Here is a 45476-nt window from a genome sequence, read left to right as displayed (position 1 = left end):
CTCCATTTCCTTCCCGGATATGGAAATAAAAAGCCCATGGAAACTTCGCTAAAAAAATGAAAAGGTAATGGATAGAGATTACAAAAGTTCTAGTTGAAAACACTTGCCATTGAATTTACACAATAATCAGGACTTGACTGGATTGTATCCGGAGTGATCCCATTAATTTTACACTCAAAGGAAAATCTGCGTTTTTACGAGTTGAAAGGTAGTTTGGGACTCTTTCTTGCAGTGCATTTTTTTAATTTTGGCTAGCGCTAGGAAGTTATGCATCAAAGAAAGAGATTTATCTATCGTTAACGGCGGGTTATGCATCGTTCATCTTGATTTATGCATCAAAAAACGGTTTTATTGCCAAACCTGTGTCCAAGTTGTGAAAACCAAACTACGGGAAGAATCTTGAGCCATATGGAGTTGCTCTAAAGGGCTAAGTGTTTTTATTTGACAGAAAATTATGATAAATTAATAGAGTAGCGATTTTACGAGGAGGAATGTTTATTGGCTAGAATCCCGTATATGGAGTATGAGCAGGCGCCTGAGCAAACGAAAGTGATGTACGACCAGTTGCAAAGCATGAATGGCCTAGTAAATGTGTATAAGATTATTGGTAATCATCCGAAAGCCTTGCAGGGGTTAATGGGAATGAGCATGGCGACATACCGGTCTGGTGACCTTGACCCTCAGCTGGCGGAGCTCGTCTATTTGTATACATCTACTTTGAACCAGTGCCATTACTGAATTCCGACCCATATTATGCTCGGTCGGAGCGTAGGATTAACGAAGGAAAAAGTAGAGCAGCTGCGTAATTGGAAAGACAGTTCTGTTTATAATGATGAGGAGAAGCTTATTCTTGAATACACCGAAGAACTAGTGACAAATGTCAGGATATCTGATGAATTGTACAAGCGGGTAGCCGATCATTTCTCAACTCAACAAATCATCAATATTTGTTTTACGAGCGGCATTTCTGGGATCATCAATCGAATCCATGGAACCTTTCAAACGGACGTAGATGAATCCACGTCATCAAATGAATTTGTAGAAGCTAGCAGGGGAGTGCTAGAAGAAAAATAGATATAAAGGTGACAGGCACCATCCAGAAAATTGGATGGTGCCTGTCACCTTTTTCAGTCCGAAAAGAGATCCATTGTTGTATTGCTTAAAGGGAAATTACACATAATACCGTTAAAAATCGCACATGAGGTGAAGACATGTCTAGCAAATCTATCAATGATAAGTTACTTATAATTATTTGGCTTGGGATCGGGAGTGCTATTTTATCAAGTGTTTTAGTGCGATTCTAATTAGGCTGTCATTAAAAGGAATAAGACAGGCTTCCAAGATTGTGGGTTAAGGAGGGCGGTAAAACCAAATAAAAAACATAAACGGAGGGGCTTACATGAAGACTTTTGAAAAAATAGAGATGCATTACACAGCTTTGCGTGATTTATGGCTTGAGCACTGGCTTAATAATGTTATTTTCACTCCTCAATGGTGGATTCTAGTTTTAACCTTTGTGATTCCTTACATCATATGGTGGAAGCTTGTGGATAAGAGCCGTCTTCGAGATATTGTTCTGATAGGATTGCAGGCAGCTTTGATCAGTTACCTGTTAGATCAAATTGGTACGGCTCTGGCTTTATGGATTTATCCATACTCGTTAACCCCGTTAGAAAGGGAAGTGTTTGATCCGGCCGACTTCTCTGCAATTCCAGTTTCATATATGCTGATTTTCCAATACTTTTCGAAATGGAAAAAGTATTTTTTAGCTCTAGTTGTATTTGCGCTGATTGCATCTTATGGGGCTGGCAGTTTTTATCAGTGGCTGGGAATTTATAAGCTAGAAAATTGGAAACATATTTATTCTGCCATCCTTTACATAATGCTAGGTTTATTCATGAAATGGCTCTTAAGTAAAATAAAATCTCGTGAAGCTGCGGAATAGCGATTAAAAAAATGCCCACTTAGTTAGAGTTCCATTCAGGGCAGGTGTATTGTAAGTAGGCTTTAAGGTTACAATAGTCTTATCTGTCGATTAGTGAGGTGACAAGCCATGCATGAAAAACAAAAAGAAATGTTAAGTCAAATTAGATCGCTGCTTGAGGAAACCAGCCAGCTGCAGCTAGAATACTGGAAGAACTTTTCTACTATGGGTGACTGGCAGTTTTGGGCGATCATTCTAATGTTAATTGTTCCGCTCACTTTATTACTTATCTTCATTGATAAAAGAAAAATCTTGCTGCTTGGCTTTTTTGGACTTAATTATCATATCTGGTTTCAGTATGCTAATGCTACAGGGATAAGCTTTGGCTTGTGGGAATATCCATATCAATTTGTTCCGTTTCTGCCTAGCTTTGCCCTTGATGCCTCATTAGTGCCAATAAGCTATATACTTCTATACCAATGGACGTTAAATAATAAAAAGAATATTTATATTTACGCAGTGTTAATTTCAGCTTTTTTTGCATTTGTATTTAAACCGATTATGGTCAGCTTGCACTTATTTCATATGTTTAAAGGCATAAATTACTTTCATTTATTTTTGTTTTATATCTTGTTTTTCATTGTATCCAAATTAATAACAAGTTTGTTTTTATGGCTGCAGGAAAAGGGCCAGGAGAAATCTCGAGATTAAAAGAACAATCCTATAGTCAAGTTTTAAAAGTATTCTCCCTAAAGCGGTTTTTCATCTTCTTATAAAAGATTTGTCGAACGGTTTTCCTATTTTCAGGTCAACATGTCTTTTATAATGATAGAGTATTCAGAAAATGAATCGAGGGGGAATAAAAATGGCAAAAATGATTGTTATTTACGACCAGCCTAAAAACAAGGAAGGTTTCGATAAGTATTATAACGAGGTTCATATCCCAATGGTGGAAAAGGTTCCTAACGTAAAAGGAGCAAAGGTTCAACACGTCCTGCAGGCGATGAACACAGATGATAAGCTATATTTGATCGCGGAAATTGAGTTTGAAAGTACAGAAATTTTAAATCAATCCTTTGCTACACCTGAATTTCAAGCGGTCCAGGCTGATGTAGTCAATCTTCTTGAATATCTAAATAAGCCACCCGTTGTCGCTATAGTAGAGTAACTCCATGGAAGCCTCATTTGGGGCTTTTTTTTTGTGATTTTTACCAGTAACCTACCAGGTGACAGGCACCATCCAGGTAATTTCCAGTATGGATTGTTCCACCAGATTTCATCTTAAACAAAAACAGCTAGGGGTGCGCCCCAGCTGTTTTTGTAATTTATCGCTTTCGATATATGGCTTTTGAACGTCGTTTGGCCAGAAACTTTCTGGCTATTGGGTAAATGATAGGGGCCCATCTTACAACCATTCTAAATAGTTTTCTCATGAGTGACTCCTCCTGTTTGACTTATCTTATAGTTCCCGAAATTTATTTTCATAAAACATATGAGATTTTGCATATGCAATAGTAGAAAAATAAGTCTCAGGACGTATAGAAAGCGGCAAAATCTCTGTTACAATACGGATAGAAATAGATAGAAGGCACTTATGATAAACGCCTATTAAATAGGGGTTCAGCAGTGAAAACGCTGGAAACTTTTATGGAGGACTTTCGTGCAAACTTGGATTACAGATATTATGGAAAAGTTCGGATATTTAGGCATACTTTTGATGATTGCTTTAGAAAATGTTTTTCCGCCAATCCCTTCCGAAATTGTCCTTACCTTTGGTGGGTTTATGACAACCTACACTGATTTAACGATCATCGGAGTAATCTTTGCTGCTACAATTGGGTCAGTTCTTGGAGCAGTAATCCTGTATGGAGTCGGCCGGCTTCTTGATGTTAAGCGGTTAGAGATAATAGTGGATCGCTGGGGACATATTTTACGTGTGACAAAAGAAGATATATACAAAGCAGATGCTTGGTTCGATAAGTATGGCTACTGGACTGTACTTTTTTGCAGAGTGATTCCGCTGCTGAGAAGTTTAATCTCCATTCCAGCAGGCATGTCCAATATGAACTTTGGGTTGTTTCTCCTGTTTACAACGATAGGAACACTTATCTGGAATATTGTCCTTGTAAATATCGGGGCAGCCGTTGGCGAATCCTGGGAAGAAATCGTAGGCATCATCGATACTTATGCAAACTTCGTCTATGCACTAATTGCTGCAGGGGGATTAGTCTTCATTGTTTGGTTTTTCAGACGAAAGCAAAGGTGACAAGTACAAGTTGCAGGTGCCATTCACTTTTTCTATGCAACTAAATGGAAGTTTTGTTCCAGGTGACAGGCACCATCCAAAATTTGCAAATTAAAAAGAAAAGGTTATCGAGCCTTTTCTTTTTTTGCTTCTATTCGGGGAAATTCGCATCAATTTTTTTAAGGTCTGTGCCATCATCACGATTTTGATTTTGTTCTTTCGATTGTTCTCTGATTCTTTCTGTTTTGGTGCCAAGTGTTTGCTGATAGGATACGGGTCTTTTATCTTCTGGCATCACGTTCACCTCCAAGTTTATCTTCCCCGTTTTTTTACCAAATAGCCGCCGAGTGTCTTTTATTACCGAGATTTACGCTATAAAATAAGCAGCCCCGTCCCTATTGTTATAAGGATTGCGCCTGCGATGGTGTTCTTTGTTGCTTTTTCTTTTAAAATAATAAAACTCAAAATCATTGTGAGAACAACACTGAATTTATCAATGGGGGTCACGATACTTACCTTGCCGATTGCAATGGCTGCAAAATAACAAAGCCAGGAAAACCCTGTTGCAGCACCCGACAGGATCAGAAAAAGATACGATCTTTTGGAGATATGTCTCAGTTCTTTTAAGGTTCCCTGAAAGAAAACAACTCCCCAAGCAAATAGAATGATCACGACAGTCCGTATAAATGTAGCTACATTCGAATCGACATCTTCAATCCCAATTTTAGCGAGAATATTTGTCATTGATGCAAAAAGAGCGGCAAGGATTGCAAGGAAAATGTACGATTGGGCGCCTCGGACCATCTTCTTGTTCGTTTTTCCAATCAGGACAAAGGTGCCAACAGAAATAACTAAACCTCCGGCAACCACTAGTGGAGTGGCTGGCTCCTGAAGAATGATGAAGGACAATAGGATGGTGAGAACAACGCTTGCCTTATCGATCGGGACTACTTTCGAGACGTCGCCTATTTGAATGGCTTTAAAAAAGCAGAGCCAGGATAATCCGGTTGTTAAGCCTGAAAGCACGAGGAAAAGAAGCGAGTACGAGGACACAATAAAAAGCTCGTCTGTTCGGCCAGTAATCACAACCATTAAATAAGCCATCATTAATACGACCACCGTTCGGACGGCAGTTGCTAAATTGGAATTCACATTCTCAATTCCGATTTTGGCGAGAATGGCTGTAAAGGAAGCAAACAATGCCGCCAGTAAAGCTAAAATGATACTCATTTCATCATTCCTTTTTACGTGTTTGTTCCCGTTGGACAAGTCTTGTTGTTCTTTAGATAGTATGAAGTCAAAAGCGGCCCAAGAACTTGCAAAATCGTGTACATTATTGGATTTTACAATAGCTTGCGGATTATCGGTGTGTTTTATTATTTAATGGGTGACAGGCACCATCCAATTTTGTAATTGGGGCATTTTCTATATCTCTTTCCATCACTAAAAACGTTTAAATAATAGATCCTTAATAACTCTTAAGGAATACCATCTTAATAAGGTGGAAGCTCATTAATAAAAAGGAAGTAAACCGCTTTTGTCGAATATTCTTAAGAGGTGACAGGCACCATCCAATTTTCTGGATGGTGCCTGTCACCCAAAAGGGTCACTTAATCGGTATTTTTAAAGGGGTATAGGGATGACTATTTTTCGGAAGGTTGGAAAGGGTATTGGCCAGGCTGCTGGGGGAGTAATTGGAGGGGGCGTCAAGCTTGTCGGTAAAAAAGCAGGATCTCCTTGGGTAGAGGAAGTAGGAGATGGGATTAAAGTGGCTTCAACTGTTGCTTTGGAGAATGCTGGGCAATTTATAGATGGGGCTGTTAAGGGGACATATGGGGCGTTTTCAAAAAATGAACAGATGAAACAGGATGGATTCGGTGATTTAAAGGATTCCACTGGAAGAACAATTAAGGGGATTGGCCAAACGATCACCTACACGGTGGACTCTGGCAGAACAACCTACCAGGGGTTGAAAGAGGGAGATAAAGAAAAGTCAATGCAGGGGGTAAAAAACTTAGGTAAGGTGGCGGCGATATCAACCCTCGCAATCGGGGTCGTCGATTTTATAGATGGGGCTGATTCTGCTGAAGCTAAGGAACTGGATGCACGTAACAGTCATTTGGCGGGTGATATACACCCTGAGACGGGAGTGCCCTTCATGGAAAAATCGGTTGAACTGCCTAGCGGGGAAGTCGTCACCGGGTCCTTTCCTATATTTGATCCTGCCTATCAGGTCCAGCTGCCGGAAGAAATGTACCTGCAAAGTGATCATACGCATTTTTCTTATGCAAATGTTGAGTTATATGAAGCGATTCATAATAATCCGTCTGCAGCAGCTGAGTTAGGATTAACTAACCAGGATGTTCAAGGCTTATCTGAAGGAACAACACCTTCAGGCTATACTTGGCACCACCATGAAGAAGTTGGCGTCCTGCAGCTAGTGGAGCAAGAAACCCACCATAACACAGGCCACACAGGAGGCAGAGAACTGTGGGGCGGAGGAGCAGAATACCGGTAAATCTTTACGATATCAATAGAATATTCTAACCACTAATTAAGGGGACAGGACCTTTCGTCTTTTTAATAAAACATGGTTCTCCAATAAGATTTAAAGGTGCGATTTTTTGGTATATCTTTTATAATGAAAGTAGCGGTAGATAATCACCCAAAACGTTTTATGCAGTTCGGAGGGAATATTAGATGGATGCAAAAGTCCCATTAACAGGAACAGCTTTTTTGTCAAAGCTTATTACCCAGTATGCTTATATTCATCAACGAACAGTAGGCAAGACATCCGAGGAATATATTCGTCAAATCGGTCTTCGGACAGGTGAATGGCTTGAGGATTTTTATGGAGAAAAAGGTAGCGAATGGTCAATTGATCGATATGCTGAAGTAATTATAGATATAAAAAATTCAATTGGCGGGCACTTTTATATAGCGTCTGTGTCGCCTGACCATGTGATTGTGAAAGCAAAAGAATGCCCTTTTGGTGATGCGGTTAAAGATGCACCACATTTATGCCAAATGACCTCGAGTGTCTTCGGCGGTATTGCTTCCCGCAAATTCGGATATGGGAAAGTGGCTCTTAGAAAAAGAATAGCTTTAGGGGATTTAGGCTGTGAGGTGGCAATCTACTTTGGCCCTAATGAAAGCGAAGAAGGGGATGTATTTGAAAATTTACGCCGAACTCCAGATAAAGGGGATCCCTTTAAATGGGAGGAAGATACACTTCTTCTCTTAAATGAGCAGTTAAGGCAAAGCGATGAAATGGTGACAAAGCTTCTAAATGAACTAGAAGAGTTGCGGAGCCAGGTTAAGACAGAAAAGCTCTAAGTTCATCTGACTTCTAATAGGAAAAAAGCTGAAACTCTATGTTAAATAAGCTATTATATATTTAATATTAGCCGTTTTTTCTAGTGGCTTGAGGAGAAGGGGACTTTGGACAAAAAAATACAAGAGTTAATAAACAATTTAAGCAGCTCTTATAGCAGGCATATTTTTTATCATTATGACGTGCAGGAAAGCTACATAAAAAATGCAGTTTCTTACATTCTTTTAGGTATCCGACAAGGAAATCATATTGTACTGGTTGAAAATGAAAGAAACTATCGGATGATAATCAAAGACTTAGAAAACTTGCTAACTAAGGAACAATTGACCCTGTTGCATCATATAAATAATTTCGACTTTTACTATTCAACAAGGAACTTCCATCCTCATGCTGTGATAAACAATATCTCGGAAACAATTGAACCTTATTTCGGGATTAGTGAAAAAGTACGGACGTGGGGGCATATTGAATGGGGAGACTTAGAAGAAGTGTCCTGTTCCATAGAAGAATATGAACAAGAAGCAGATAAAAAGATAACTGAAACAGGCTTAATTTCAGTCTGTGCCTATAATGCTAAAAGAATAACTCCGTTTTTAAAAGGGTTATTAATGAAGTGTCATGGAATCATGATGACAGATGATGAAATCATAGATTTATCTGCAAAATGAGAGCGCTAGATACCTATGAAATTTTTCCTGAAGCGCGCTTGGTCCCAACACTAGGGCCAGGCGCTTTTTCAATCCTAACGGGTGACAGGCACCATCCAGTTATTTGGAAGTCCCGCAACAGCTATCTTCGTACTGCCTTGGATGCTTACGTGATTCTTCACCTTTTTTATTCCGGTTTAGGGCTTATTTATTTTTAACATGGGTACTTTAATAATAATGTAAGAATTGGAAATAGATTGTGGGGTTGAACAGTTTGTCATATGTACTATTACTTGTCGGATTTGCCTTATTGATTTTTGGGGCTAATTATTTTGTGGAAGGTGCTTCGAAAATTGCAGGATACCTAAAGGTTTCTCCGCTGTTAATCGGGTTAACAATCGTCGCATTTGGGACCAGCTCTCCTGAGGCTACAGTCAGTATTTTAGCAGCGTTAAATGGAAATGCGGATGTCGCACTTGGAAATATTGTCGGGAGCAATATTTTTAATATTACCTTTGTGGTCGGGGTGACCGCGATGATTGCCCCGTTGGCAGTCGAAAGCGAAACGATTCGAAAAGAGATTCCATTTACCTTGCTGGCCAGTGCATCGATGTTTATCTTTATTGCAGATGTCATTCTAACTGAAGCAAGTACAAATGTGATGACACGAAGCGAGGGTTTAGTTTTACTGCTGATATTCTCTGTGTTCATGTACTATATATTTGAAATTGCTAGGAAAAACCGCCATGCAGAAAGAGAAGAAGTTGCCCCTGATCCTGCTGAAAAGCCAACATGGGGAAAACAAATCATTCTTACTTTAGTGGGGCTTGCCGCTATCATTTTCGGTGGAGATTTAGTCGTCCGGAATAGTACTGAAATCGCGATGTCTTTAGGAATGAGTGAGACATTAGTTGGATTAACAATTGTTGCCGTCGGAACTTCGTTGCCTGAACTAGTAACTTCTATTATCGCGGCTTTGAAGAAGGAAAGTGATATTGCGATCGGAAATATTGTCGGGAGCAATATTTTTAACATCTTATTTGTTTTAGGGATATCCGCGACCATCATCCCTTTAGAGGTTGATCCGAAAATCTTCCTTGATGTCATCATCATGATTGTGCTGACCCTGATATTGATGGTATTTTCACGGACAAACTATAAAGTCGGTAAAATCGAAGGGGCAATTCTCGCAGCAGCTTATATCATTTACATGATCTATATCATCATTCGAAACTAAAACGGTGACAGGCACCATCCAGTTTACTGGATGGTGCCTGTCACCTGCCAAGAAATGGATGTGCTGTTTTTGTATAGTGTTGAGACGTATATGGATGGGAAGTATAAGATTTATGAATTGTCGGATTGGGAGACGAAGTCGTGGCTAAAAGTGGCGCCGGAACGAGGAGGAATGGTTATTGGTTATGGTTTTGATGGGCAGGAGCTTTTGTTCTTAAACAATGATACTTTCCATGATGAGACAGCTAATGTGAGGGGCGGGATTCCGATTCTTTTCCCAATATCAGGCCAATTAGAAAACGGCGAGTACGATTGGAACAGTAAAACCTATAAAATGAAGAATCATGGTTTTGCCAGAAATCACGCTTGGGAGGTTGTTGGGACAAGTAAGAAAAATGGCGTATCGTTAACCATATGCCTGAAAAGTGACGAAAGCACGAAGAATTCATATCCGTTTGAGTTTGAAGTAGTTTTTACATATACCCTGAAAGACGGCGTAGTGACGATCGACCAAAATTATACTAATAAGTCTGATTCAGAGATGCCGATGTACCCTGGCTTTCATCCGTATTTTAAAACGGCTGAAAAGAATATTTCATACACTACCGATGCGCGGAAGTACTTTGACTACAATGATTTAAAGGAAAAGAATATTCATGAAGGTCTCGATCTCAAGGGCAAGAAGGAAGCTTTAGTTTTACTGGATAGTGTGGAAAAGCAAATCAACTTTGAATTGCCGGAACTCCAAAGCACAGTAAAGTTAAGCTATGGGGAAGAATTTAAATACGTATATCTATGGACTGAGCAAGGTCAGGAATTTATCTGCGTAGAGCCGTGGATGGCGAGAACAAATGAACTAAACAGAAAAGAAGAGCTGTATTACATCAAGCCAGAAGAGTCATTAAGAACCTTTTTAACTATTTCAGTTACTGGGCAACAGGTGTGACTTCTTCAAAAAAGGCAATTTAACTGCTAGAATACAAAAGGCCTTATTCTCAGTTGAGGATAAGGCCTTTTCATTGTCAGGAATCTACAAAAGTAAAATTGTTATGGCCTTTATGGAAAATCCCGAAAAGGATGAAGCAGGCAAACCCCAGCACAATCCCAAAACCAACAGCTAGAACGGCAGTTCACAAAGTTTGAAAATCCGATCTACTAGTGCGGAAAAAGGTGACAGGCACGACACCCATTATCTGGATGGTGCCTGTCACCTTAAATGCATCTTAAATCAGCTAAACGTATAGACGTATGCTGCCGATATATAGTTAAAGAACTTGGAAAGCTATATTTTAATAAGAGGGGTATTGTAAATGAGGAATGCGGGGTTATTCGCTATTGTTTTTATGTTGGTGTTTTTGCCAGTGGGCCAGGGGATAGGTGCTGAAGCTTCAACTGGGAAGGCGAACAGCGCAGTTTCCGTTGCAGAAGAGGAAACTACAGACAGGATCATCGTCAAATTAAAAGCGAGCACCGATAGCCTAAAAGGGGATGCAGTCGGAAGAGCCAAGGATGCTAAAAAATTATTAGCGGTCAAAGTCCCAAAAAATAAAAAAACGAAAGTCTATATTAAGGAGCTCGAGCAAAGAAGTGACATAGAGTATGCGGAGCCCGATTATCTCGTTAAACCCCAATATACTCCCACTGATTTTAGTTTTACTAGGCAATGGCACCATACAGCCATTAAAACAGAACTAGCATGGGATCGGTCGAAGGGATCAAATGAAATCATCGTTGCGGTCATTGATGATGGAATTGATCTGGAACATCCTGATTTAAAAGAAAGAATTATCCAACCATATGATGCCGTCCAGCAAACCTTTGACTCCATAACTGTTGGGGAGCATGGAACCCATGTAGCTGGAATCATAGCTAGTTCTATCGATAATGGTATTGGTGGTGTGGGGGTTGCACCACACGTTAACATCATGCCGATCAATGTTTTTTCAGGGGAGGGTGCTTATACCTCCACAATCATTAACGCAGTCTACCATGCTGTAGATTCAGGAGCCAGAATCATAAACCTGAGTCTAGGAAACTATCACTATTCGCAATTCTTCAATGATGCAATTCAATATGCAGTTAATAATGGAGTCCTGGTCGTTGCTGCTGCAGGGAATCAGGCAACGAGTGCGACACACTACCCATCTTCCTACGCAAACGTGATCTCTGTCAGCTCAACAGATCGATATGATAACCCTTCAACTTTTACGAATTTTGGCAGTGATATTGATGTAGCTGCACCTGGAACATCGATTTATTCAACTTTTCCTCAAAACAGCTATGGGTATATGAGCGGAACCTCCATGGCTGCGCCGGTCGTTGCCGGGATAGCAGCCCTCATTTGGAGTAATGAACCTGGCTTGACGAATAATCAGGTGGCTGATCGCCTGCAGAATACTTCAGACGATTTAGGACCATCGGGAAAAGATGATTTTTATGGGTATGGGCGTGTTAATGCACAGAAGGCTTTAAATATTTTTTCAAAACCAATCGTTAATGAGGTCACTGACCAGACTACCGAACTGACTGGTTCGATTGTCGAAGACATTGGTGAAGGCATCGTGCTAATTAAAAAGCAAGAAGAGACTATTGCCACCGCAAATGTGAGCAGTTATGCAAAATTCTCTGTGACGATTCCGAAGCAGACGGCAGGATCTATTTTAAAAGTGACGGTTTCAGACCTGAACGGACAAGAAAGCGCTCCAGAAGTTATTACTGTTCTTGACCGGACACCACCTGCTCGTCCAACGGTTTATGAGGTATCAGATTTATCAGCCAATGTGGCGGGGAAAGCTGAGCCTAATTCCTCGATCTCTGTAAAAACAGGAACAGGTCAGTATAGCGGGAAAACAGATGCGAATGGATACTTCCAAGTGAAAATTCCATTGCAGCTAGCCAACTCTAAAATAGAGGTGACTGCCCGTGATGCGGCAGGGAATCTCAGTCCTGCTGCCTATACAATTGTCAAAGATAAAACTGCACCCGTTGTAAAGGGAGTTGCAGATAAAGCTTTTTATAAAGGGAAAGTAACAATAGCTTTTAGTGAGGGAACTGCAGCGTTAAATGGTGGTTTTGCTAAGAGTGGAATGGTCATTGAAAAAGAAGGATTCTATAAATTTGCTGTTACAGATTCGGCAGCAAATCAACGGATTTTGCAGTTCACAATTGATAAGACTCCTCCAAAAATTTCGGCAAAAACCACAGTAAAAGCCATTAAATCTGGCACTTTTACGAACCAAAATGTTGTGGTCTCTTTAAAAGAAAGTCATTTACAGCAAAAAACTGTTAGTAAAAATGGAAAAATGGTGGCATGGCCGTCTAAATCCATTTTTTCTGCAGATGGAGTTTACACTGTGGCAGCGAAGGACAAAGCTGGACTGTCTTCCAAGTTCACTTTTACAATTGATAAAACCAAGCCGAATATACCGGTAATTAACACCGTAACAGATGCTTCTTTAAAAATTGCCGGCAAGGCTGAAGCATACAGTACGGTGAAGCTATATATAAACGGCAAGTATCAAAAGAGTGTATCTGCCACTAAGAGCCATACTTATTCATTTGGGATTAAAAGGCAAAAGGCTGGAACAAAGGTTCAGGTGGTTGTGAATGACCGTGCCGGCAATATCAGCAAGTGGAGATCCGTTTACGTCATAGACAAGACACCACCCCAGATTCCATCAGTAAACAAGGTCACAAGCAAGTCCAAGTATGTTAGCGGGAAAGCAGAAAAGGGAGCCACGGTATACCTGTATAATGGCAAAACCTATGTTGGAAAAGCAATAGCCAACAGTAAAGGCCATTATCAAATAAGAAAACCAGTTCTAAAAAAAGGAACAAGCCTAACCCTGTCCGCCAAAGACAAAGCAGGCAACACCAGCAAAAAGAGATTCATAAAGATTCAATAGGAGAAAAGGTGACAGGCACCATCCAGTTTTCTGGATGGTGCCTGTCACCTTTCATATTTTCCCATTCCGAATAACACGGATCATCATGTCGGTGTTGGGATAATTGGTTTCTTGATAGAGTTTTACTACGCTTTCTACATCATAGCTGACGCGCTGGATGCTTGTTTTCAAGTTGCCATCCTCGATTTCAATTAGGCCGTAGGATGCCTTGGCCAATCCATCAAACGGGAGCCCCACGCTTCCAATATTCATAATTACTTTCCCGTTAAGGTATCGAATATAAGGCTTGTGGATATGTGCATAAACATAGACATGAGCATTGGCTGCCTGCATTAGCTTGGTATCTAAGACATCATCGTCTGTGTTTGGTAGAACCACTTCAAATAAACTGTCCGGTGTTGCATGAAATCCATGAATTGTTGTTCCATCTGCTTCTAAATTAATTTGGGTCGGAAGACTGCTCAAATAGTCGATGTCGGATTGTCCCAATTGAGAAACCGTCCAATCGCGTTCCTTATTCATTAGTTCGATTGCTTGCTCAGGTACCTCGCCAGTTTGTACTCCACGCACGACCCATTCGTCTGCATTCCCCTTTATGACCTCGGTGTTCAGAGAGCGAACCAAGTCAAGGGATCGCTTAGGTTCAGGCCCGCGATAACAGATGTCTCCTAGCACTAACGTCTTGTCAATGCCCTTGTTTTTAATATCATCAAGTACAGCATCCAGTGCCTTTGCATTCCCGTGCATATCAGAAATAAAAGCTATTTTCATGACCCAACCTCCTTATGATAGGTAAATTTTATCATTTCTAGTGTGGGAATGTCTAAAAAGGGGTGCATTCAATCTCTATGTTTGTATCTAAAAAACAGGGTGACAGGCACCATCCAATTTTCTGGATGGTGCCTGTCACCCTTTCAATTATTTCTAGTATTAATATACAGTTATTGTTCTAGCTGCGCTTGTTGATCCTTTTGAATCCTTTGCGGTTACGGCTAGTTTGGTACGGGATTTTTGCTTTGGTATCGATATTTTAAAGTTTCCATAGTAGTTTGCTTTTGCAGTATATGCTCTTGTTCCAATTTTAACAGTAACAAGTGCATATCGTTCTGTCTTTCCTGTAACGGCTGTTGAATAATACCTTACAGCATTTACGACGGGCATATTAGGAGCAACCCGTGCTACCGTTATAGACTTCGCCGCACTTACTTTTCCTGCTGAATCCTTTGCAGTTGCGGAGAGCTTTGTCCCACTGTTTTGTATGGGAATGGCTACTTTATAATTCCCGTAAACATCTGCTTTAGCGCTGTATGTTTTCGTACCAATTTTAATAGTCACAAACGCATACTTTTCCGTCTTGCCTGTCACTAGGGAAGCCTTATTATTAACCGTGTTAACAATAGGAACATTAGGTGCGACCCGCGAAACTTTAATGGAATGCAGGGCACTTGTATTTCCGGCGCTATCCCTAGCTGTGATGCTAATAGAGGTTCCGCTGTTTTGAATAGGAATCGATACTTTATAATTCCCATAAGCATCAGCTTTAGCGCTGTATGTTTTTGTAGCAATTTTAACATTCACAATTGCATATTTTTCCGTTTTGCCAGTCGCAACAGCATCCGTGTTGTTGACTGTATTAACGACAGGGATATTTGGAGCAACCCTTGTGACAACTATTTTCTTCTCTGTACTTTGAAGCTGTGCAGCATCCTTGACTGTAATATAAATCGCTGTTCCATGGTTCTGAATGGGAATGGCAATGGAAAAATTACCTGCTGTGTCAGCTTTTCCATTATATGTTTTCGTTGGCAGCCTAATGCTTACAGCTGCCCCTGGCTCAGTTTTGCCAATGATAGCTGAAGCCTTATTGCTGACAGTGTTTACAACTGGCTGGCTCGGAGGTGTCACGTCCTTGACGAGTATGTCTATAGCAGGACTTTCATGATAGCCATCCATTGAAATGATTTTTAAAGCTGTTCCAGCCTGCTGTACCGCGATGGGGATAGAGAACGTTCCATCCTTGTTTACGGATCCGGTTCCTATCGGTGAACCATTTTTAAGAACTAATATACTCGTGCCAGGCTTTGCAGTACCGTTTACAAAGGTTGATTTATCCGTTACAGCATGAACGATTGGTGCCGGCACCTCATTGTTTACATAAACAAGCCGGGTTAGTGTTGTTTTATTTTGAGAACCATCCACAGCTTCAATACGAAGTGTATAGGTTCCGTTTTTAAGATGTGTTGTTTCCCATTCGCCCGCAATTTCGGTCGCTGAAGCCTCATGAATTTGCACCCATTCTATAGGAGAAGAGCCGTAACCGTAAGAGATAGTATAATGGGTTAGCTGGTAATCAGCAATTGAGCCTGTAAGCACGAGATTTCCGCGCACCCATTGATTTTCATAAGGAGAAGTAACTGAGATTTTCGGTTCAGATTGATCCTCAAATAAGAGATTCATGCTTCGGCTTTCACCAAAGTAACCCGTGTTCTCGTTGGACATTTGCCATTTTATTTCAGTATTCCCGAGCGGCATGTCAGCCGGCAGCTGAAAATCAAAGATCTTGGTGTCACCTGTTTTAATTATATCTGTATCAGAAAGTGGGACAGTGATCGCATATCCTTCTGCCTTTAATCGGTAGCCGGCTTCCTTCGTCCAGGGCTTTGCCCCCGTGTTTTTTGCGGTAATTCGAACATTGGGACTGCTTCCAGCCTCTAATGTGTTTGGAAAAAGCGTCATACTGTTCAGGTAGGCATCCTGAGATCTTCTAGCTATAACGATGACAGGATCAAAATAAACTGAGTAATTACTCTGGCTAGTTTGGTCCTTCGCCATAACAGAGGCTTTATAAGATAAAAGTGGAGATAAATAACTTTCTGGAACCGTGATTTGATTGGTATCAGTTGTACCTGTAAAGACTGGATTGCCTGATTCGGTTACTAGTTTAACAGTATAGTCTACTAAAGAGTTATCCACGGAAGGATCCCATGTCAGCGTAAAATTTGACAGCGATTCATCCATTGCTCGCACGCTTGTCGGAACAGAAGGCGCAGTTGCATCCGGCATTTTTACAGCGGTTATTTCGGAAAGCTCTGTTTCACCAAAACTGTTATAAGCGGAAATGGCGAAGTAATAGGAATCTGGAGCTTTCCCAGAATCTCCATGAAACTGGTATACCACTCCTGGCTGATCAGGTAAGTCTGCCCCAGATCCATTCATTTTTAAAGTAGCGTCCCCATTATTGATTTGCTCCTGAGTTGGCCAGATATTCTTGCCAAGAGAGGACCAATTTGTAGCGGGTCCGTCATATATCTGCTCATAAGCTTTTCCGTTATAAAGGTAAACCCTGTATCCTTTTGCTTCTGGGACTGAGTACCATTGAAGGTTAACAGTGCCTTTGCTGGTATTTTGGAAACCATGAGCAATGGCACTTGGTTTTTGGGGTTTTGGCGAATACCGAACCTGTAAAACTGGAACCGTGCTTAGTGTACTGTGTAATGTTGTGAAACTTCGTAGAGTTCCTGTATGGGGAACCGAATTTTTAATAGCTAGACCAAAATCAGTGCCAGGGTTTTGATACCATTCCTGGACAAGGTTTGAGACATCCCAGGTAAAATAAGGTCCCTTAACAGGGATGAAGTCTGTTTTGTTTATAACAGGGCTCTCTGACAGCTGTGGTTTGTTCGTCCACGTTAATTCATTCGCATTCCATGATTGTTGAATTTTATGAATCGAGAACTGTTCATTTATATAATGCTCACAATAGTAGCAGAAATCTCCAGGCTGACCTAACTCATGAAGACGAAGCTTGGCACCTAAAAATAACCCTCCATTTAACGATGGAAGACCCTGGCCGAATTTTATATACGTTTCAAACTGTCCAGATTCATCACTGCCGATTTTAATCTCATTTGCACCTGAATATTGAGTATCCGGATTAGCTTCTGAAACGTAAGAAAGGGAACCGCTTTCAATGGCTGAAGTCTGTTTTTGCGTCCATTGCAGAGTGTCAGGATTTTGGGTGAAGAGTGGATATGGAAATACTTCTGCAGTTTCTGATAAATTAGAATTAACATATGTACGAGTATGCTCATCCCTCGATACTGTTTGTTCGGATGCATGGATATCTATTGGCAGTTGGAATAATACAATTGGAAATATCATAAACAGTGAAACTAGTTTTTTCATTTTCGCCTTCACTTTTGCTGTCCCCTCATCCTTGCTTATTATCAAATTGTGAAACCATATTAAGGAATATTATACGATTAAGGAACATTACTGTCATAAGATTTTTTTATGATAATATAAAAATTATTCTTGATAATGAACAGAACATGTGTCTAAGCTGATTAATCTTTTTCGTTGATATAGATGTAAAAAAGGAAGAACTCGAATAAATATTAAAGCTTGGTGAAAGGATGTAACTGGCAGTAAAACTTTCTAACACCGATCAGGGTTGCAAGAAATAGATGAAACAATTGAGAGAAAAAGTAAACCGAAAAGAGATGATACATATGGAACCGAATGTGAAATTTGATTTTCATACTCATCATGAGCGTTGCGGGCATGCGGAGGGAACAATTCGAGATTATATTGAATCAGCGATTTCAAAGGGATTAGATATGATTGGAATTGCTGACCATTCTCCTTATTTCTCTAGCGAGGAAGATCACCTTCACCCTCGGATTGCGATGGCGAAAAGTGAGTTTCCGAAATACATAGCTGAGGTACAGCAATTAAAGGAAGAATACAAAGGCAAGATTGATGTCCTTCTTGGAGTTGAGTCTGATTTTTTCCCTGAGCATGTGGAAGTGTATCGAAAGTGCTTTGATCCTTACCCTTTCGATTATATTATTGGGTCGGTTCATCATGTTGAAGGGCTTAGTATATTTAAAAAAGACCGTTGGGAAGGCCTGTCTGATGAGACTAAGGTCAAGACCAAGGACAATTATTATGACCTAATTGAGCGGTCCGCTCGAAGCGGCTTGTTTCAAATCTTGGGGCATATTGATGCAATGAAAGGATTTTATCCAGAGTTTTGGGGCATTCAATCGGAAGCAGTGGAAAAGACTTTAAAAATAATTGCTGAACACGATATTGCGATTGAAGTAAACACATCCGGTAAAACAAAATATAGCGGAGGCTGGTATCCGGCTGACGAAATCCTCGAAATGGCAAACCATTACGGAGTGAAAATCACCTTCGGATCCGACGCCCATGACCCAGGGCGCGTAGCAGACGACTTCGACCTAGTAAGAAAAAAGCTAAAAGAAATAGGCTTCACCCAGTGGGCCTACTTTAAACAAAAGGAAAGGTTTCTCACATCTCTATAGGTGACAGGCCCCATCCAATTTTTTGGATGGGGCCTGTCACCTTAAATCGGACCTTAAGGTATACCTTTGTTTTTATTTCTTGATTTATTAATCATTTCAATGATCCGGATGATCTCTAAGGTTTCTTCTGCTGGGACGGGGCTTGTTTTTTCTGTAAAGAAGAAAATAATTTGCTCTAGGAGGCTTGCGTAGAATGGCTTTGTATCTTTTGTGATATCTGCGTTATAGAATCCATGTTTCGTATGAATGGTTGCCCCGAAGCGGGAATGCCATTCGTACTCTCCTCTTAAAACGGCGAGTCTGCCGTCGGTCCATTCAAGGATGAGCGTTTCGTACTCTTCATTAGAACTAACCGTCACACGGTTAACGCCTACTCCCATTGCAGCGATGACCATTTCCAGCATATGAATTCCATACCAGAAGTAGCCGGGCATGAGCTCCTGCATAGGCAGGGGCCCGTGAACGTAAATGCTGTTTATATCTTTATTGATCGTTTCTAGTAGCCTATGAAATGAGTCTGCGTATCGAAGGGAAGAGGAACTCATAATAGGAACATTGTGTTGTTTTGATAAAGAAAAAAGTTCCTGTGCATCTTCCGAAGATAAAGCGAGTGGTTTATCGATGAAAACAGGGAGTTTATAGGGCAACAGCTCCTTAAACAGCTCGAGATGCTTCCTCCCATCTACAGCTGTTAATAGAATAGCCTCACTTGAGGCAGCTGCTCTATGAATCGATTCTACAATGTTAATCTTAAACTCCTGTTCTAAAAACTTTGTATATCCTTGAACACGATCTTTGCTAATCGGCAAGTCTTCAGAATGAAACGGAAAAGCAGAGGAGATTGTTCCTCCTGCTACGTGAAAGGGATGATACGGATCGTTTAACAATCTTGTGAATTCAATGCAATGAGAAGTATCAAGGCCAATCAAGCCAATTTTTAGAGGGTTCACAGTATAGCCTCCTTATGCTTTAAGTGATGTCTTTTCCACCAGTTGGTACACTTGTCGTGGCCGGCCCCTTGTCGACATCTTTTCCATACCTATAATGGTAATAATCTGTGCGTCTAACCATTTAAGTATAATTCGGTGGGCACTTCGGGCTGTAATTCCCAAAGTTGCCGCTAATTCATGGGCCGTAAACTGACTGTCTTGTTTCCTTTTGATCAGTGCAACAAGTTTGTGCTGATAGATAGCCGACATTCCCGCTTCTTCAGCTTTTTTTAGAAGAATATCATCGGTAATGTAAAGTGGATAGGAAAATGGGGCTGCCAATTCAACCGGCCCAAACACACTTCTGTCTTCTTTGACAATAAAACAGCTTTCGCCACCAAAGTCTTTTGCCTGCATTAAGGCAATCCGGGCATGAGTACCAGCTTCATTCGCTGACATTCCAAACCCAACACCCATGGATAACTTCAGCTTTAATTGTTTCTTAGCCTCTTCAATGATGGGTATCCATTTATAGCCTTGTGTAATGCGTTCAAAAGCCCCCCTTGTTGTTATAAACATGTATTCATTCCCGCTTAAGGTTGTTAAATGGCCCTCAAGCTGCTCAATATAATCAAGAATGATACGATTTAAACGCAGATTTTGCCGTTGAATGAGATGTTCAGATGCCATTTGATTGACAAGTTCATGGTAGCCATCAATTTGAATTAGTCCAAAAACAATTTGAGATTCACGATTCCTTCGTTTTTCGGTTGATAGAAGGGCTCGTTCTAGTGTAACTATGATATCTTCCGCTGTCGGCAACGCCCATTGATTAGGTATATTCAATCCAGTAAGCTCATCAGCAACCACTTTTATACCTGTAATTGCACAATTTGCCGCTCCAGAAGCGAAGGCGTCTTTGTGGAAGAGAACAATGTCCTTTATTCGTTCAAGTGAAAAAGTCCCTTCATAGAAAGAAATTTGAAATTCTTCATTCAATTCATTTAACGCACGCCTAACCTCTGCAGCAGGTAAAATATCGATTGATAAGCCACTAATCTTTGGACCAGATTGCTTTAAGGCATACAAGGCCCTATATAGACCTGATCCTTTTAAGGGGATATAGTAAGCCGGTTTATAGGGGAGGATTTCCTTTTTAGACAAATGATATGGGGGCCAGCCCGAATATAAGAGTACATCTACTTGAGGAGCGAGCTCTTTTGTAAATGATGGCGCATCATAAAGGTTGTTTGACAGCCGGAAAATAGGCTGAAAATTAGGGAACATTTTTAAGGATTCATTCATTTTTTCATAAAGCCATTCAGGTCCGATAACCCCAATCTTAATTTGACTGTGCATGGTGGATCCCCCCGGTAAAAAAGTTGAACACTCACCCTAAGGAAAGTGTCCAGCATTTTAGTTCTTTTGATAGTTGGATTATAAATTCTAAACTGGCCTATTTACTTGACTCAAGTAATACTTTCTTTACAAAAGCATCATCATTTAAATGCGGATAATCCCTGTAAACACGATTAATTTCGTCTGCCTGGCCGGAACTTAGCTTTTCTTTTTCAAGAAGACACCAATTGCCTTTTAGCAAGCCTTGCCGGGCTAGTACCTCGTTAATCCCCGCAATGCATCCTTTAAAACCATTGGCTGAATCGAAAAAGGCTCCGTTCGCATCGGTAACTTCTTGGTTTAAGGTTAGGAGGGAAGCTGGGATCTTCCCAAGGTCCCTTGCTATCTTAATTGCATCAAAAAGTTCGACTGCTTTTTTCGTCCAAACAGCCCAATGCCCTAAAAGGCCGCCAATAATTTGCTTATTAAAGGGATGGCCTTCTACATTAAATTGATAGGTGGTTAGTAGATCATTGACGATGTTATCGTCATTACCTGTATACAATGCAATATCATTACGGCGAGATGAATGACAAACGGCTCTCACAACATCTAGAGTTTGATACCGGTTGAAAGGGGCCATTTTAATTGCATAAACGTTGGGGATCTCAGCAAACTCTTTCCAAAAATCATATGAAAATGGGCGCCCTCCTACAGAAGGCTGTAAGTAAAAACCGAATACTGGGATCACTGCGGCTACTTGCCTAGTCCGCTCAAGAAGCTCAGCTTCAGTCAGGGTGGCTAACCCGCCATTGCTCAAAAGTCCTAAGTCATATCCCAAACCTTTGGCTGTTTTTGCTTCTTCTAAAGCTTGGTCTGTTGGACCGCATAATCCAGCGATCTTTATAAAAGGGCGGGTGAGATTCTTCTTAGTTACTTCTTCTACAGCCAGACGCAAAACCCTTTCGTAGAGGTTAAATTCTGGATCGCGGATTTCAAATTGGGTCGTATGGACTCCAACCGCTATTCCTCCAGCACCTGCATCAATATAATAGTTTGTTAATCTTCTTTGACTTTTTTCATCCAAAGTTCGGTCTTCATTAAGGGCCAGCGGATGGGCAGGAATAACAGTTCCGCCAAACAATAGTTTTTTGATTTCTTCTTTTAGCATATTAAAAGGCCCCTTGTCGTTCCTGAAAGTGGGTAGGTTTATTTAAGACAAACCCATCTTCTGCCACCCATTCTGCTGTCCAGGCTATCATTTGATTTAATGATACCTTTGGGTAGCCAAACGCTTGATGGGCCTTTGCGGAATTATTTAGTAAAGCAGTGGGCTGTTCTTCGCTTGTGAAAGAAACTTCTTTTTTAAATGCCTTTCCAAATTGCTCTGCAAGCCATCTGATTGAAACCGTCTCAGGACCAGTAGCGTTCAAAATCGTGGGAGGACTGTCCGCTAGCAACAGTGATCGAAGGGCATATTCATTGGCATCGCCCTGCCAGATAACATTGACATGGCCCATTGTTAAATCGATCGTCTTTTCTGCAAACACTTGTTTTGCGATTTCTAAGAGAACCCCGTAACGCATATCAATAGCATAATTCAAACGAAATATAGTCATTGGGCTATTGTTTTTATAGGAGAAATTCGTAAAAACCCGTTCTCTTCCAAGACAGGATTGGGCATACTCTCCAATAGGATTGACAGGCTGGTCCTCGTCACAGCCTGCCTGTGTGACAGGTACTAGCGGATACACATTGCCAGTTGAGAAAACAACCATTCTGGAGTCTGGGAATTTATCAGCCACACGGCCTGGTAGATAGGCATTCATTGCCCAGGTATAATGTTCATTTCCGTTTGTTCCAAATTTATTCCCAGCCATGTAGATAATGTTTTTAACAGTGGGAAGCTTTTGCAGGTCGCCGTCAGTCAATAAGTCAGCTGCAATTGTTTCGATTCCTTCTTTCTCGAGTTCCTCTTGAAGAGAACCTGATGAAAATCGTGAAACACCGAAAACTTTTTTTTGTAAATTTCCTTCCCGGATAGCACGTACAGCCAGTTTAGCTAGCGTTGGCCCCATTTTGCCGCCTACACCAAGGATCATAATGTCACCATCGAGCTTCCCTAGATCATAGATTAGCTCTTTTGAAGGTATGGTCATTACTTCTTCTACTTCTGCGATAGTTTTCATATTTTTTCACCTCTATGTTTTTATTTAAAGAAGATGTTAATGATGTTATTAACTGCTAGTAAAATAAGGACAATTAATCCAGTTACGCCAATGATATTTTTCCAAAGCGTATTTTTAAGGGAACCCATGATCTTTTCATCATTTGCAACCACAAGGAGGGCGATGGCGATAAAAGGAACAATAACGATGGTAATGGCCTGAGCAAAGATAATCATGTTCACGGGTGCAGAGCCGAAAATGATGCCGATTAGAGATCCGAAGGCCATCACGAGCAAGATAAAGCCCTTTACGGCTTTGGAAGATAGTTTGCTTCCCATTCCAAGACCGTCAGATAGCATGGTACCGCCGATTGTCGCATTTCCCATAAGGGACGAGAAGGATGCTCCGAAAAGTCCAATCATAAATAAAACAGTAGCCCAGTTCCCGTAAAGCGGTTCTAATGCTAAACCCATCTCGGAAACAGAGTTAACAACGACGCCTTGTGGCTTTAAGATTGTAGCTGCACAGAGCATAATCATTAAAGATATAAAGCCGAGAATGAAAATTCCCAGATAGGTTTCTTTCATGCCTGAGTTTTTGTGCTTCAGTGTCCAGCCTTTTTCCTGAACTAAATAAGATTGATAGCATGCTCCAACTATAGAAAAGCTTGTAGCTGTGAGGGCAATGATGAGAGGCAGTGATCCATCCGGTATGATTGGTACAAAACCAGCAAATAAATCGGTAATGGAGGGCTTTGTTAAAATTAGTGTTACGGCAAAGGATACAAGCATGACAAGGACAAGACCGAGCATTAGCCTTTCTAGGATCTTATAAAAGTTTTTTGTGAATAAGAGGGCCATTCCAAGTAAAGTAATTGATGTAATCCAAAAAGTAGATGAGAGTCCTGCAATAGAGGAGACGGCTAACCCAGAACCTAGTGCATTACCTGCCTGGAAAGAGGCTGTAACGAGAAAGGCACCAAATCCAATTAATATAGCCGCCGGCTTTCCCCATTTATTTTTCATTACTTGAATAAAAGATTCATTAGCAGCCAAGCCAATTCTTGTACTCATCTCAGTAAAAATCATCATAAAAATAACAACAACCATAAGAACCCAAATCAATTGCATGCCATAAATGGCACCGATTTTTGAAGACAAGGTCAAACTGCCAGGTCCAAGTACAAGAGCTGACGTGATAAAGGCAGGACCCAAATGACTTAAATAACTCCGTTTAGCTTTTAACTCTTGACCAGGTGCCACCGCATTTTTGTTAATACCAGACTCCATCAATAAATCCCCCTTTGAAAGATGATTTCGAAAACACTCACTAATAGTTTTCTATAAATTCAGAATACTGCTTAACTATATGTTAAAGACTCTATTAAATAAAGCCAATGTCTTTAATATGTCTTTAATTACGTTAAGATCTTACCAGCCGCACAGGTGTCATGCATGCTTATGAATAGCACTAATGTCCGCTTAAAGAAAAGCCTTACCCTCTTTTATAGGTAAGGCTTATTTTTTGAGAACGATCCAACTTTCTGGATCAGGATGCAACGAAGATAAATCGCTGTGGGGCATTCCCGATGTAAGAGAAGGGGTAACATGTTGTAACGGTTAGGATCTCTCTGGGGGAGTGTTTCTGATAACGGTTGTATCATCTGCATCCACAATTTTAATTGATTCAATCAGATAGCGGAATTCATCATAACTCATCTTGATGATAAAACCAGTTTTGAAGTCAAATTTCATTTGGGGAGAACCTGTTTAAATTTTTTCAGCGGCTTTGATCGTTTTTTTCTCTGAGGATTTATCAGCTGTATAGATTTCATTAACCGCAAACGCTATAACTAACAGCCCAGACAACATAAGAACAAGGAAAAAAACCCATATTCCAATCCCCTTAAAATAGCATTTTTGCATTCATAAAAATGGTAATTATAACCGGTAAGGGTGACAGGCACCATCCAATTTTTTGGATGGTGCCTGTCACCCTCAAGTCCCCCCAATTATATTTATGGTAGTATTCTCCTACATGGAGTTTGCCAATATCCAAAATTAACCTGTTATAATAAAATAAACTTGATCTAAGTGGGTGAGGGCAAGGCAATGAGTAACAATATAATGGAACAAGTAAACCAATTGAATCGGCCTTTTGAGAGACATATTTTTTATCATTATGACAACCCGGAATGTTATATTAACAATACTGTTTCTTATATTGCTTCTGGTGTCTGTAAAGGTGAGCATGTTATGCTAGTTGAAAATGAACGGAATTATCGACTAATTCTTGAACAATTAAAAACAAAGGTAGATAAGAATCAATTAGATAAAGTACATTTCATAAATAATTTCGACTTTTATTATGCCCACGGAAACTTTCATCCTGAAACAATCCTGTCCGTTTTCTCCCAAAATATCGAGGCTTATCTTGGGGATAACAAAAAAGTACGAACTTGGGGCCATATTGAATGGAGAGATATCGAGGAGATTTCCGGCTGCATCGAAGAATATGAAAAGGGCGTAGACAAGATGGTTGATGATCATAGCCTCGTTTCAGTATGTGCCTATGATGCCAGCAGGATCACTCCCTCTCTAAAAGCAACATTAATGAGATGCCACAAAGTCATGCTTACAGACGATGAAATCATTTACCTATCTAAAGATGCCGTCTAATAGAGTGACAGGCACCATCCAAATAATTTCTAGGTGACAGGCACCATCCAGTTAACTGGATGGTGCCTGTCACCGATAAAGGGAGGTATTGCCTATGAATACGGAGAAGCAGCTTTTGAGTTTGATTAATGCGACGAAGGCTTTGACGTCTACTCGGAATTTGGATGAGGTGCTGCAGCTTTTGATTAAGGAAGTTTTGAGTGTGTTTGATTGGGCTGATGCCAGTGTTCTCTTTTTGTATGATCCCCATAAGAAACACTTAAGGGCCAAGTCTGCTGTAGGGTTTAATATGGAGTTTTTGAAAGAGGTAGCTTTGCAGCCGAATGAGGGAATGTCTGGTAAGACGTTCCAATTAAAGCAAGCGCAGCTGTTTACTTCTAGGACGGACACTTCCAAAGGTATGTCGGACCTGACAGTTCAGAACATGGAGCTTTACCAAAGTGCACTAGGAGAAAATCATATGGTCCCGACAAGCACGATTTGTGCTCCTTTAATGAACCAGCATGAATGCTTTGGGGTACTGACAATTGACAGTTTCTCAGAAAGTGTTGAATTTACCCATGATAATTTGATGCTATTGCAGACATTCGCTAATCAAGCGATGATTGCGATAGAAAATGCCATGCTAATTTCTCAAAATAACCGCTCCAACCATATTCACAGGGAACTGACAAAGGTATATATGTCCCATCAAGGATTAGCGAAGATAACAAAGACCCTTGCTGATTTGATCCATAAACCAGTCGGCGTAGCGAATGATTTTTTTGATTTATTATCCAGTACCTCTGAGTCTTTAAATGAAATTAGCGAGTTGGTAAGGGATGAAGCTTTATTATGGGACGAGCCGCCTGCACACAAGCAGGTGATGGTGAATAATATTTCCTATGATGTCTACTTTTTCGCGATAAAAATTGAAGCAGAACTAACTGGAATGCTAATCGTGGCAGCCGAAAAAGATGAAGTTCTTGATGGACTTGATCTTTTTGCGATTGAGCAGGCGACCACTGTGTTTGCTCTAGAACTGCAGTCTCATAATCAATACATATCGAGTCAGTTCAGCTATGAAGGATATTTAATGAAAGAAATCTTAAATCAGCCTGAGCAAAGCATGCGATTTTTAAAAAAGAAAGATTTGTACCGGAAAAATAACCGCTACGTTCTGCTGACAATTGAGATTGCCAGTGAGCTATCAGGGATTAAAGAGATACACGGAATAAAACAGAGCTTTTCAAGGCTGCTCTATCGCCATTTAAGCCTGTTTCCATACAAGTCACTTGTCTATGAAAATTCGATGCAGTGTTCGATTCTTCTCATCATAAATGAACGGATGGATGAAAAAGAAATCGACCGTACAGGCCGCGACTTGGTGAATGAGCTAAAAAGCAGAAGCAAACTAACGATTCTAGCTGGGTTGGGAAGAAGTTTTTCAAATATGAAGGAGATTTCCTACTCATTACAAGATTCTATTAAATGTATCGAGTATTTAAAACAGGTGAATTCTCGTGAGAAAGATTTCATTAACTACCTAGAATTGGGAGGTTACAGGCTTTTTCTGAATATCGATCCGCAAGAATTAGAGAGTTTCCTAAAAATGAATCTGGAAAAGCTTCTGGATTATGACAGGGAGCATAATGCAGAGCTCGTGAAAACTCTTGAAATATTTTTGGCGCACAACCAGAGCACCAGAAAAACGTCGGAAAATATGTTTGTGCATGAAAATACGATTAAATATCGCATTAATAATATAAAAAAGATTTTAGGTGTCAGCCAAATTAGCGGAGAGATTGGCTTTGAACTAAATCTAGCCTTAAAAATCAGAAGTTACCTTAATAAGTCGCATTTGTCTAATTAAGACAAATGCGGCTTATTTGATTTGTCTAACACGACATGTAGTTAGTTTTCAGAATAATATATAATAATCAGTAAATATTCAAAGGGGATGTTAATATGGGTTTTTGGATTACGATAAGCATCGTTTTATTTCTCATAGTCGTCATTTCTACGTTTGGTCCAATGTTAGGGCTTTATGGAGAAATGGAATACAAGAGAAAGGAGAAGCGTAAATGAGCATTCCATGGGGCAATATTCTTGTAATTTTAGCACTTGGAGCAGCCTTTATTGCTTCAAGCTGGTATATATCCCGAAAGGTTTCAACAGCTGATGATTATATTTCGGGGAACGGTAAGCTGGGCGTTGCTTTTGGAACTACATCCCTTTTAGCGTTTTGGGTCACAGGCAACACCATTATGGCCGCGCCTGAGGCTGCTTATGGCATGGGTGTGATCGGGGCAATTGCTTATTCCTTCCTAGGAGGAGTAGCGGTTGTCGCATTTTCTCCATTAGGAAAAAGAATTCACGAGGTCATTCCGAATGGAAAAACGGTAGGGGATTTTTACAAAAATCGTTTTGACAGTAAAACCTACTTTTTCTTTTTGATTATGGTATTTATTTATATTTTCGGCTTGCTGATGACTCAAGGGATTGGCGGAGGGCTCTTGTTAGAGCAGATCTTCAATATTCCTTATGAACTGGCAGTAATACTAACATTCCTTATTGTAATTATCTATGCCTCTATGGGCGGGTTTTCATCTGTAACAGGGATTGCCTTCTTCCAGGTTATGCTGATCTTTATTGTTGTCATTGTTGTGCCCCCAATTGTTTATTTTTCAACTGGAGTGGCACCTGTTTATGAAGGGATGCTTGAGTTAGCACCCGAAAAACTGGATTTATTCCTTCCTGCAGGCATTCTGTTTATGTTCGCCGGTGCCATGATGGGTATTGGGGAAGTGTTCATGGATAATACATTCTGGCAGCGTGCTTATGCTGTCCGTAAAGATAAGCTGATGAGCATTTTTGGGCTGGCGGGAATCGGCTGGTTCTTCGTGCCGCTTGCTACAGCAACATTGGCTTTTGTAGCTATTGGTACAGGACAGGCTCCTGATCAAATAAACCAGGTTGCTCCTTATATTGCTGAGATATACGGAGGTAAATTTGTCAGCTGGGTGTTCCTTGTCGGAGTTTGGTCTGCTTTAGCATCGACTATTGCAGCGATCCTTAATTCTCTTGTGTCACTAATTTTAAATGATGTGTATAAAACGATTAATCCAAAGGCTGATGATAAGAAGCTTTTAAAAACAGGAAAATGGTTAACGGTCGTGATTGGAATTCTGGCGCTTCTTATCAGCTTGCCTAAATTCTTAACAATGCTGCAGATGTTGATCTTCCTTGGCGTTATTAATGCCGCCTTTGTATTCCCGATCATTTATGGCTTGTTTTGGAAAAAGCTTAATGCAAATGTAGCATTTGCTGCTGCAGTTCTTGCTGTTATTGGCGGCTATCTTGCTTACTTTACAGTCGGGGATTTACAGGGAGTTGTTACAAGCGGATGGATTTCCTTCCTCGTGTGCTGGATTGGAAGTCTCGTAAAACCTGCCAATTACAATTGGGAGAGGCTTTATCAGGTCGGAAATTCTGCGGAGGTGAAGCGTAAATGATTATTTCACAGGGAGCTTTTACCGTGTTGATTTGGGTTAGCATCATTGGGTCAGGGGCTTTAATGTTCTATATTTTTGGCTATTTCCTGTACGAATTAAAAAAGAAAAAAATCTGGTAGGTAGCGGAGAGGTTGATTGGATGGAAGCTTCAGAGAAAACCTTTTACGATAAATTAATAGAAAACTATCATACAGAACTCAGTCATTCTGGGGTTAGCGGAGAAAGGCTGGCCTCCAGGCTTTATAAGCTGTCGGAAATCGGCTATACCGAAAGTGGCGGAGTGAATCGCCCGGGTTATTCTTTTAAAGAAAAGCAGGCAAAGGAATTAGTGATTGGCTGGATGAAAAATGCCGGTCTAACGATTTCGATCGATGGTGCAGGAAATGTGTTTGGAAAGCTGGAAGGCAAAGGTGAAAAGCCTTCCATCGTTTCCGGCTCTCACGTTGACAGTGTCCCAAATGGCGGGCACTTTGATGGTCCTTTAGGCGTGCTGGCGGCTTTGGAGGTAGTGGAAGCCTGGCGGGAGCAAGGCTATACTCCGGAAAAGCCGTACGAGGTCGTTATTTTTTCTGATGAAGAGGGTTCACGATTCAAAGCTGGCTTAACGGGCAGCCGGGCATATATGGGCAAAATAGATATTGAAGAACTAAAGGGACTTCGGGATGAAAACGGCAAGCCGTTTGAACAGGTTATTACGGAGTACGGAAGCAGTGTTGCGCACTATTTAGATGCCAGAAATAATCCCCGTGAAATTGATACCTTTGTAGAAGTTCATATTGAGCAGGGGAAGGTGCTCGAACGTGAAGACCGTCCTGTTGGAATTGTTAGCGGAATCGCCGGGCCGGCCTGGCTGGAGGTCACCTTTGTTGGTGAAGCGGGACATGCCGGCAATACGCCAATGAAAGGGCGCCGAGATCCACTGGTAGCGTCCGCGTTGTTTATTAAAGCTGTAAAAGAGTTCCCGCAGCAGGTGAGCGACACTGCAGTTGCGACAGTAGGGAAGTTGAACGTTTATCCAAATGGGGTTAACGTTATTGCCCAAGAAGTGCAAATGATTGTTGATATACGTGATATTCATCAAGAAACACGAGATCGGTTAGTCGATTTGATTTTTGCGGAGGCTGAAAAAATTGCTGCAGCAGCAGATATGGAGGTTAAGCTTGTCTGTAACACGAAAATAACCCCGCTGCCTATCCAGCAAAATTTACAGGATAAACTAGCAAAAGCTCTTGCGAAATTTGAGATTGAGCCGACTTATATACCAAGTGGCGCTGGCCATGATGCGATGATTTTGGGCGGCGGCGGAATCTCTGCTGCGATGCTGTTTGTCAGAAGCAAGGACGGCATCAGCCATAACCCAAAGGAATGGACATCTCTCAACGATTGTGTCGCAGTGGTGCATGTTTTAAAAGCGTTTATCGAAGATGTTATGGTAGATTAAATATAGATGGATTAAAGGAGGAGCTATAATGACTTTTTCAATTACGGCTAGATGTGAAAATACAGGACAATTCGGAGTGGCTGTCTCGACAAAGGTTCCTGCAGTGGGCAGCCTTTGCCCATTTGTTGAAGCTGGAGTAGGCGGTATTGCAACCCAGTCGTTTGTTAATCCCTATATCGGAATTAATGGTTTACAGTACCTAAAAGAAGGAGCAACAGCACAAGATGTAATGGATCGGATTTTAAAAGAAGATCCTAACCCTGAGATACGTCAGTTTGTAATCGTTGATAACACGGGAAAGGCAGTAGCCTTTTCAGGTGAAAACTGCGATGGCTGGTATGGTCATACCGTCGGTGAAAACTACGGAGTGGCCGGTAATATGCTTGTTGGAGAAGATACAATACAGGAAGCATCCAAGGCCTTTGCAGAGTCTAAGGGATTGCCTCTTGCAGAACGCTTATTAAAAGCATTGCAAGCTGGTCAAGATGCTGGCGGAGATAAGCGCGGCAGACAATCATCCGCTCTAAAAGTAGTCGACACCGAAGCCTACCCGTTGGTTGACCTCCGCGTCGATGAGCATCCTGACCCTGTAAAAGAATTAGGAAGAGTCTACGAAGTTGCCAAAAAAGAACTCTTCCCATTCGTCAGCATGCTCCCAACCAAAGCCAACCCAGCCGGCACATTCGACTTCGAATCATCCCGTAAAATGGGACTCCTGCAAGACTAAAGGGGTGACTACAGGGTGACAGGCACCATCCAGTTTTCTGGAAGGTGCCTGTCACCCTTTTTTGAGAATATCTAAAGTGAGGAAATTATTTGATGATATAATTAGAAGTGACTAGTATGCGGGTAACCGGAGAAGTTGTGGGTCTTACTGTTTTTCATTAAGTATCTCTAACACATCTTGGTGCTGCTTTTGGACAGCGGACACGTGCTTGATTTCACTGGATAGTTCCACCTTTGTTTCATCCAGTTTCTTCATCATACTTCCATAATAGAACGCCATTTCTTTTCTCATCTCGCTTTGTTCAGTATTAAAAGTTTGTTGGCCTTCTTCAAGACCACCTACACGATTAACCAGCGATTTTAATTGTTTATCGACATCAATAAATTGCTGATTAACAGCAACAAATTGCTGATTAACAGCAACAAATTGCTGATTAACAGCAACAAATTGCTGATTAACAGCATCAAAACGCTGATCGACAGCATCGAAACGTTGATCGACACCATCGAAACGTTGATCGACAGCATCAAAACGTTGATCGACACCATCAAAACGTTGATCGACACCATCAAAACGTTTATCAATACTATCAAAACGCTGGTCCATAGTATCCAGTCGTTGTAAAATAAGTTTTAATATTTCCTCCATCTTTTTCACCTCACTTTCAGTTTATTGATCGAAATCAGTAGTAGTTCCCCACAACTTTTATTATACCCACACGTAGTCTGTTCGTCACTACCCGATAACAGAAGATAAAGGTACTAGAAAAAAATGGATGGTGCCTGTCACCTGGTAATTTCAGGGTTTAGGTTAGGGTATATTATCAAACTTACGGAAAACTGAGAAAAGTTGTATGATGGAAATATAACAAATTGGAGTAGAAATCAATGAATTGTCCGTATATGTTTTAAAATGTGAAGGCTGGAAAATCACTATGGAAGAGTGGTTTTTGGGTGCAACTGGTTTCTAAAGATATAACTCTCTCTTGGGTGAGGGAAAGGTTAAGTTCCAATAGACTAAGAGTAGAGATAAATTCATTAAGGTGGTTAAGAACATGTCATTAAGTGAAGTGCGTTGGGGGATAATTGGCTGCGGGGATGTTACTGAAGTTAAAAGCGGCCCTGCCTTTCAGAAAGTAAACAATTCAAAACTCGTAGCCGTGATGCGAAGAAATGGTGATTTGGCAAAAGATTATGCTGCTAGACATAATGTACCGAAATGGTATGATTCAGCAGATGAATTGATCAATGACCCAGATGTAAATGCGATTTATATCGCTACACCACCAGCCTTTCACAAGGAATATGGTTTAAAAGCAATAGCAGCCGGAAAACCGGTCTATATAGAAAAACCGATGGCGTTAAATTTTTCTGAGTGCAGGGAAATCATTGAAGCTAGCGAGAAAGCGGATGTCCCGCTGTTTGTTGCATATTATCGACGTGCTCTTCCACGGTTTGCTAAAATTAAGGAAATCTTAAGCAGTGGCGTGCTTGGTGAAATCCGCCTTGTGTCTACAAAGCATTTTCGCCCGACAGGATCCGAGGGAGACCAAGTCAATCCTCCATGGAGAATCCAGCCACATCTGTCAGGAGGTGGATTGTTTTTTGACCTTGGCAGCCACACTCTAGATATTCTAGATTTTCTGCTAGGACCTATAAAAGAAGTGAAGGGGTTCGCATCTAATCAAAATGGACTTTATGAAGCAGAAGATATTGTTACAGGTACATACAAGTTTGAGTCAGGGATCCATGGAGTTTGTGCATGGTGTTTTTCCGCTTATGACCACCTTGATAGTAATGAGATTATTGGGAGTAAGGGCAAGCTAGAGTTTTCAACCTTTGGTGATGATCCTATCCGGCTGACCACTGCGAGTTCTGACCAAGAGTGGACTATCGAAAATCCTCTTCACATCCAACAGCCTTTGATCCAAACAATCGTCGAAGAATTGACCGGAAATGGGACTTGCCCAAGTACAGGGACAACAGCAGCTAAAACCAATTGGGTAATGGACGAGCTAGTAAAAGACTATTACGCTAATAAGTAAAATAGATTTCCAGGTGACCATTTCCAGGCGACAGGCACCATCCAAATAATTCCCAGGTTCCTGCTGCCAATGGCAATGGCTAACCAAAAAGGACACCTGCCCAATTTTGGGAAGGTGTCCTTTTCTCATTTCTTATTGCCGGCTATTTCTTTTTACTTCATCTACCATTTCTACGTATTTAAGCAGCAGTATTAATGGCCATAAAATTATAAACGTTATGTCCTTCTTAATCTCCCTAAACGTTCCTGCTTTTTTTATAAATAGGCTTGTATATCCAATAAGGAGATAAAGGGTAAATTCAAGCAGCATCCTTCACCACACCTTTACACCTTTATTACATCCTATACAGAATGCGCAATTTGGTGCATAAAACAGGGACAAGTCCAGTTAGATTTATTGGTGGTAACTGGGTGACTACCAGGATATTTCCAGGTGACAGGCACCATCCAGGTAATTTCCAAAAACCAAACTGTTATACCATGTACAATTCCTGAAGAAGCAGAGGACGCTATAGATATTTTTAATCAAACGGTTGATTGAAGTGGAGGAGGCTGAATTTCGTTGTGGCTTATAGGTTTGGGGGCTCTTCTTATAATAATCAAACGGTTGATTAGTTTTCTCTCCAAAAAAACACTGCCTAGGGCGGCAGTGCTTTCCTTTAATCAATTGTAAATTTATATCTCAATATTGCAGCCAGACCGGCTCCGTGTTTGAATTCTCCACTTTGAACTAAAGATTTTAATTTTATCATGCTAATCTTATGTAATTCAATTTGTTCGCTGCTTTCCAGCTTCTGTTCTGTTTTGGTTAATCCGGCTGCTGCAAACAGGAAGATTTCCTCTGTAGTAGAACCTGGCGATGGATAAAAGCTGCCCAATTCAAGCCACTGTTCTGCTATATACCCCGTTTCCTCTGCTAGTTCCTTTTTAGCGGTGTCGATTGGATCAGATCCTTCTAAATCGATCTTGCCTGCAGGCAATTCCCATTCCCAGCTTTTAAGCGCATGACGATATTGTCTTAAACAAAGAACATGGTTGTCATTTGTTATAGGCAGGACGCAAACACCCTTCGCAAAGTCAATAAACGAAAATGTCTTTTCATCTCCATTTGGAACAACCACTTGATCGATCGTCACGTTAAAACGGTCAACCTGCTTATTTTCACTGCTGTTAATTTTCCAAGTCACTGTTATCACCTCAAGTTTGTTGCTTTCAAATCATCGTTCCTACTAACATAATACCATAAAGGGATTGAATGCTAAGGTTACAGGCACCATCCAGAAAAATGGATGGTGCCTGTAACCTTTTTATTATTTTTCTCTTGACTAATTCATAGTAATTTTATAGGATTAATTTTAGTTACTGACTGACTAATCAATCAAGAGGGGGGATGCTTCTCGATGGATGGAAAAGCTATTGAAAGAAGGGTTCAGATTCTTGAGATTGCGCTGCAGCTATTTGCTGAACAGGGCTATCATCGGACGAAGATCTCGGACATCGTTCGGGAAGCCGGCGTTGCGCAAGGAACCTTTTATTGGTATTTCAAAAGTAAAGAAGCGATTGCTCTAGAAATAATCGAGAGTGGCCAAACGGAACTTTTAAAAGTAGTTTCTCAAGGATATCGGCAATCGGGCGGAACGATTCAGGATGCAGTCAAAGCCTCGGAGAAACTGTTTGGAGATTTGTTTTTATTCTCCGAAAAGAATAAAAGCTTAATAGAGCTGTTGCTTAGAGGAATCGAAACAGAGGATTCTGTTCAGCAAGCCATCATTAAAACCCGCCAGCAGCTTGAAAAGGCATTTCAAAAAAACATTGAAAGAGCGATTGAACTTGGCATCTTACCCGAGAAGGATTCCGCTTTACAATCGGCATTATTGATGAGTCTTGTTGAAGGAATACTTTCCAAATGGTTATTTGATTCAGATTCTGAACACCTTAAGAGCAAAACGGCGGGTGAACTTGCCCGTGAAGTGGTACGCTTTGAATTCTTTGGCCTGCTTGGAATATAAGAAAAAAAGGGAGAGATTAAATTGAAAAGAAAAAATTCGTTCATTACCCTCATTTTATTACTAGTATTTTCGGTTATTCTAACTGCTTGTGGCGGGAATAATGACACTGAGCAGGATTCTGCTGGCAGCGATAATAGCGAAAATAACGAGGAAGCAAGTTTATTACAAGAAATTAAAGATCGCGGCGTTCTGAAAGTTGGATTAATGGGTACGTATCAGCCATATAACTTCTTAAATGAAAACCAGGAAATGGATGGCTTTGATGCTGACATCGCGAAAGAAATTGCAAAAGGCTTAGATGTCGATGTTGAATTTGTAGCACAAGAATTTTCAGGAATGATTGCAGGCCTTCAGGCTGAAAAATTTGATGTTGTAATCAGCCAGATGACGATTACCGACGAGCGCAAAAAGCAGATGGACTTTAGTGATCCCTATATTACTAACAATGTAAAAGTGATTGTTCATGAAGATAACGATACTATTACGGCTGTAGAGGACTTTAAAGGGAAGGATATTGGTGTTGGTTTAGGAACGAATGATGAAACCTATCTTCGCACTGAATTGATGCCTAAGGTTGGCGATTTTAACATCATGACGTACGACGATGTTATTACTTCCTTGAAAGATTTAGATGCTGGGCGTATTGATGCAACCATCAACAATATGTATGCCATCAAGCCAGTAGTCGAGAAAAATGGCTTTAAAATCAAAGCGGTTGGTGAGCCGATCAAGTCAGATCGCGCCGGGATTGCGACACGCCAAGGCAATGACGAACTTATAGAGGAAGTAAACAGTATTTTAGCAGAAATGAAGGAAGACGGAACTTATAAAGAGATTTTTGTAAAATGGTTTGGAGAAGAGCCGCAGGAGTAAACAGGATAAACCGGAAAGGAATTTTTAGATAACATGGATGTTGTTATTGAAAACCTGCCATTTTTATTGAGAGGGGCGTATTATACGCTCCTCATCACTATTGTTTCGATGTTTTTTGGGTCCATTATTGCTGTGTTTGTAGCAGTAGCAAGGCTGAAAGGGAATCGGCCGATTCGCTGGATGGCCAGGGCATATGTCTCGATTATCCGCGGAACCCCGACACTCGTTCAGATTATTATTGTGTATTATGGTCTTGTTGACTATGGAATCAAACTCCAGCCATTGACTGCTGCCTATATTGCTTTAAGCATCAGTATCGGTGCGTATTTATCAGAAACGCTTCGAGGAGCCCTGCAATCGATTCCTAAGGGACAAATGGAAGCTGCGTATGCATCCGGAATGACTCCAGTCCAGACAATGAGGAGAATTATTTTTCCACAGGCAATTCGAGTGGCGATTCCCCCGGCGGGAAATACATTTATCGGCATGCTAAAAGAAACTTCGCTCGTTTCGGTTATTACGGTAACCGAATTATTGCGCTCTTCACAGCTTTTAATTGCCCAATATTATGTGTATATGCCGTTTTATATTTCAATTGCTATAATGTACTGGATTATGAGTACCGGCTTTTCATTTTTACTGGAAAGACTGGAGAAACGGTTATCAATCTATGTATAAGTTGAGGATTGAACATGATTAAAACAACTGCTCTATCAAAAAGCTTTCAGCAGCTGGAAGTTCTAAAGGAAATAGACGTACAAGTAAATAGTGGAGAAGTCGTCGCCATTCTCGGGCCCAGCGGCTCTGGTAAAAGTACTTTACTCCGTTGTTTCAACGGTTTAGAGGAGCTGACTGGCGGAAGCATGCAGGTATGCGGGGTCTTGGTTGATGCAAAGCAAAGCAAAAAAGAGCGTACAAAACGTATAAGGCAAATCCGCTTAAATACAGGCATGGTCTTTCAACAATTCAATTTATACCCTCATAAAACCGTTCTGCAAAATGTGATTGAGGCTTTGCTGATTGTAAAAAAGTGGCCGAAGGAGCGGGCAGTAGAAAAGGGAGAAAGCTTGCTTGCCAGAGTAGGCTTGCTGGAAAAGAAGGATGTCTATCCGTCCCGATTGTCGGGCGGCCAGCAGCAAAGGGTTGCGATTGCACGAGCCTTAGCAATGGAGCCTGATCTCATGCTTTTCGATGAACCAACTTCCTCTCTGGATCCTGAGCTTGTTGATGAGGTGCTTGCGGTCATTAAGGAGCTTGCTAAAGACGGAATGACGATGGCGGTTGTCACACATGAAATGCAATTTGCCCGCGAAGTTGCGGACCGGATTATTTTTATGGCAGATGGAGTCATCGTGGAAGAAGGGAAGCCAGAAGCCTTTTTTACGAACCCAGAAACAGACCGGGCCAAGAAATTTTTAAAAAAGAAATAGCAGGATACCCTGGATAAGGAGGGAAGACAATGATCGTAAACACGAAATGGCATGGACAGCGTGCGTTTACAGCAGTTGGTGCCTCTGGATATGAAATCAACATGGATGCGACAGAAGCTTATGGCGGAGAAAGTAAGGGAGTCACTCCAACAGAAATGCTTCTTGCGTCCGTAGCCGGATGCATTGGGATTGACGTGACCATGATTCTTAGGCCATACCTTTCCGAAGTAGAAAGTCTTGAGATTGAAACGGATGGGACTAGGAAAGAAGAACTTCCGAAAGGCTTCACGTCCATACTTGTCACATTTAAAATTGATGGCACCATCGACAGCAAAAAAATCTGGCGAGCCATCAACCTAGGCAAAGAAAAATACTGCGCCGTCTCCGACTCACTCAAATCCAGCGTAAACTTCCGCCTCATCCTAAACGGCGAAGAGGCTGTGGAATAAATTAAAAGGTAATATATAACAGGTGACAGGCACCATCCAGTTTTCTGGATGGTGCCTGTCACCTTTACTGTCACCTTTACTAACCATATAATTAATTACCGTCTTGTAAACTTTGTTCCAAACGTATCTTCGGCTACTGCCTCGGGATTTAAAATGTCATCACCCTCAGGCTTTTTTCCTTCTTCAACCCATTTTACAAGAGCGTCAAAGCCTTCAGTTTCCTCTTTAGGGGTAAATCCACAATGGCCAACAGCTCTGGTTACCCTCGTCACTAACAAATCTTCATTGCCATTTGCCGCTGCTCTTTTTGCATGAAGCTGCTGCATATGAAATGGTACGAACAAATCACCGATATTATGCAAAGAAACCATCGGAATTTTGTGAGTTCCGTTCACTTTGGGAATGCCCGTTAAACCTTGCTGTTTTGTTTGCGGGTCACTAGTAACACGCAGAACGGCGTCATTTAGGGCTTGTTCCTCCAATGAGATACTGCTCATATCCCCGTCAAATTGATAAACTGAGTCAGTTGTATTGACTACATTTCCAGCAGCTACTCCATACCTATTGTTTATAGTCAGTTGGCCTAGTAGGAAGTTCTTCCAGGTATTAAAAGCCGTATCAAATAATGGTCGATCACCACCGGTCAGGTTCATTGTAACCGCTTTCAACCTTTCACCCTCTGCAGTGAGCGTACCATCAATACCGAGCTTGGACTTAATTAGTGGAACTGTTTCTGTTATATACTCTCCATCTGAAATGGACTTCTGATCATCCTTAGCTATCCCGGCAAGTGACTGAGCTACAAGGTTAAAATCAGTAAAGAAATCAAACAGCTCGGTATCTCCGGTTACCCCGCACATAGGAAGCGCACCGTCATACGAATTACTGTATTGTTCGGCAAGCACAGCTGTGATGTGGCCTCCCATAGAGTGTCCAGTAACGTATGTGCGTGATGGCTTTCCTACCTTTCCATTAAATAGTGAACCAAGTGCATGAGTGTCCTTCACACCTTGTGCTACATCATAACCATTGGTGCTGTAAGTTGAGGCAGCCCAAGCATAGCCGTTTTTTAATAAATGTTCTCTGATTTTAGCCGGGCCATTTGCAAAAGTCAACTCCAAGCCTGTCCCGTTATACCCATGCGCATAAAGGACAAGCTCGCCGTTCCAGTTTTTTGGAACTTCAATACGATACCCAGCCCCCTTATGTACCCCCCAATACCTGTCTGTCTTATAACCTTCCAAACTTTCAAATGGCAATTTAGATTCATCAACATAGTACGGAATGGTAGATTGGTTCTGTGCCTTCTGACCAGTGGCCTTGCTGGCTGGGGGAGCGGCTGAACCTGCAGAAGCTGTAAAAATTAATGCAGCTCCTAAAGAAAATGCTAGAAACGATTTTTTCAAAATATATTACCTCCTCATTTAGTATTATCTTAAATGATGTAATATTCAGACAACTTATACAAGAGCAATAGTAACCAAAAAACCTTGTTAAACTGACAAGAAAAATAGGTATTACTAAGCATGCCGCAGGCTTTAAAATAGACTTTTCCGGGACATTTAGGTGACACTTTCCAGGTGACAGGCACCATCCAGGTAATTGGAAGAGTTTTTATTAGGTAATTGCTACTGTTTTGTCCCTAGTCTTTCTAGTTATTCACCAGAAAATTACAAGAAGCTTTGTCCTTATTAGGATAATAGTCATTAGTGTTGGAGATTATAAGAGTTTTTTGATGATATTAGTAGTTTTTAAGTATAAAGGTGACAGGCACCACCCAGGAAACTGGATGGTGCCTGTCACCCCAAATTTGCTGCCCAAATATTGTTAAATCATAGTATGATGGGAATAGGTAGTTTTTATCAACTAGATTGAAAGGGTGGTAGGCGAGATGAGTGAAGCAACAGCGTCAGTTGCGTTATTAACAGCTGAGCTTCGTAACCGGTGGAGGTTGCTGCTCGGTGAATTAAAAGGTACTTCTATGGAACTGTTTGACTCCGAAAAGGGAGAAAAGCTTTTTGCAGAAATGATCCGAATACATAATAAACTTGCTCTTGCCTCTGTTACTCAGGAACGGTCAATTCTTGCCGTTACAGGCCTTCAAGGTGCGGGGAAGACAACGATTGTCAAAAGGCTGTACGATTTGGATGATCGGTTCTTGCCAGAAAACGAAAGCAGGGGCGAACAGATCCCTGTCCTAATTACGGAAAGCGCCGTGGAACAACCACAGGGCTATCTGTATGTTTCCAAATTCGATCAGGAAAAAGGTTTTCACCTTGCCAACGAAGCGATTGACGATAGAAAATTTAAGGAGGTCGCATTAAACCCTTCTGACGAACATATTTGGCTTGAGCTTAAAGTGCCGAACAAATACTTTTTTGATGAGAAAAAGTCCCTTGCCTTGCTGCCAGGGTTTGAAAGGGACCAAACTGGCCGGTCCCAGCAGCTTCTCACTCACTTGCTGTATCTTTCTACATCAAGTGTCGTCGTTTTTAAGAAAGATACATACGCCCGTAAATCCACTGTGGACATGCTTCAGCTGGTAAAGGACTTATATACAGAAGTGAAGCCGATTTTTGTTCTATCGCGCGGCGATGAAAACTCGGAACAAAATGAAGAGATTCGCCAGCAGGTGGCTGAAGATTTTGCAATCCATCCGACTGAAGCAAATCGGGTTCTGGTTAGCGGTGTTTATCCTGATAACGAGCAAAATGATGAGTGGCAGCGGCAATTCATTTCCTCGATTCAAAAATATAGTTATATTTCTGATGAGGGCCAGAAAAAGCAGTTGGCCATGATTGATGAGCTTTGCATGGATGTGAGACGGGCCGCTGATGAAATCAGCGCGATGCTTCAGAAGCAAGAAGATAATTATTTGATAGAAAATAATGGGCAGTCCAGCCCGCAGCGGACACTGGAACAGTTTGAGCTTTTTTACAAACACCTGTTGTCCCAGCTGGAAAGAGATATGAAGGGTAAGCTCCAAGAACGCTTGAAGGATGCTAGAACCAATTTTAATCAGTACGTAAAAGACAATACAGGTTTTTGGCAGAATCTCACTTCTAAATTCAGTGCCAAAGCCCTTGAGCAGCAGGAAAAATTGGAGGAAGCCATTAAGGAGGCCTGGATGGAAGCAGGTTCGCAGTCCCCTGAATGGGATATTATTGATGTAACCACAAACCACATTGATGACCAATCCAAAAGGTTGAACCTGTCATTTGAAGACGATCCGGTACGGCAGGCAGGAACAAGGCGGGTAATGAAGATTCAACCTCTTGCCGAAAAAACTGCTCCTGAAACACTTTCCGTTCCTCCTTTAAAAGAGGTAAAACGCAGAAGTGAAATGAAAAATCCAGCCGTAAGCCAAAACACGTCACTAAAAAGGATCGATCAATTTTTCATGAAAGAGCAGGAAGGGCAGCTTGTGTCATTAGAAAGGGATGACTTGAAGGTCATGACCTTGATGGGTACGATGCTCTGCAGGCAGGCGCTTGTAGCGCAGCCGTTGCTGGAGAAGAGATCACTTGAGGGTGATGATTGGGAGAAGTTCTTTTTAAATAAAACCTTCGAAGGGAATCCTTTAGACAAAACGATGAAGGACTCAGAGGCGTTCACAGGCCATGTTGATAAGCTGGCAAAGCTGGCGCCAACTTTGTTAAAAAGCATCCCGCTTATTCTTGGACTGGATGTTGCTATTGATGGGGAGGCAAACCTGCTGATTAATGCAGCTTCAGCTCTAAGTGCCTTAGGCATAGCGCTGACTCCGGTTCAATTGATTGGTATAATCGGCGGGGCCTTTGCGTTTGCATACGGAATAAACGCCGTGCAAAAAGCCGTACATGAAACGAATCAGCGTCAGCTGCAGCTTGCCCAGGCCGGACACAGAGCGCTCGACCAGCTGCCTGAAATCCAGACCCAGTCGTTCATTTCAGCGCTTCAGCTGGTTTTTGAAAAAATGGGGGAACAGCTGCTGGAAAAGCATCAGGAAGAAAAAGGGCTGTTTGATGACTTTGGAAAGCTGGAAAAACTCCAGTACAGCCTGCGCCATATTAGAAATACGAATGGACAGCTACACAAGCTGGTTTACGACCGTGCAGTCCTTACTCTCTAAGCTGGAAAAGGAACGCTGGGATTGGACACGCCGCGGGGCGCAAGAGTTCCGGAAAGGTTTCTTACGGTTAAAGGAAACAGGCCGGAAAAAGGGCCGGGTTCTAATTGGAATTTATGGGCCAACACAGGTAGGGAAAACAACCTTAATCCTAAAATTGCTCGGGCTTAGGGAAGAAGTGATCATCCCTTTCTCAAAAGCTCTTCGCGGTAGACGGCGCTATGGAAACTCGGCAACCGTCACAAGCACCTTGTATCAGCCATCCTGTGATGATTTATTTTATGTATTTCGGCCAGATGGGACTAAGGAGATCTGTTCTTCCTTAGAGGAGCTCGAGACGTGGATGGGTATAATCCGTGATGAAGTGGAACGAGGGCATGTCAAGGATACAAGGCCATTGACGATACAGATTTCAAAAGCATTTTTTCAGCAGGATGAGCTTGTGAGGCGCAAGCAAACGATTGAAGTTTTAGATTTACCTGGAGATGACAGCAGGGAAGAGCGTGAAGTTGATCATGTTGACCGCTGCCTCGAAGAATATCTCCCCCATTGCAGCATGTGCATTGTGATGGAAAATGCTAGTCAAGTAGTGGCTTTATCGCAGATTAAAAGGGAGCATGTATCAGATTGGATGTGGCTCCCACATCAGTTTACGATTGTCCTTTCCAAAGCGCTGTCTAGTGCATCTGTAAAAGACCAGATCCGAAGCGGGAAACTATCATCGGCTTCGGAACTGCAGGGCTTTTTTTCAGGAGAATTATATCGCCATGTTGAAGGAACCGCAGCGAAGGCAAAGGTGTACCCGCTTGATTTTGGCGATACATGGGCCCAGATTAAACAGAGTGATCCAGAGCTTTATGATATTGCTTCTCCCTGGATGGACGAGCTTTTTTTACGGCTGGCTGAAGACCTAAGCTCAATTTATACACCCGAATATGAAATAAAAGCTCTTAAGAATATGGAAAGCTTGCTTCAAAAAAAGAAAAAAGAGAATTATGAGCGGCTGTCTGCAAAGAAAAATGATGATAAGGCAGAATTGGAGGGGCTTTCTCGGTCGCTTAAAGCTCTGTGCATTAAAATTGAAAACCAAACTGAAAAAATAAAACGGGTTAATGAAGTGGAAGAGATGATCGAAGGGCTGTCCTTTCAGCAGCCCCCTTCAGGATACATACCGGGCTGGACTGAGAGAAGCGGCAAAGAAAGATCGGCTGATTCATTAAAAAGTGATTTTTATTATGCTTTAGGCCAGCTTGAAAAAGAGTACCGAACAGCTGTTAACCTTTGGAACCTTGAGGTGCACGTTTTAATGGATGAATATGCTTTGCCGTTCAGCCCGATCGATTTTCAGTTTGCTGAAAAGACAGTTCATTTTGATGCCGATTATGTGATCAGTAAGTACTTCCGGCAATCTTCTTTTAACAGGGATTTGGACTCCTGTTCGGATGCTTTAGAAGAAGCTAGTGTGGAAACCTTACAAAAGACTAATAGGGCGATAAAAAGGCAGAAACAGGCGATGAAAAAGTCTTTTCGGCAAAAAATAAGCAGCATTGAAATGAGCATCGCCTTACTTGAGGAATCACGGGAAACCCTCGAAAGAAGGATTGAATCTTGTGAAAAATCTATAACCAAGATTGAATTGGCGATTGAAAAGGCCCGAATAGAGTGGGAGCATGATATTCAGCGTTCAAAGGAGCTAAACTTATACTTAAAAGCAGCTTTTGTGAATGAAATAAAGGCGATTCAAGATAAGCTATTTTCCAAACAGACAAGCCCGCTTGAAAAATGGGCCTATCATCAGTATTGGAACATCATCACAGCGGATGCAGAAAGGATTACTGAAGATGGATCCGTCACAAGTCAACAAGGTATATGATGAAGCAATTAAATCATTAAAATCAATAAATGACGAACTGTTCTATAGCGATTTGAGATCAAAGCTTGACAGCCATACTACCCATTTGGATGAAAAGTATGCTGATGCGATCAACAGGGTTCAGGGGATGACCCTGACGGTAGAGCGCCTGCCAGTCCTTGTGGAAACTGAAGTGAATAAGGCGGTTGATAAGCTTTTATTGAAAATAGATGAATCTGTTAGAGACTCTCTCTTCAATATTGAGAAAAGCTTCCAGGCTCGGGAGGAGGAGCTTTATGGGATTATTGAAAACTTTATGACCCTGCAAGCCAATTTTCAGCATATCTTTTCGCAGCTGGAGGAATCGAAACAAGCACAGCTTGAGCAATGGCAGGCCTTTTTAGCTGAACAAAAAGAGGCGGGGGAAGCCTTTGATGAAAGCTATCTAAAAGAACAGCAGCAGTTTTTCGAAAAATTTCAGGAATCACTGGGAGAGCAGTCTGCTCTTTTTCAATTGAAGGCGCAAAGTATAAAGGAACAGTTGGCTAATGCAGCCGAATTACTTGAAGGGTCACAGCAAAAAGGCTTTGAGATGTTGAAAAAAGCTGCATGGGAAGATTCTTCTATTATAAAGAGCAGCGTTACTGAGCATTTTGGAATAACACATGAAAAGGTGGCTGAAGCAGAGCAACAGATCAGAGAGGGTATTGAAAAAGCGAGTGAAAGATTGAGGGTCGATGTTCTGAAAGTGGAAGCTCAACAAGCTGCTGTGATGAACAAGATAACTGCTGACTTTCAGAAAGACATCGACTCCGTGAAAGCATCTTTTGAAAACCAGATGCTTGCCCTTCAGCAAACGGCGATATCAAGTGCAGAGCAGCAATCGACTGCCGCACAAGAGCAATTTCAGCTACTATCAGAAAAAATCAACAGCCAACAGACCCAAACCGACAAAAAACACAAACAAACCCTATGGCTCATCACCAGCCTCACCATAGCCCAAGCCATCCTCCTAGCCAGCCTTGTGTGGTGAACTTGTGTGGTGACAAATTTCCAGGTGACAGGCACCATCCATTATATTGGGAATTAAAACAAAAAGGACTGCGGAATTGATGATAAGCTTCATTCCGCAGTCCTTTTATGGCTGAATTAGGTGACAGGCACCATCCAAATATTTACCAGGCTATTTGGTGTAAGTGCTGTTCTGTTGCAGAACTCGTCCTGCGTTTTTATTCAATATGGCCAAGACCATGTAGCCGATGCTTGCGCCGGCTAACGAGCTGAACAAGAAGGCTGGAAGAAAACCAAACAGTGTA

The 45476-nt window shown here is 41.4% G+C and carries 40 protein-coding genes and 1 pseudogene (1 of these 41 only partly in view); 27 read left to right on the top strand and 14 right to left on the bottom strand.

The genetic code is table 11. The features are described 5' to 3' along the window. Positions 1–498 precede the first annotated feature (498 nt). The 6 genes from HRJ06_RS04065 to HRJ06_RS04040 all read left to right on the top strand — a co-directional run bounded on the left by HRJ06_RS04065 (position 499) and on the right by HRJ06_RS04040 (position 4190). Complete coding sequence (locus HRJ06_RS04065) at positions 499–738, top strand: carboxymuconolactone decarboxylase family protein (protein WP_174729277.1); 240 nt, start codon at positions 499–501, stop codon at positions 736–738. Between the two features lie 15 nt (positions 739–753). Next, the gene (locus tag HRJ06_RS04060; RefSeq protein WP_174729274.1) at positions 754–1074 is read left to right on the top strand and encodes a carboxymuconolactone decarboxylase family protein; all 321 of its coding nucleotides are present in this window, start codon (positions 754–756) and stop codon (positions 1072–1074) included. Between the two features lie 325 nt (positions 1075–1399). Then, positions 1400–1945: a CBO0543 family protein gene (locus HRJ06_RS04055; protein WP_174729271.1), complete on the top strand. Its 546-nt coding sequence runs from the start codon at positions 1400–1402 to the stop codon at positions 1943–1945. 108 nt (positions 1946–2053) lie between these two features. Then, complete coding sequence (locus HRJ06_RS04050) at positions 2054–2635, top strand: CBO0543 family protein (RefSeq protein ID WP_174729268.1); 582 nt, start codon at positions 2054–2056, stop codon at positions 2633–2635. 154 nt (positions 2636–2789) lie between these two features. Further along, positions 2790–3092: an EthD family reductase gene (locus HRJ06_RS04045; RefSeq protein WP_174729265.1), complete on the top strand. Its 303-nt coding sequence runs from the start codon at positions 2790–2792 to the stop codon at positions 3090–3092. Between the two features lie 492 nt (positions 3093–3584). Further along, positions 3585–4190, top strand: a complete 606-nt coding sequence (locus HRJ06_RS04040) for a VTT domain-containing protein (RefSeq protein WP_174729262.1) — start codon at positions 3585–3587, stop codon at positions 4188–4190. A gap of 130 nt (positions 4191–4320) precedes the next feature. Here the strand turns inward: HRJ06_RS04040 and HRJ06_RS04035 are convergent, their stop codons facing one another. Beyond that, a complete protein-coding gene (locus HRJ06_RS04035) occupies positions 4321–4464 on the bottom strand; it encodes a hypothetical protein (protein WP_174729259.1) in 144 nt (47 codons plus the stop codon). Positions 4465–4541: 77 nt separating this feature from the next. Continuing rightward, a complete protein-coding gene (locus HRJ06_RS04030; protein ID WP_174729256.1) occupies positions 4542–5399 on the bottom strand; it encodes an EamA family transporter in 858 nt (285 codons plus the stop codon). 409 nt (positions 5400–5808) lie between these two features. Here HRJ06_RS04030 and HRJ06_RS04025 point away from each other — a divergent pair, with 409 nt between their 5' ends. The 6 genes from HRJ06_RS04025 (at position 5809) to HRJ06_RS04000 (ending at position 13291) form a co-directional block, all read left to right on the top strand. After that, positions 5809–6687, top strand: coding sequence for an HNH endonuclease (locus HRJ06_RS04025; protein ID WP_174729253.1), 879 nt, complete (start codon positions 5809–5811; stop codon positions 6685–6687). Positions 6688–6869: 182 nt separating this feature from the next. Then, positions 6870–7505 carry a methanogen output domain 1-containing protein gene (locus HRJ06_RS04020; protein ID WP_174729250.1) on the top strand — a complete coding sequence of 212 codons (636 nt, stop codon included), beginning with the start codon at positions 6870–6872 and terminating at the stop codon, positions 7503–7505. Positions 7506–7610: 105 nt separating this feature from the next. Continuing rightward, on the top strand, positions 7611–8171 hold the full coding sequence (locus tag HRJ06_RS04015) for an MEDS domain-containing protein (protein WP_174729247.1): 561 nt from the start codon (positions 7611–7613) through the stop codon (positions 8169–8171). Positions 8172–8424: 253 nt separating this feature from the next. Beyond that, the gene (locus tag HRJ06_RS04010) at positions 8425–9387 is read left to right on the top strand and encodes a calcium/sodium antiporter (protein WP_174729244.1); all 963 of its coding nucleotides are present in this window, start codon (positions 8425–8427) and stop codon (positions 9385–9387) included. 69 nt (positions 9388–9456) lie between these two features. Beyond that, on the top strand, positions 9457–10332 hold the full coding sequence (locus tag HRJ06_RS04005; RefSeq protein WP_242035123.1) for an aldose epimerase family protein: 876 nt from the start codon (positions 9457–9459) through the stop codon (positions 10330–10332). A 364-nt stretch (positions 10333–10696) separates the two neighbouring features. After that, entirely contained in the window at positions 10697–13291 is a 2595-nt protein-coding gene (locus HRJ06_RS04000) for a S8 family serine peptidase (protein WP_174729241.1), read from the top strand. A 51-nt stretch (positions 13292–13342) separates the two neighbouring features. Here the strand turns inward: HRJ06_RS04000 and HRJ06_RS03995 are convergent, their stop codons facing one another. Together HRJ06_RS03995 and HRJ06_RS03990 are read right to left on the bottom strand one after the other, a co-directional pair. Continuing rightward, positions 13343–14062, bottom strand: a complete 720-nt coding sequence (locus HRJ06_RS03995) for a metallophosphoesterase family protein (RefSeq protein ID WP_174729238.1) — start codon at positions 14060–14062, stop codon at positions 13343–13345. A 159-nt stretch (positions 14063–14221) separates the two neighbouring features. Next, positions 14222–17488, bottom strand: coding sequence for an Ig-like domain-containing protein (locus HRJ06_RS03990; RefSeq protein WP_174729236.1), 3267 nt, complete (start codon positions 17486–17488; stop codon positions 14222–14224). A 314-nt stretch (positions 17489–17802) separates the two neighbouring features. Here HRJ06_RS03990 and HRJ06_RS03985 point away from each other — a divergent pair, with 314 nt between their 5' ends. Beyond that, complete coding sequence (locus tag HRJ06_RS03985) at positions 17803–18621, top strand: histidinol-phosphatase (protein ID WP_174729337.1); 819 nt, start codon at positions 17803–17805, stop codon at positions 18619–18621. Positions 18622–18674: 53 nt separating this feature from the next. Here HRJ06_RS03985 and HRJ06_RS03980 read toward each other — a convergent pair whose 3' ends face one another. From HRJ06_RS03980 to HRJ06_RS23160, 6 genes and pseudogenes are all read right to left on the bottom strand, one after another. Continuing rightward, a complete protein-coding gene (locus HRJ06_RS03980; RefSeq protein ID WP_174729233.1) occupies positions 18675–19571 on the bottom strand; it encodes a Gfo/Idh/MocA family oxidoreductase in 897 nt (298 codons plus the stop codon). 12 nt (positions 19572–19583) lie between these two features. Beyond that, positions 19584–20909: a GGDEF domain-containing protein gene (locus HRJ06_RS03975; protein ID WP_174729231.1), complete on the bottom strand. Its 1326-nt coding sequence runs from the start codon at positions 20907–20909 to the stop codon at positions 19584–19586. Positions 20910–21006: 97 nt separating this feature from the next. Beyond that, complete coding sequence (locus tag HRJ06_RS03970) at positions 21007–22059, bottom strand: dihydrodipicolinate synthase family protein (RefSeq protein WP_174729228.1); 1053 nt, start codon at positions 22057–22059, stop codon at positions 21007–21009. Between the two features lies 1 nt (position 22060). Then, positions 22061–23077 (bottom strand): NAD-dependent epimerase/dehydratase family protein, encoded by a 1017-nt coding sequence (locus tag HRJ06_RS03965; protein WP_174729226.1) that lies wholly within the window; start codon positions 23075–23077, stop codon positions 22061–22063. 20 nt (positions 23078–23097) lie between these two features. Then, positions 23098–24345: an Nramp family divalent metal transporter gene (locus HRJ06_RS03960; protein WP_174729224.1), complete on the bottom strand. Its 1248-nt coding sequence runs from the start codon at positions 24343–24345 to the stop codon at positions 23098–23100. A 259-nt stretch (positions 24346–24604) separates the two neighbouring features. Then, a pseudogene (locus HRJ06_RS23160) lies at positions 24605–24738 on the bottom strand (sortase domain-containing protein); the annotation flags it as partial. Positions 24739–25167: 429 nt separating this feature from the next. Between HRJ06_RS23160 and HRJ06_RS03955 the strand changes: the two are divergent. The 5 genes from HRJ06_RS03955 (at position 25168) to HRJ06_RS03935 (ending at position 31396) form a co-directional block, all read left to right on the top strand. Next, on the top strand, positions 25168–25734 hold the full coding sequence (locus HRJ06_RS03955; RefSeq protein ID WP_174729222.1) for an MEDS domain-containing protein: 567 nt from the start codon (positions 25168–25170) through the stop codon (positions 25732–25734). 94 nt (positions 25735–25828) lie between these two features. Beyond that, complete coding sequence (locus HRJ06_RS03950; RefSeq protein WP_174729220.1) at positions 25829–27586, top strand: helix-turn-helix domain-containing protein; 1758 nt, start codon at positions 25829–25831, stop codon at positions 27584–27586. Between the two features lie 211 nt (positions 27587–27797). After that, a complete protein-coding gene (locus HRJ06_RS03945) occupies positions 27798–29228 on the top strand; it encodes a sodium:solute symporter family transporter (protein ID WP_174729218.1) in 1431 nt (476 codons plus the stop codon). Positions 29229–29367: 139 nt separating this feature from the next. Further along, positions 29368–30669, top strand: a complete 1302-nt coding sequence (locus tag HRJ06_RS03940) for a M20 family metallo-hydrolase (RefSeq protein WP_174729215.1) — start codon at positions 29368–29370, stop codon at positions 30667–30669. Positions 30670–30697: 28 nt separating this feature from the next. Continuing rightward, positions 30698–31396: a DUF1028 domain-containing protein gene (locus tag HRJ06_RS03935; protein ID WP_174729212.1), complete on the top strand. Its 699-nt coding sequence runs from the start codon at positions 30698–30700 to the stop codon at positions 31394–31396. 144 nt (positions 31397–31540) lie between these two features. Here HRJ06_RS03935 and HRJ06_RS03930 read toward each other — a convergent pair whose 3' ends face one another. Beyond that, positions 31541–32044, bottom strand: coding sequence for a hypothetical protein (locus HRJ06_RS03930; RefSeq protein WP_174729209.1), 504 nt, complete (start codon positions 32042–32044; stop codon positions 31541–31543). Between the two features lie 406 nt (positions 32045–32450). Between HRJ06_RS03930 and HRJ06_RS03925 the strand changes: the two genes are divergently transcribed. Beyond that, a complete protein-coding gene (locus tag HRJ06_RS03925; RefSeq protein ID WP_174729206.1) occupies positions 32451–33440 on the top strand; it encodes a Gfo/Idh/MocA family protein in 990 nt (329 codons plus the stop codon). Positions 33441–34098: 658 nt separating this feature from the next. Here the strand turns inward: HRJ06_RS03925 and HRJ06_RS03920 are convergent. After that, positions 34099–34626 (bottom strand): NUDIX domain-containing protein, encoded by a 528-nt coding sequence (locus HRJ06_RS03920; RefSeq protein ID WP_174729203.1) that lies wholly within the window; start codon positions 34624–34626, stop codon positions 34099–34101. A gap of 213 nt (positions 34627–34839) precedes the next feature. Here HRJ06_RS03920 and HRJ06_RS03915 point away from each other — a divergent pair, with 213 nt between their 5' ends. The 5 genes from HRJ06_RS03915 to HRJ06_RS03895 are packed head-to-tail and all read left to right on the top strand — an operon-like array spanning position 34840 to position 38200. Next, positions 34840–35448, top strand: coding sequence for a TetR/AcrR family transcriptional regulator (locus HRJ06_RS03915; protein ID WP_174729200.1), 609 nt, complete (start codon positions 34840–34842; stop codon positions 35446–35448). Positions 35449–35463: 15 nt separating this feature from the next. Continuing rightward, positions 35464–36321, top strand: a complete 858-nt coding sequence (locus HRJ06_RS03910) for a transporter substrate-binding domain-containing protein (RefSeq protein WP_174729334.1) — start codon at positions 35464–35466, stop codon at positions 36319–36321. 33 nt (positions 36322–36354) lie between these two features. After that, a complete protein-coding gene (locus HRJ06_RS03905; RefSeq protein ID WP_174729197.1) occupies positions 36355–36999 on the top strand; it encodes an amino acid ABC transporter permease in 645 nt (214 codons plus the stop codon). 14 nt (positions 37000–37013) lie between these two features. Further along, entirely contained in the window at positions 37014–37751 is a 738-nt protein-coding gene (locus HRJ06_RS03900; protein ID WP_174729194.1) for an amino acid ABC transporter ATP-binding protein, read from the top strand. Positions 37752–37780: 29 nt separating this feature from the next. Continuing rightward, positions 37781–38200: an OsmC family protein gene (locus HRJ06_RS03895; RefSeq protein ID WP_174729191.1), complete on the top strand. Its 420-nt coding sequence runs from the start codon at positions 37781–37783 to the stop codon at positions 38198–38200. Between the two features lie 95 nt (positions 38201–38295). On the opposite strand, the gene HRJ06_RS03890 is transcribed toward HRJ06_RS03895, so the two are convergent. Beyond that, the gene (locus HRJ06_RS03890) at positions 38296–39606 is read right to left on the bottom strand and encodes an alpha/beta hydrolase (protein ID WP_174729188.1); all 1311 of its coding nucleotides are present in this window, start codon (positions 39604–39606) and stop codon (positions 38296–38298) included. Positions 39607–40091: 485 nt separating this feature from the next. Here HRJ06_RS03890 and HRJ06_RS03885 point away from each other — a divergent pair, with 485 nt between their 5' ends. From HRJ06_RS03885 to HRJ06_RS03875, 3 genes are read left to right on the top strand one after another with little or no spacing between them, the layout of a single operon-like run. Next, positions 40092–42311, top strand: coding sequence for a hypothetical protein (locus HRJ06_RS03885; RefSeq protein ID WP_174729185.1), 2220 nt, complete (start codon positions 40092–40094; stop codon positions 42309–42311). Further along, a complete protein-coding gene (locus HRJ06_RS03880; RefSeq protein WP_174729182.1) occupies positions 42292–44181 on the top strand; it encodes a coiled-coil domain-containing protein in 1890 nt (629 codons plus the stop codon). Before HRJ06_RS03885 ends, HRJ06_RS03880 begins: the two co-directional genes overlap by 20 nt. Further along, entirely contained in the window at positions 44150–45193 is a 1044-nt protein-coding gene (locus HRJ06_RS03875) for a hypothetical protein (protein ID WP_174729179.1), read from the top strand. Before HRJ06_RS03880 ends, HRJ06_RS03875 begins: the two co-directional genes overlap by 32 nt. Positions 45194–45343: 150 nt before the next feature. Here the strand turns inward: HRJ06_RS03875 and thiW are convergent, their stop codons facing one another. Further along, positions 45344–45476, bottom strand: the 3' portion of a protein-coding gene (thiW, locus tag HRJ06_RS03870) for an energy coupling factor transporter S component ThiW (RefSeq protein ID WP_174729176.1). It continues 377 nt past the right edge of the window; 133 of the gene's 510 nt are visible here — the last part of the coding sequence; its start codon lies off the right edge, out of view — the gene reads right to left on this strand; the stop codon is at positions 45344–45346.

This window comes from Mesobacillus harenae (genome assembly GCF_013343715.1).
Lineage (GTDB): Bacteria > Bacillota > Bacilli > Bacillales > Cytobacillaceae > Mesobacillus_A > Mesobacillus_A harenae.
The sequence above is the reverse complement of the archived record's forward strand: the minus strand, read 5'-3'. Positions and strand labels throughout refer to the sequence as shown.

Bases quoted from the DNA above. Each gene is read 5' to 3' on its own strand.
- HRJ06_RS04060 (WP_174729274.1), top strand. From the start codon at position 754: ATGCTCGGTCGGAGCGTAGGATTAACGAAGGAAAAAGTAGAGCAGCTG.
- HRJ06_RS04055 (WP_174729271.1), top strand. From the start codon at position 1,400: ATGAAGACTTTTGAAAAAATAGAGATGCATTACACAGCTTTGCGTGAT.
- HRJ06_RS04050 (WP_174729268.1), top strand. From the start codon at position 2,054: ATGCATGAAAAACAAAAAGAAATGTTAAGTCAAATTAGATCGCTGCTT.
- HRJ06_RS04045 (WP_174729265.1), top strand. From the start codon at position 2,790: ATGGCAAAAATGATTGTTATTTACGACCAGCCTAAAAACAAGGAAGGT.
- HRJ06_RS04035 (WP_174729259.1), bottom strand. From the start codon at position 4,464: ATGCCAGAAGATAAAAGACCCGTATCCTATCAGCAAACACTTGGCACC.
- HRJ06_RS04030 (WP_174729256.1), bottom strand. From the start codon at position 5,399: ATGAGTATCATTTTAGCTTTACTGGCGGCATTGTTTGCTTCCTTTACA.
- HRJ06_RS04025 (WP_174729253.1), top strand. From the start codon at position 5,809: ATGACTATTTTTCGGAAGGTTGGAAAGGGTATTGGCCAGGCTGCTGGG.
- HRJ06_RS04020 (WP_174729250.1), top strand. From the start codon at position 6,870: ATGGATGCAAAAGTCCCATTAACAGGAACAGCTTTTTTGTCAAAGCTT.
- HRJ06_RS04000 (WP_174729241.1), top strand. From the start codon at position 10,697: ATGAGGAATGCGGGGTTATTCGCTATTGTTTTTATGTTGGTGTTTTTG.
- HRJ06_RS03995 (WP_174729238.1), bottom strand. From the start codon at position 14,062: ATGAAAATAGCTTTTATTTCTGATATGCACGGGAATGCAAAGGCACTG.
- HRJ06_RS03985 (WP_174729337.1), top strand. From the start codon at position 17,803: ATGGAACCGAATGTGAAATTTGATTTTCATACTCATCATGAGCGTTGC.
- HRJ06_RS03975 (WP_174729231.1), bottom strand. From the start codon at position 20,909: ATGCACAGTCAAATTAAGATTGGGGTTATCGGACCTGAATGGCTTTAT.
- HRJ06_RS03970 (WP_174729228.1), bottom strand. From the start codon at position 22,059: ATGCTAAAAGAAGAAATCAAAAAACTATTGTTTGGCGGAACTGTTATT.
- HRJ06_RS03965 (WP_174729226.1), bottom strand. From the start codon at position 23,077: ATGAAAACTATCGCAGAAGTAGAAGAAGTAATGACCATACCTTCAAAA.
- HRJ06_RS03960 (WP_174729224.1), bottom strand. From the start codon at position 24,345: ATGGAGTCTGGTATTAACAAAAATGCGGTGGCACCTGGTCAAGAGTTA.
- HRJ06_RS03955 (WP_174729222.1), top strand. From the start codon at position 25,168: ATGAGTAACAATATAATGGAACAAGTAAACCAATTGAATCGGCCTTTT.
- HRJ06_RS03950 (WP_174729220.1), top strand. From the start codon at position 25,829: ATGAATACGGAGAAGCAGCTTTTGAGTTTGATTAATGCGACGAAGGCT.
- HRJ06_RS03945 (WP_174729218.1), top strand. From the start codon at position 27,798: ATGAGCATTCCATGGGGCAATATTCTTGTAATTTTAGCACTTGGAGCA.
- HRJ06_RS03940 (WP_174729215.1), top strand. From the start codon at position 29,368: ATGGAAGCTTCAGAGAAAACCTTTTACGATAAATTAATAGAAAACTAT.
- HRJ06_RS03935 (WP_174729212.1), top strand. From the start codon at position 30,698: ATGACTTTTTCAATTACGGCTAGATGTGAAAATACAGGACAATTCGGA.
- HRJ06_RS03930 (WP_174729209.1), bottom strand. From the start codon at position 32,044: ATGGAGGAAATATTAAAACTTATTTTACAACGACTGGATACTATGGAC.
- HRJ06_RS03925 (WP_174729206.1), top strand. From the start codon at position 32,451: ATGTCATTAAGTGAAGTGCGTTGGGGGATAATTGGCTGCGGGGATGTT.
- HRJ06_RS03915 (WP_174729200.1), top strand. From the start codon at position 34,840: ATGGATGGAAAAGCTATTGAAAGAAGGGTTCAGATTCTTGAGATTGCG.
- HRJ06_RS03905 (WP_174729197.1), top strand. From the start codon at position 36,355: ATGGATGTTGTTATTGAAAACCTGCCATTTTTATTGAGAGGGGCGTAT.
- HRJ06_RS03900 (WP_174729194.1), top strand. From the start codon at position 37,014: ATGATTAAAACAACTGCTCTATCAAAAAGCTTTCAGCAGCTGGAAGTT.
- HRJ06_RS03895 (WP_174729191.1), top strand. From the start codon at position 37,781: ATGATCGTAAACACGAAATGGCATGGACAGCGTGCGTTTACAGCAGTT.
- HRJ06_RS03885 (WP_174729185.1), top strand. From the start codon at position 40,092: ATGAGTGAAGCAACAGCGTCAGTTGCGTTATTAACAGCTGAGCTTCGT.
- HRJ06_RS03875 (WP_174729179.1), top strand. From the start codon at position 44,150: ATGGATCCGTCACAAGTCAACAAGGTATATGATGAAGCAATTAAATCA.